At 66.9% G+C, this 53,635-nt stretch carries 59 protein-coding genes (2 of these 59 running past the window's edge); 41 read left to right on the plus strand and 18 right to left on the minus strand.

All coding sequences use genetic code 11. The annotated features are described in order from the left end of the window. From VK98_RS03525 to VK98_RS03570, 11 genes are all read left to right on the plus strand, one after another. Positions 1 to 1,804, plus strand: the 3' portion of a protein-coding gene (locus VK98_RS03525; RefSeq protein ID WP_053077198.1) for a methyl-accepting chemotaxis protein. Its footprint begins 179 nt before the window's first position; only the last 1,804 of its 1,983 coding nucleotides appear in the window; the start codon falls outside the window, past its left edge; its stop codon occupies positions 1,802 to 1,804. A 155-nt stretch (positions 1,805 to 1,959) separates the two neighbouring features. Continuing rightward, complete coding sequence (locus VK98_RS03530) at positions 1,960 to 2,337, plus strand: DoxX family protein (RefSeq protein ID WP_048412713.1); 378 nt, start codon at positions 1,960 to 1,962, stop codon at positions 2,335 to 2,337. Beyond that, a complete protein-coding gene (locus VK98_RS03535; RefSeq protein ID WP_197082949.1) occupies positions 2,334 to 2,963 on the plus strand; it encodes an ester cyclase in 630 nt (209 codons plus the stop codon). The genes VK98_RS03530 and VK98_RS03535 overlap by 4 nt, the downstream gene beginning before the upstream one ends. Positions 2,964 to 3,059: 96 nt before the next feature. Beyond that, positions 3,060 to 3,710, plus strand: coding sequence for an MBL fold metallo-hydrolase (locus tag VK98_RS03540; RefSeq protein WP_048412714.1), 651 nt, complete (start codon positions 3,060 to 3,062; stop codon positions 3,708 to 3,710). 6 nt (positions 3,711 to 3,716) lie between these two features. Continuing rightward, positions 3,717 to 4,049, plus strand: a complete 333-nt coding sequence (locus VK98_RS03545; RefSeq protein ID WP_048412715.1) for an MGMT family protein — start codon at positions 3,717 to 3,719, stop codon at positions 4,047 to 4,049. A gap of 191 nt (positions 4,050 to 4,240) precedes the next feature. Further along, complete coding sequence (locus VK98_RS03550) at positions 4,241 to 4,993, plus strand: outer membrane protein OmpK (RefSeq protein WP_048412716.1); 753 nt, start codon at positions 4,241 to 4,243, stop codon at positions 4,991 to 4,993. 238 nt (positions 4,994 to 5,231) lie between these two features. Continuing rightward, positions 5,232 to 7,253: an NADPH-dependent 2,4-dienoyl-CoA reductase gene (locus VK98_RS03555; protein WP_048412717.1), complete on the plus strand. Its 2,022-nt coding sequence runs from the start codon at positions 5,232 to 5,234 to the stop codon at positions 7,251 to 7,253. A 241-nt stretch (positions 7,254 to 7,494) separates the two neighbouring features. After that, positions 7,495 to 8,220, plus strand: a complete 726-nt coding sequence (locus VK98_RS03560) for a GntR family transcriptional regulator (RefSeq protein WP_048412787.1) — start codon at positions 7,495 to 7,497, stop codon at positions 8,218 to 8,220. Between the two features lie 76 nt (positions 8,221 to 8,296). Next, complete coding sequence (locus VK98_RS03565; RefSeq protein WP_048412718.1) at positions 8,297 to 9,568, plus strand: MFS transporter; 1,272 nt, start codon at positions 8,297 to 8,299, stop codon at positions 9,566 to 9,568. Positions 9,569 to 9,607: 39 nt separating this feature from the next. Then, the gene (locus VK98_RS23130; protein ID WP_082158735.1) at positions 9,608 to 9,871 is read left to right on the plus strand and encodes a hypothetical protein; all 264 of its coding nucleotides are present in this window, start codon (positions 9,608 to 9,610) and stop codon (positions 9,869 to 9,871) included. Positions 9,872 to 9,882: 11 nt separating this feature from the next. After that, entirely contained in the window at positions 9,883 to 10,731 is an 849-nt protein-coding gene (locus VK98_RS03570) for an amidohydrolase (protein ID WP_082158736.1), read from the plus strand. Here the strand turns inward: VK98_RS03570 and VK98_RS03575 are convergent. After that, a complete protein-coding gene (locus VK98_RS03575) occupies positions 10,685 to 11,056 on the minus strand; it encodes a cupin domain-containing protein (protein ID WP_048412719.1) in 372 nt (123 codons plus the stop codon). The two genes, VK98_RS03570 and VK98_RS03575, sit on opposite strands and share 47 nt — an antisense overlap. 393 nt (positions 11,057 to 11,449) lie before the next feature. Between VK98_RS03575 and VK98_RS03580 the strand changes: the two genes are divergently transcribed. Both VK98_RS03580 and VK98_RS03590 read left to right on the plus strand, forming a co-directional pair. Next, positions 11,450 to 12,247, plus strand: a complete 798-nt coding sequence (locus tag VK98_RS03580; protein WP_048412720.1) for a hypothetical protein — start codon at positions 11,450 to 11,452, stop codon at positions 12,245 to 12,247. Positions 12,248 to 12,640: 393 nt separating this feature from the next. After that, positions 12,641 to 12,925 carry a hypothetical protein gene (locus VK98_RS03590; protein WP_156187748.1) on the plus strand — a complete coding sequence of 95 codons (285 nt, stop codon included), beginning with the start codon at positions 12,641 to 12,643 and terminating at the stop codon, positions 12,923 to 12,925. Between the two features lie 52 nt (positions 12,926 to 12,977). Here the strand turns inward: VK98_RS03590 and thiE are convergent, their stop codons facing one another. Further along, the gene (gene thiE / locus VK98_RS03595) at positions 12,978 to 13,604 is read right to left on the minus strand and encodes a thiamine phosphate synthase (RefSeq protein WP_048412723.1); all 627 of its coding nucleotides are present in this window, start codon (positions 13,602 to 13,604) and stop codon (positions 12,978 to 12,980) included. After that, a complete protein-coding gene (locus tag VK98_RS03600; protein WP_048412724.1) occupies positions 13,588 to 14,430 on the minus strand; it encodes a hydroxymethylpyrimidine/phosphomethylpyrimidine kinase in 843 nt (280 codons plus the stop codon). The genes thiE and VK98_RS03600 overlap by 17 nt, the downstream gene beginning before the upstream one ends. A 108-nt stretch (positions 14,431 to 14,538) precedes the next feature. On the opposite strand from VK98_RS03600, the gene VK98_RS03605 reads away from it, so the two are divergent. From VK98_RS03605 to VK98_RS03655, 11 genes are all read left to right on the plus strand, one after another. Further along, positions 14,539 to 14,703: a rubredoxin gene (locus tag VK98_RS03605; protein ID WP_039756174.1), complete on the plus strand. Its 165-nt coding sequence runs from the start codon at positions 14,539 to 14,541 to the stop codon at positions 14,701 to 14,703. Positions 14,704 to 14,791: 88 nt separating this feature from the next. After that, on the plus strand, positions 14,792 to 15,610 hold the full coding sequence (locus tag VK98_RS03610; RefSeq protein ID WP_048412725.1) for a M48 family metallopeptidase: 819 nt from the start codon (positions 14,792 to 14,794) through the stop codon (positions 15,608 to 15,610). A gap of 2 nt (positions 15,611 to 15,612) precedes the next feature. After that, positions 15,613 to 15,969: an MmcQ/YjbR family DNA-binding protein gene (locus tag VK98_RS03615; protein WP_048412726.1), complete on the plus strand. Its 357-nt coding sequence runs from the start codon at positions 15,613 to 15,615 to the stop codon at positions 15,967 to 15,969. After that, positions 15,966 to 16,355, plus strand: a complete 390-nt coding sequence (locus VK98_RS03620; protein ID WP_048412727.1) for a glyoxalase/bleomycin resistance/dioxygenase family protein — start codon at positions 15,966 to 15,968, stop codon at positions 16,353 to 16,355. The genes VK98_RS03615 and VK98_RS03620 overlap by 4 nt, the downstream gene beginning before the upstream one ends. Further along, positions 16,322 to 16,768 (plus strand): CopD family protein, encoded by a 447-nt coding sequence (locus VK98_RS03625; protein WP_048412728.1) that lies wholly within the window; start codon positions 16,322 to 16,324, stop codon positions 16,766 to 16,768. Before VK98_RS03620 ends, VK98_RS03625 begins: the two co-directional genes overlap by 34 nt. Before the next feature lie 12 nt (positions 16,769 to 16,780). Then, positions 16,781 to 17,251: a hypothetical protein gene (locus VK98_RS03630; protein WP_048412729.1), complete on the plus strand. Its 471-nt coding sequence runs from the start codon at positions 16,781 to 16,783 to the stop codon at positions 17,249 to 17,251. Positions 17,252 to 17,263: 12 nt separating this feature from the next. Beyond that, positions 17,264 to 17,725 (plus strand): CYTH domain-containing protein, encoded by a 462-nt coding sequence (locus tag VK98_RS03635; protein ID WP_048412730.1) that lies wholly within the window; start codon positions 17,264 to 17,266, stop codon positions 17,723 to 17,725. Between the two features lie 155 nt (positions 17,726 to 17,880). Next, positions 17,881 to 19,158: a glutamate-1-semialdehyde 2,1-aminomutase gene (gene hemL, locus VK98_RS03640; protein ID WP_048412731.1), complete on the plus strand. Its 1,278-nt coding sequence runs from the start codon at positions 17,881 to 17,883 to the stop codon at positions 19,156 to 19,158. Between the two features lie 40 nt (positions 19,159 to 19,198). Then, the gene (locus VK98_RS24330; protein WP_053077199.1) at positions 19,199 to 21,925 is read left to right on the plus strand and encodes a DEAD/DEAH box helicase; all 2,727 of its coding nucleotides are present in this window, start codon (positions 19,199 to 19,201) and stop codon (positions 21,923 to 21,925) included. Between the two features lie 61 nt (positions 21,926 to 21,986). Further along, positions 21,987 to 22,445, plus strand: a complete 459-nt coding sequence (locus VK98_RS23595; RefSeq protein ID WP_048412732.1) for a hypothetical protein — start codon at positions 21,987 to 21,989, stop codon at positions 22,443 to 22,445. After that, positions 22,432 to 23,244: a DUF2145 domain-containing protein gene (locus tag VK98_RS03655; RefSeq protein WP_231589198.1), complete on the plus strand. Its 813-nt coding sequence runs from the start codon at positions 22,432 to 22,434 to the stop codon at positions 23,242 to 23,244. Before VK98_RS23595 ends, VK98_RS03655 begins: the two co-directional genes overlap by 14 nt. A 7-nt stretch (positions 23,245 to 23,251) precedes the next feature. On the opposite strand, the gene VK98_RS03660 is transcribed toward VK98_RS03655, so the two are convergent. After that, complete coding sequence (locus tag VK98_RS03660) at positions 23,252 to 24,160, minus strand: DMT family transporter (RefSeq protein ID WP_048412733.1); 909 nt, start codon at positions 24,158 to 24,160, stop codon at positions 23,252 to 23,254. A 97-nt stretch (positions 24,161 to 24,257) separates the two neighbouring features. On the opposite strand from VK98_RS03660, the gene VK98_RS03665 reads away from it, so the two are divergent. Then, positions 24,258 to 25,121: a LysR family transcriptional regulator gene (locus VK98_RS03665; protein ID WP_048412734.1), complete on the plus strand. Its 864-nt coding sequence runs from the start codon at positions 24,258 to 24,260 to the stop codon at positions 25,119 to 25,121. A 45-nt stretch (positions 25,122 to 25,166) separates the two neighbouring features. Here VK98_RS03665 and ppc read toward each other — a convergent pair whose 3' ends face one another. Next, complete coding sequence (gene ppc, locus VK98_RS03670; RefSeq protein ID WP_048412735.1) at positions 25,167 to 27,866, minus strand: phosphoenolpyruvate carboxylase; 2,700 nt, start codon at positions 27,864 to 27,866, stop codon at positions 25,167 to 25,169. A 295-nt stretch (positions 27,867 to 28,161) separates the two neighbouring features. Here ppc and hemC point away from each other — a divergent pair, with 295 nt between their 5' ends. The 4 genes from hemC to VK98_RS03690 are packed head-to-tail and all read left to right on the plus strand — an operon-like array spanning position 28,162 to position 32,067. Continuing rightward, a complete protein-coding gene (gene hemC, locus VK98_RS03675) occupies positions 28,162 to 29,091 on the plus strand; it encodes a hydroxymethylbilane synthase (protein ID WP_048412736.1) in 930 nt (309 codons plus the stop codon). Between the two features lie 7 nt (positions 29,092 to 29,098). Then, positions 29,099 to 29,830 (plus strand): uroporphyrinogen-III synthase, encoded by a 732-nt coding sequence (locus tag VK98_RS03680; protein WP_048412737.1) that lies wholly within the window; start codon positions 29,099 to 29,101, stop codon positions 29,828 to 29,830. Further along, positions 29,827 to 30,855: a uroporphyrinogen-III C-methyltransferase gene (locus VK98_RS03685; RefSeq protein WP_048412738.1), complete on the plus strand. Its 1,029-nt coding sequence runs from the start codon at positions 29,827 to 29,829 to the stop codon at positions 30,853 to 30,855. Before VK98_RS03680 ends, VK98_RS03685 begins: the two co-directional genes overlap by 4 nt. 3 nt (positions 30,856 to 30,858) lie before the next feature. Beyond that, on the plus strand, positions 30,859 to 32,067 hold the full coding sequence (locus VK98_RS03690; RefSeq protein ID WP_048412739.1) for a heme biosynthesis protein HemY: 1,209 nt from the start codon (positions 30,859 to 30,861) through the stop codon (positions 32,065 to 32,067). A 72-nt stretch (positions 32,068 to 32,139) separates the two neighbouring features. Here the strand turns inward: VK98_RS03690 and VK98_RS03695 are convergent, their stop codons facing one another. Together VK98_RS03695 and cyaY are read right to left on the minus strand one after the other, a co-directional pair. Then, positions 32,140 to 32,556, minus strand: a complete 417-nt coding sequence (locus VK98_RS03695; RefSeq protein WP_048412740.1) for a YqaA family protein — start codon at positions 32,554 to 32,556, stop codon at positions 32,140 to 32,142. Next, on the minus strand, positions 32,553 to 32,870 hold the full coding sequence (gene cyaY, locus VK98_RS03700) for an iron donor protein CyaY (RefSeq protein ID WP_048412741.1): 318 nt from the start codon (positions 32,868 to 32,870) through the stop codon (positions 32,553 to 32,555). Before cyaY ends, VK98_RS03695 begins: the two co-directional genes overlap by 4 nt. Positions 32,871 to 32,990: 120 nt before the next feature. Here cyaY and VK98_RS03705 point away from each other — a divergent pair, with 120 nt between their 5' ends. Then, positions 32,991 to 33,194 carry a lipoprotein gene (locus tag VK98_RS03705; protein WP_205466691.1) on the plus strand — a complete coding sequence of 68 codons (204 nt, stop codon included), beginning with the start codon at positions 32,991 to 32,993 and terminating at the stop codon, positions 33,192 to 33,194. A 138-nt stretch (positions 33,195 to 33,332) separates the two neighbouring features. Then, complete coding sequence (locus tag VK98_RS03710) at positions 33,333 to 34,427, plus strand: histidinol-phosphate transaminase (protein WP_048412743.1); 1,095 nt, start codon at positions 33,333 to 33,335, stop codon at positions 34,425 to 34,427. Positions 34,428 to 34,718: 291 nt separating this feature from the next. Here the strand turns inward: VK98_RS03710 and VK98_RS03715 are convergent, their stop codons facing one another. Beyond that, positions 34,719 to 35,444, minus strand: a complete 726-nt coding sequence (locus VK98_RS03715) for an MgtC/SapB family protein (RefSeq protein ID WP_019103569.1) — start codon at positions 35,442 to 35,444, stop codon at positions 34,719 to 34,721. A gap of 257 nt (positions 35,445 to 35,701) precedes the next feature. Between VK98_RS03715 and VK98_RS23600 the strand changes: the two genes are divergently transcribed. Genes VK98_RS23600 through VK98_RS03735 form a run of 4 tightly spaced genes read left to right on the plus strand, consistent with a single transcriptional unit; the run spans position 35,702 to position 37,580 of the window. Continuing rightward, a complete protein-coding gene (locus VK98_RS23600; protein WP_156187749.1) occupies positions 35,702 to 36,022 on the plus strand; it encodes a hypothetical protein in 321 nt (106 codons plus the stop codon). Positions 36,023 to 36,048: 26 nt separating this feature from the next. Further along, positions 36,049 to 36,417 (plus strand): VOC family protein, encoded by a 369-nt coding sequence (locus VK98_RS03725; protein WP_048412745.1) that lies wholly within the window; start codon positions 36,049 to 36,051, stop codon positions 36,415 to 36,417. Then, complete coding sequence (locus tag VK98_RS03730; protein WP_048412746.1) at positions 36,414 to 36,866, plus strand: EVE domain-containing protein; 453 nt, start codon at positions 36,414 to 36,416, stop codon at positions 36,864 to 36,866. Before VK98_RS03725 ends, VK98_RS03730 begins: the two co-directional genes overlap by 4 nt. Then, entirely contained in the window at positions 36,867 to 37,580 is a 714-nt protein-coding gene (locus VK98_RS03735; protein ID WP_048412747.1) for a YafY family protein, read from the plus strand. Between the two features lie 266 nt (positions 37,581 to 37,846). On the opposite strand, the gene VK98_RS03740 is transcribed toward VK98_RS03735, so the two are convergent. Further along, positions 37,847 to 38,821, minus strand: coding sequence for a quinone oxidoreductase (locus VK98_RS03740; RefSeq protein WP_048412748.1), 975 nt, complete (start codon positions 38,819 to 38,821; stop codon positions 37,847 to 37,849). A gap of 86 nt (positions 38,822 to 38,907) precedes the next feature. Continuing rightward, positions 38,908 to 39,480 carry a YqiA/YcfP family alpha/beta fold hydrolase gene (locus VK98_RS03745; protein ID WP_048412749.1) on the minus strand — a complete coding sequence of 191 codons (573 nt, stop codon included), beginning with the start codon at positions 39,478 to 39,480 and terminating at the stop codon, positions 38,908 to 38,910. Positions 39,481 to 39,683: 203 nt separating this feature from the next. On the opposite strand from VK98_RS03745, the gene VK98_RS03750 reads away from it, so the two are divergent. After that, positions 39,684 to 40,103 carry a hypothetical protein gene (locus VK98_RS03750; protein WP_043589344.1) on the plus strand — a complete coding sequence of 140 codons (420 nt, stop codon included), beginning with the start codon at positions 39,684 to 39,686 and terminating at the stop codon, positions 40,101 to 40,103. Between the two features lie 15 nt (positions 40,104 to 40,118). On the opposite strand, the gene VK98_RS03755 is transcribed toward VK98_RS03750, so the two are convergent. Together VK98_RS03755 and VK98_RS03760 are read right to left on the minus strand one after the other, a co-directional pair. Then, positions 40,119 to 40,748, minus strand: coding sequence for a tetratricopeptide repeat protein (locus tag VK98_RS03755; RefSeq protein ID WP_048412750.1), 630 nt, complete (start codon positions 40,746 to 40,748; stop codon positions 40,119 to 40,121). 98 nt (positions 40,749 to 40,846) lie between these two features. Then, positions 40,847 to 41,089, minus strand: coding sequence for a hypothetical protein (locus tag VK98_RS03760; protein WP_048412751.1), 243 nt, complete (start codon positions 41,087 to 41,089; stop codon positions 40,847 to 40,849). A gap of 19 nt (positions 41,090 to 41,108) precedes the next feature. Between VK98_RS03760 and VK98_RS03765 the strand changes: the two genes are divergently transcribed. After that, positions 41,109 to 41,888 carry an EAL domain-containing protein gene (locus VK98_RS03765; RefSeq protein WP_048412752.1) on the plus strand — a complete coding sequence of 260 codons (780 nt, stop codon included), beginning with the start codon at positions 41,109 to 41,111 and terminating at the stop codon, positions 41,886 to 41,888. Here the strand turns inward: VK98_RS03765 and VK98_RS03770 are convergent. Continuing rightward, on the minus strand, positions 41,843 to 43,042 hold the full coding sequence (locus VK98_RS03770) for an MFS transporter (RefSeq protein ID WP_231589199.1): 1,200 nt from the start codon (positions 43,040 to 43,042) through the stop codon (positions 41,843 to 41,845). The genes VK98_RS03765 and VK98_RS03770 overlap by 46 nt on opposite strands. A 117-nt stretch (positions 43,043 to 43,159) precedes the next feature. Here VK98_RS03770 and VK98_RS03775 point away from each other — a divergent pair, with 117 nt between their 5' ends. Further along, on the plus strand, positions 43,160 to 44,041 hold the full coding sequence (locus VK98_RS03775) for a LysR family transcriptional regulator (protein ID WP_048412753.1): 882 nt from the start codon (positions 43,160 to 43,162) through the stop codon (positions 44,039 to 44,041). Positions 44,042 to 44,180: 139 nt separating this feature from the next. On the opposite strand, the gene VK98_RS03780 is transcribed toward VK98_RS03775, so the two are convergent. Then, complete coding sequence (locus VK98_RS03780) at positions 44,181 to 45,185, minus strand: PHB depolymerase family esterase (RefSeq protein WP_048412754.1); 1,005 nt, start codon at positions 45,183 to 45,185, stop codon at positions 44,181 to 44,183. Positions 45,186 to 45,385: 200 nt separating this feature from the next. On the opposite strand from VK98_RS03780, the gene VK98_RS03785 reads away from it, so the two are divergent. Together VK98_RS03785 and fepB are read left to right on the plus strand one after the other, a co-directional pair. Next, a complete protein-coding gene (locus VK98_RS03785; protein WP_156187750.1) occupies positions 45,386 to 46,207 on the plus strand; it encodes a M949_RS01915 family surface polysaccharide biosynthesis protein in 822 nt (273 codons plus the stop codon). Positions 46,208 to 46,321: 114 nt separating this feature from the next. Continuing rightward, the gene (fepB, locus tag VK98_RS03790) at positions 46,322 to 47,329 is read left to right on the plus strand and encodes a Fe2+-enterobactin ABC transporter substrate-binding protein (RefSeq protein WP_082158738.1); all 1,008 of its coding nucleotides are present in this window, start codon (positions 46,322 to 46,324) and stop codon (positions 47,327 to 47,329) included. A 482-nt stretch (positions 47,330 to 47,811) separates the two neighbouring features. Here fepB and VK98_RS03795 read toward each other — a convergent pair whose 3' ends face one another. After that, the gene (locus tag VK98_RS03795; protein WP_048412794.1) at positions 47,812 to 48,519 is read right to left on the minus strand and encodes a pseudouridine synthase; all 708 of its coding nucleotides are present in this window, start codon (positions 48,517 to 48,519) and stop codon (positions 47,812 to 47,814) included. A gap of 328 nt (positions 48,520 to 48,847) precedes the next feature. Continuing rightward, a complete protein-coding gene (locus tag VK98_RS03800; protein ID WP_053077201.1) occupies positions 48,848 to 50,764 on the minus strand; it encodes a diguanylate cyclase in 1,917 nt (638 codons plus the stop codon). Between the two features lie 331 nt (positions 50,765 to 51,095). Here VK98_RS03800 and VK98_RS03805 point away from each other — a divergent pair, with 331 nt between their 5' ends. After that, positions 51,096 to 51,683 (plus strand): TetR/AcrR family transcriptional regulator, encoded by a 588-nt coding sequence (locus tag VK98_RS03805; RefSeq protein WP_053077204.1) that lies wholly within the window; start codon positions 51,096 to 51,098, stop codon positions 51,681 to 51,683. Between the two features lie 189 nt (positions 51,684 to 51,872). Here VK98_RS03805 and VK98_RS03810 read toward each other — a convergent pair whose 3' ends face one another. Together VK98_RS03810 and VK98_RS03815 are read right to left on the minus strand one after the other, a co-directional pair. Next, complete coding sequence (locus VK98_RS03810) at positions 51,873 to 53,009, minus strand: PilT/PilU family type 4a pilus ATPase (protein ID WP_048412756.1); 1,137 nt, start codon at positions 53,007 to 53,009, stop codon at positions 51,873 to 51,875. A 46-nt stretch (positions 53,010 to 53,055) separates the two neighbouring features. Further along, a protein-coding gene (locus VK98_RS03815) for a type IV pilus twitching motility protein PilT (protein ID WP_043589321.1) crosses the window boundary here: on the minus strand, positions 53,056 to 53,635 show its 3' portion. The gene runs 458 nt beyond the window's last position; only the last 580 of its 1,038 coding nucleotides appear in the window; its start codon lies off the right edge, out of view; its stop codon occupies positions 53,056 to 53,058.

Raw genomic sequence — 53,635 nt, forward strand, 5'->3', positions numbered from 1 at the left:
CAAGACTTACGATTCGGCCCAGGTGGTGGCCGAATCCTCGGTGGCGGTGAAGCACAATCTGCCGCCCAACGCGCGCCAGTTGCTGTCGGACATCGTCAAGGGGCCCTTGTCCGGCAATCCGGACGCGGTCGGTTACTGGGCGATCTGGGAACCCAACGCGCTGGACGGCCGCGACGCGGAGCTGGCCGGCAAGGAGCATAACGACAAGACTGGCCGCAGCGGCGTCTACTGGTACCGCAAAAGCGGCAAGATCGACGTGGTCTGGGGCGGCGAGGGGGTGGACGACAGCGCCTACTACACCGAGCCGCGCAAGACCGGCAAGCCTATGCTGACCGAGCCTTACGTCGACCCCGACATCAAGATTCTGATGGGCACCATTTCCTTTCCGCTGTTGAGCAACGGCAAGGTGCTGGGCGTGGCCGGCTGCGACATCGCGCTCGGCCATTTGCAGGAGCTGGCCGCCAAGGTCAAGCCTTACCAGAACGGCTTCATGAGCTTGTATTCCAACAGCGGCGTCCAGCTGGCCGGCCGCGATCCGGCGCTGAACGGCAAGGCCGACGCCAAGCTGCCAGCGGCGACCAAGGCGGCGATCAAGGACGGCCAGCCGGCGGAATACGACAGCGACGACGGCTTCCGCCACTTCATCATGCCCATCACCGTCGGCGAGGCCGGCATGCCGTGGGCGGTGCGCATTTCCATTCCGCTGAGCGAGGCGTTTGCGCCGGTGCGCGCCGCCAGCTGGCAGTCGGCCTTGATCAGCCTGGGCATTCTGGCGCTGATCCTGGTGCTGCTGGGCGCCACCCTGAGCCAGCTGCTGCGCCCGCTGGGTCGGCTGCAGTCGGCGATGAGCGAACTGGCCTCCGGCAGCGGCGATCTGACCCGGGCGCTGCCCATCGCCAGCCGCGACGAGATCGGCCTGGCCGCCGGCGCCTTCAATACCTTTACCGGCTCGCTGCGCACGATGATGCTGGACGTGCGCCGCCACGCCGGCGACGTGCTGGGCTCGGTGCGCCAGCTGTCCGGCGACGTGGACCAGATCCGCGGCAGTTCGGCGCGCCAGTCCGAGGCCGCCAACGCCACCGCCGCCAGCGTGGAGCAGTTGTCGGTCAGCGTCAGCCACATCGCGGAATCGGCGCGGGTGGCGGAACAGCGCGCGCGCGAGGCGGACACGCTGTCCAACGAGGCTTCGGCCAATGTCGACGCCACCGTGCGCGAGATCGGCCGCATTTCGCAAACGGTGCGCGAGCTGGCCGAGGTGCTGGGCGGCATGCAGCAGCGCTCGGACCAGATCAGCGGCATCGTGTCGGTGATCCGCGACATCGCCGACCAGACCAATCTGCTGGCGCTGAACGCGGCGATCGAGGCGGCGCGCGCCGGCGAGATGGGCCGCGGCTTCGCGGTGGTGGCGGACGAGGTGCGCAAGCTGGCCGAACGCACCTCCCAGGCCACGCTGGAAATCTCCGGCGTGATCCAGACCATGCAGCAGGACACTAGCAAAGCCTCAGACAGCATGGACGGCGCGCTGCGCCAGGTGGACCAGGGGGTGAGGCTGGCCGAAGAGTCGGCGCAGTCTATCCAGCAGATCAGCGGCCACGCCCAACAGGTGATGGAGTCGGTGGGCGATATCGCCGCCTCCACCTCCGAACAGTCCAGCGCCAGCCAGGAAATCGCCCGTCACATCGAAAACATTCACGGCATGTTGCTGCAAACCGACGAATCCATCAGCCAGGCGCAGCAGGCCACCACCTTGCTCGCGCGCCTGGGCGAGGAGCTGGATTCGCTGATCGGAAAATTCAAACTGTAGCCGCGGCTTGCTCGAATTTTTTGAGCGACTCTTGCGGTTTTTTGCGCTTTTTTCGCGCCCTGCCTATCCGTATAGTCCGTTCATGGCCGGCCGCCCTCCGCGGCCGGCGTCATCAATCGAAAATCAAGGCCGGCGCGCCGGCAGGAGAACGCAAGATGGACAAATGGATCGCATTGCTTGCCCGCGTGCTGCTGGCGCAGGTTTTCTTCTTCGCCGGCATCGGCAAGCTCGGCGCCGGCTACGCCGCCACCCAAGGCTATATGGCCGCGATGGGCGTGCCCGGCTTCTTGCTGCCGCTGGTGATCGCCTTGGAGATCGGCGGCGGCCTGGCTTTGGCGCTGGGCGTGCGAGCGCGCTGGGTGGCCTTGCTGCTGGCCGGCTTCTCCATCGCCTCGGCGCTGCTGTTCCATCTGGAGCCGGGCAATAGCCAGCAAATGATCCAGCTGACCAAGAACCTGGCCATGGCCGGCGGCTTGCTGATGGTGTTTGCCCACGGCGCGGGCAAGCTGTCCTGGGATGGACGCAAGGGTTGACCACCCTGCCTTGCCTGACGGCAGGGTCGCCGGCCATCATGGCGACGCGACATAGCCCTCTGCGTCGCCGTATTCCAAACCGTCCGGACGGCCATTTCATGCAATCCACGCCGATGTCCGCCTTCGCCAAAAGGAAATCCATCTCGATGAAACCGCATTGGATGATAAGCGGCCTGGCCGCGCTGGGCTTCAGTCTGAGCGCCGCGCCGAGTTATGCCGTGACGCCCGTCTCCCCCGCCGTAGCGATGCAGCGGGCAAGCAGCAACAAGCAACTGGTGATCGATTTCTACAACCAGTTTTTCAACCAGCACGACTTGAGCGCGGCGGATCGCTATATCGGCGACCGCTACATTCAGCACAACCCCAGCGTCAAGGACGGGAAGCAGGCCTTTGTCGAGGCTTTCACCGAGCGCTTCAAACAAGCCCCCGAGCGCCGCAACACCATTAACCGCGCCGTTGCCGAAGGCGACCTGGTGGTCTTGCATGTGCATAGCACCAGCGACGCCAAAGACCGTGGCCGAGCGCTGGTAGACATCTTCCGGGTGGAGAATGGCAAGATTGTCGAGCACTGGGACGTGATCCAGCCGGTGCCGGACACAAGCGCCAACGGCAACAGCGTGTTCTGAAACCAGCCCGGCGGCCCGCGCCGTCATGGCCGGGCCTCTCCTCATCCGCGCCGACTCATGCCACAATCCCGGCATCCCCATTGAATCGAGCGCGCCATGTCCCTGCATTTCCATGTGATTCCGGTCACGCCGTTTGCCCAGAACTGTTCCATCCTGTGGTGCGACGCCAGCGGCCGCGCCGCGGTGGTGGACGCCGGCGGCGACATCGAACGCATCGCCGATTGGACCGCCCGCCAGAACCTGACGGTGGAAAAGCTGCTGCTGACCCACGGCCACATCGACCACGCCGGCGGCGCCGCGCGGCTGGCGGAACAGCTGGGCGTCAAGATCGAAGGCCCGCAGCGCGCGGAAAGCTTCTGGCTGGACCAGCTGCCGCAGCAGGGCCATATGTTCGGCTTTCCGCGCAGCGAGGCGCTGACGCCTGACCGCTGGCTGGAGGAAGGCGACACCGTCAGCGTGGGCGAGGAAACGCTGAACGTGATCCACTGCCCCGGCCACACGCCGGGCCACGTGGTGTTCCACAGCCCGGCCGCGCGGCTGCTGATCGCCGGCGACGTGTTGTTCCAGGGCTCGATCGGCCGCACCGACTTTCCTATGGGCAATCACCAGCAATTGATCGACGCCATCCAGCAAAAGCTGTTCCTGCTGCCGGACGACACCACCGTGGTGCCGGGCCACGGCCCCCTGACCACCCTGGGCGAGGAAAAGCGCAGCAACCCCTACGTCGCCAATCCGCGCTACCGCTGAGCCGCGATGCCGCCCGAGTTTGAACGCAAGGTGATCGCGCTGCTGCTGGCGCTGCCGCCGGGCCGGGTCACCACCTACGGCGCCTTGGCGGAACAGGCCGGCTATCCGCGCCATTCGCGCCACGTCGGCCGTCTGCTCAGCCATTTGCCGGAAGGCGTCAGCGTGCCCTGGTTCCGGGTGCTGGGCGCCGGCGGACGCATCTCGCGGCCGGGCAGCGAACAGGCCGACTGGCAGCGCTTGCTGCTGGAGGAGGACGGGGTGGAGTTGAGCGCGGCCGGCAAGGTGGACCTGCGGCGTTACGGTTGGCCGGACGCGCATTTTTGTAGCAAAAAGTTGTAGTTCCGCAACATTTAATGTTTCAAGCATAATATCTACAGCTCAAAATACATTGCATTTACATAAAATGACAAAAATGCGACAAGCACATTGTAAATACTTTGCAAACGAATATTTCTGAGCTAGTCTGCGCCCGCGCCGACAGGTCTGTCCGCGCGCACTACACGCTACACGCACAATATTCTGGTGAAATAATGAAAACTCGCAATCTGCTGCTGGCCCTGGCTCTGGTGGGCGGCTGTACCCTGGCGCAAGCCGGTGATTACTCCTTCGGCAATGTCAGCGCCAACTGGCTGGACTGGTCTAACCGCACCACCGAACAATCGGGCAAGCGCGACTTCGGCTACCTCGAAGCCGAAGGCGGCATGGGTGGCAACTGGGGCGAACTGTACGGTTTCTTCGATCTGGAAAACCCGGGCAAAGGCAATAACGGCACCGGCACCAAAGACCGTCGCTACACCACCAAAGTGGTTGCCCGCTACAACATGACCCAGATCGGCAACGTTCCGGTTCAACTGTACGGCCACGTTTACGACACCCGCGGCAACGAGTTCTTCACCCAGAACCGCGTACTGGGCCTGGGCACCAGCCTGAGCTTCGGCAACCTGACCATCAAACCGTTCATCGGCGTGCACAACGAACTGGACTCCTTCGGCATCGGTTCCGGCTACAACGGCTACATGGCCGGCTACGTCATGATGTATCCGTTCCAAGCCTTCGGCCAGGATCTGATGATTACTCAGTGGCATGAGACCGAGCTGAACCGTCAGGACAAGTTCACCAATCCGTACGTCCGCAAAACCGGTCAGAACGGCGCGCTGGCCTTGTGGTGGACCCCGATCAAAGCGATCACCACCGGCATTCAATACCGTTACGCCGACCAGAAACTGGGCTCCAAGGCGTACCAGAACGCTGTGATCTACTCGATCAAATACAACTTCAAGTAAGCCTTCCCGCTGCTTGCAAGCTGCGCCGCCCGGTTCGTCCCGGCGGCGTTTTTATTTGACGCCTCCCATGCATGACCCTCCCTGGCCGTCGCGTCGATTGACACCTTACTTACTAGTAAGTATCTTCAACGCCAACACCGGCAAGCCCAAGCAATCAAACACTTGCCCGCCGCGCTGGCGCCGGACGGCGGCCGCGGCCACAATGATCTGCGCGAGAAACCTACACGAGGACGAAAACATGACGGCATACCCGCACCTGCTGGCCCCGCTGGACCTGGGCTTCACCACGCTGAAAAACCGCGTGCTGATGGGCTCGATGCACACCGGCCTGGAAGAGGCCCCGCAAGGCTTTGAGAAAATGGCGGCCTTTTACGCGGAGCGCGCCCGCGGCGGCGTGGGTCTGATCGTCACCGGCGGCGTCGGCCCCAATCCGGAAGGCTGTGTCGCCGAAGGCGCCTCGATGCTGGCCGACGAGGCCGAGGTACCGCACCACAAGCTGGTCACCGACGCGGTGCACTCCGCCGGCGGCAAGATCGCGCTGCAGATCCTGCACTCCGGCCGCTACAGCTTTCAGGAAAAATGCGTGTCCGCCTCGCCGCTGATCGCGCCGATCAACTTCTACAAGCCGCGCGAGTTGTCCGACGCCGACGTCTGGCAAACCATCGCCGATTTCGCCCGCTGCGCGCGGCTGGCGCAGCAGGCCGGCTACGACGGCGTGGAAGTGATGGGCTCGGAAGGCTATCTGATCAACCAGTTCATCGCCCGCGCCACCAATAAGCGCGACGACGACTGGGGCGGCAGCTTCGAAAACCGCATCCGCTTCGCCATCGAAACCGTCAAAGCGGTGCGCGCCGCGGTGGGCAGCGATTTCATCATCATCTACCGGCTGTCCATGTTGGACCTGGTGCAGGACGGCAGCTCCTGGGACGAGGTGGCGCAACTGGCCGGCGAGATCGAAAAGGCCGGCGCCACGCTGATCAACACCGGCATCGGCTGGCACGAGGCGCGGGTGCCCACCATCGCCACCATGGTGCCGCGCGGCGGCTTCGCCTGGGTCACCAAGAAGCTGATGGGCAAGGTGAAGATTCCGCTGATCACCACCAACCGCATCAACACCCCGGAAGTGGCCGAGGAGATCCTGGCCGACGGCTGCGCCGACATGGTGTCGATGGCGCGCCCCTTCCTGGCGGACCCGGACTTCGTCAACAAGGCGGCCGCCGGCCGCGGCGACGAAATCAACACCTGTATCGGCTGCAACCAGGCCTGTCTGGACCACATCTTCCAGGGCAAGCTGACCAGTTGCCTGGTCAATCCGCGCGCCTGCCGCGAAACCGAGCTGAACTACGAAAAAACCGCCCAGGCCAAGAAACTGGCGGTGGTCGGCGCCGGCCCGGCCGGCCTGGCCTTCGCCACGGTGGCGGCGGAACGCGGCCACCAGGTAACGCTGTTCGACGCCGCGGCGGAGATCGGCGGCCAGTTCAACGTGGCCAAGCGCATCCCCGGCAAGGAAGAGTTCTACGAAACCCTGCGTTACTTCAAGCGCAAGCTGGAGCGGACCGGGGTGGAACAGCGCTTGAACACCCGCGTGGCGGCGGCGGATCTCGCCGGCTTCGACGAGGTGGTGCTGGCCACCGGCATCGCGCCGCGCACGCCGGAGATTCCCGGCGTCGACCATCCCAAGGTGCTCAACTACCTGGACGTGCTCAAGCACGGCAAGCCGGTGGGCAAGCGCGTCGCCATCATCGGCGCCGGCGGCATCGGCTTCGACACCGCGGAATTCCTGACCCACGAGGGCAAGTCCAGCTCGCTGGACACCGCCGCCTTCATGCGCGAATGGGGCGTGGACATGGCGGTGGAGCATCCGGGCGGCCTCAGCCCGCAAGGCCCGCAGCCGCACCCCAGCCCGCGCGAGGTCTATCTATTGCAGCGCAAGACCAGCAAGGTGGGCGAAGGTTTGGGCAAGACCACCGGCTGGATCCATCGCGCCAGCCTGCAGATGAAGCGGGTGCGCATGCTGTCCGGCGTCAGCTACGACAAGATAGACGACGCCGGCCTGCACATCACGGTCAAAGGCGAAACCCAGCTGCTGCCGGTGGACAATGTGATCATCTGCGCCGGCCAGGACCCGCTGCGCGAGCTGCAGGCGCCGTTGCAGGCCGCCGGCAAGCCAGTGCACCTGATAGGCGGCGCCGATGTGGCGGCCGAACTGGACGCCAAACGGGCGATCGATCAAGGCTCGCGCCTCGCCGCCCGCATCTGATCCTCACTCTCCCGCGCCCGGCCCAGCCATGCGATTAAGGCATGGTCGCCGGCGCGCGTTCTTTTCCTCAGGCCCGGCATCGCCGGGCCTGTTCCTAGCCCCCTCCGCTGCTCTCCGCGCAAAACACCGTCCTTTAGTACAGATTTGCCCAGGTAAAACGTTTTAGCTCTTGTTTGGCGTTCGCTAATTTGTCATCGTTGCGGCCATCGAATTAATTCATATATATGACCATATGACCGACATGCGTCAGGCAGACCTTCGCCTGCCCCTGTACCAGCAAGTGCGCGACGCTTTGGCGCGCGACATCGCCAACCGGGTATGGAAGCCCGGCGAAGCCATCCCCACCGAGGCGGAGCTGGTGGGACGCTTCCACACCTCGATCGGCACCATCCGCAAGGCGGTGGATCAACTGGTGGCCGACGAAATGGTGGAACGCCGCCAGGGCAAGGGCACCTTCATCAAGCCAGCCAACTTCCAGTCCTCGCTGCTGCGCTTTTTCCGCTTTCACGACGCGGCGGGCAACTACCGCATCCCCGAGGCGAAAATCCTGCACCGCGAGCAGCTGACGCCGCCGCCGGCCATCGCGGACCACCTGCAACTGCAATCCGGCGGACAAGCCATCCACCTGACCCGCTTGCGCTATCTGGACCGCGAGCCGCTGCTGGCCGAATCGATCTGGCTGCCGGCGACGCGTTTCCAGGCCCTGCTGGCCATTCCGCTGCCCAGCTTCGGCGATCTGCTGTACCCGCTGTACGAGGACTGCTGTCACCAGGTGGTGGCCTCCGCGCGCGAAACCCTGACCGCGGAAGCCATCGCCTCGCCGCACGCCGAGCTGCTGCAGCTCGCGCCGGGCACCCCGGCCATCGTGCTGGAACGCCTGGCCAAGGCCTACGACGGCAGCCCGCTGGAATGGCGCAGCGTGCGCGGCCGCGCCGACAAGTTCCGCTACCAGGCGGACATCCGCTGATTCCGCGCCGCCCGCGCCATGGCAGCGGCGCGGGGCGGCGCCTCGACAACAAGCAAAAACCATAAAGGGCAGCATCATGTTGCATTGGTATAAGCAGGTCTCGCCGGGCGAACGCAAAACCTTCTGGGGCTGTTTCGGCGGCTGGGCGCTGGACGCGCTGGACGTGCAGATGTTCAGCCTGGCCATCCCGGCGCTGATCGCCGCCTTCAGCCTGAGCAAGGCGGAGGCCGGGATGATAGGCAGCGTCACCCTGGTGGCCTCGGCGCTGGGCGGCTGGATCATGGGCGCGGTGTCGGACCGCGTCGGCAGGGTGTTGGCGCTGCAAATCACCATCGTCTGGTTCTCGCTGTTCACCCTGCTGTCCGGCTTTGCTCAGAGCTATGAGCAATTGCTGGTGTTCAAGGCGCTGCAGGGCTTCGGCTTCGGCGGCGAATGGGCCGCCGGCGCGGTGCTGATGGCCGAGATCATCCGGCCGGAGCACCGCGGCAAGGCGATGGCCTCGGTGCAAAGCGCCTGGGCGGTGGGCTGGGGCGCGTCAGTGCTGCTGTACTCGGCGATCTTCCTGCTGTTTCCGGCGGAAATCGCCTGGCGGGTGATGTTCGGCATCGGCATCCTGCCAGCCTTCTTCATCATCTATATCCGTCGCCACATTCCGGAACCGCCGCGCCGCGAACGCCAGGCGGCCGCCCCCGCGGTGCCGCTGCTGGACATCTTCAAACCCGACGTGCTGCGCATGACCCTGATCGGCTCCTTGATCGGCGTCGGCGCGCACGGCGGCTACGCCGCGCTGATGACTTGGCTGCCGATGTTCCTCAAGACCGAGCGCCATTTGTCCATTCTCGGCACCAGCGGCTATCTGGCGGTGATCATCGTCGCCTTCTGGTGCGGCTGCATGGCCAGCGCCTATCTGCTGGACCGCATCGGCCGCCGCCTCAACCTGCTGCTGTTCTCGGTCTGTTGCGTGGCCACGGTGCTGATCTACGTGTTCGCGCCGCTGAGCAATCCGCTGATGCTGTTCCTGGGCTTCCCGCTGGGTTTCTTCGCTGCCGGCATCCCCTCCAGCCTGGGCGCTCTGTTCAACGAACTCTACCCCACCGGCATCCGCGGCGCCGGCGTGGGCTTCTGCTACAACTTCGGCCGCATCCTGTCCGCCGGCTTTCCCCTGCTGGTCGGCTATCTGAGCGACGGCTGGACCTTGGGCGCCTCCATCGGCGTCAGCGCCGCGATGGCCTATTCCATCGTCGCGCTGGCCGTGTTCTGCCTGCCGGAAACCAAGGGCAAGCCGCTGAACGACAAGCTGCCGGACCCGAGCGGGCCGGAACCCCGCGACGCCCGCGCTTCGGCCTGAACGACGGGCGCGCCACTTCATCGAAATTGTGAGGTCACCATGGCATTAGACGAAATCGCCAACCAGATCACCGATGACGAGTTCGCCCTGGACACCATCCAGGGCGAGCGGGTCATCATCACCTCGCCCATCATTCTGGGCAGCGCCGGCAGCGAATGGGAGGGCTCGCCGATTTTCCGGCGCGACTACCTGCTCGCCCTGTTGTCCCACAGCATCCGGCACAAAGTGCTGGACGCCGCCGACATCGACGCGGCGCTGGACCAGAGCGAGGCGCGCGACGGCGCCTGTCAGGCCTGCGGCTGACCCCGGCGCCGATGATAGACGGGCACGCCCATATTTTCCTGCGCCAGCTGATAGGCACCGCTCCGCTGCGCTACAAGCCGTACCGGGACGCCCCCTTGCAGGCCTATCTGGCTCAGCTGGACCAGTTCGGCATCGCCGGCGGCGTGCTGGTGCAACCCAGCTTTCTGGGCAACGACAACCGCTATCTGCTGCAAGGCCTGCGCGAAAGCGAGGGCCGGCTGCGCGGCATCGCGGTGATCGCGCCGGACTGCCCGCTGCCGGTCATGCGCGCGATGGACCAGGCCGGCGTCGTCGGCCTGCGGCTGAACCTGATAGGCCGGCCGCTGCCGGACCTGGAGTCGCCGGCGTGGCGCCGCTGCCTGGCAAATGCCGCCAGCCTGGACTGGCAAGTGGAAGTGCATCGCGCGGCGCAGGACTGGCCGGTCTTGCTGCCGCCGCTGCTGGCCGCCGGGGTCAAGGTGGTCATCGATCACTTCGGCCGGCCGCATCCGGCGCTGGGCGTGGACGACCCCGGCTTCCGCCGCATGCTGGACGCCGGCGCCGCCAGCGGCCGCGTCTGGGTCAAAATCTCCGCGGCCTACCGCAACGGCCTGGCCGGCCGCGGCGAGGACATCGCCCGCGCCGCGCTGCCGCTGCTGGACAGCGCGCTGGGGCCGGAGCGGCTGCTGTGGGGCAGCGATTGGCCGCACACCCAGTTCGGCTCCATCCGCTACGCCCGCACGCTGGAGCTGTTGAAGCAATGGCTGCCGGACGCGGAACGCCGCCGGCGCATCACCCACGACACCCCCGCCGAGCTGTTCCGCTTCGACGCGGCTAGAGGAAGTGGCGGTCGTCCGCCAGATGACTGGCCGGACAGCTGAACATCAACACCAGCGGCGCGGCGCCGGTGTTGCTGAGTTGATGCTGGGTATTGGCCGGCACCACGAAGGAGCTTTGCTCCGTCACCGCGTGGCTGCGCGCCGCGCCGGTGGCCACATCCACCAGCCGCATCTCGCCGCGGCCGCTGACGATATGATAATGCTCATCGCCGTGGCGGTGATAATGACCGTTGATCGCCACCCCGGGGGCGATCTCGGTTAAATACGTGCTGAAACCGGCATCGCCGGCCAATTTCAAAATCTTGATGCCCACGCTCTTGTCGTAAACGCCGTTTTCAAGCTCCAGCTTCCAATCAATCACTTTCATGATATTCCTAACAAACCGCAATACCGGGACAAACCCATCATTAAAAACGCGTCATTATTTCAAAACTGCGCGCGTTTCGCGCCATCTCCGTGCGCTTTAATCCTTTAGTACAGTTAATCAAGGCCAGACGGCCATTCGGATTGACACTATCGAAACAAAAAACCTATAAGTGCCCAGCTTGGAGCCCGTTCAAAGCTTCGCGAACCAGAGCGAGACAAACCGTTGCGGCGGAAGAAGCCATGCGCGCCTACGGCGCATGTGTCTTTCGAAACCGATTCCAGCGCTTTTTCCACCCATCCCGCCGACGCGCAGCAAACCTTGAACGGCTCGACGCGACAGCGAGGCTCACGCAGCGCTCTCCGACATTACAAACCTCCGCACCAGGCGCACACTATGGACTATCAGCTCGTCTCCCCTGAACGCTTCTCCGAAGAGCAAAGCGAATTCGTGGCTCAGTTCCGCCAATCCGTCTCCCAGATCTCCAGCCAGACCGACATGATCGTCGGCGCCAAAGACGCCAACTCCCGTCATCTGGCGTCCAGCGACGCCTACGCCAGGATCGTGGCGCTCAAACGCGGAGACGACGTGGTGGACCGTCTGGACAAGGAAATGCCCTGCGAAGGCACCGCCCAGTTCGCCGATTGCTATGTGCAGGAAGACCTGGCGCTGATGCAGACCTGCGACCCGGCACGCAAGGTCTCCATCCTCAACGTGCACGAATACGGGGATGGCCTCAAGGCGCGGGTGTTCTCCAAGCACCTGCTCAAGCACGACGCGTCGCGCTCCATCCTGGGCACCATCTATTACGCTCATGAAATAGAAATCGCCAACTTCATCAACCTGATGCCCAATTACATTTTGGAATTCGGCGCCGGCTGCAGCATTGAACAGGTGCAGGGCGAATTGAAACTGCTTGACGTGGAATTGACGGAATACGAACAGGAAGTCTGCTTCCTGCTGCTGCTGAACTGGGACTTCAAGCAAATCGCCGATTTCATGAACAAATATCGGCCCAAGCCCAAAACCCGGGTGGCGGATTCGATTATCAAGAGCAAGAACTATATTTGCGAAAAACTGGGCCTGCCCTCGCAGCGGCGCGCCGAATTGTGCGACGCGCTGATTGCCGCCGGCATGCACCGCAAAATGCCGACCTCGCTTTTCAGCCGGCTGATCGGATCCAAACAGCTGTGATATCCAACGGGGTATTCTCCATTTTTCTGGAGTTACCCCATAAGCATAAAAACGCTATGCTCTGAGCCTGGAGCGGTAAACCGCGCGGCCGGACTGCCATCCCATGCCGATATCGCCGGCCCATCACGCGGCGAAGCCGAACGGCCGGCGCATCTCGCCGGCTCGCGCCTCCAGCGCGACGCCGCGGCGCCACACCGGGATGCCGGCCGCTCGACAATAAAAAACTTGAAACGCCGTCAGGCCAAGCCCCCTGCGCAACGCCAACTCCGTCTTCCGCCACGCGCGCCGCCCAAGGCGGCCGGCGCCGGCAAGGCGACGCCAGGGAAACGGCGCGGCGGCCATTTCAAGATCAACGCGGGCCAAAGAGAAACCATGATGCGACAGGAGTCAGCAATGAGCATACGCGCCTTGAATTATGGCAAGCATTCTGCAAGATCGTTATCGGGAATCGCCAGAAACGTGGAGGCCTTCGCGCTGGACACGATAGAAGGCGAACGCGTGATCATCACCCTGCCCGCCATCCAGGGCGAGCAAGGCAGCGAATGGGAAGGATCCTTGATTTTCCGCCACGACTACCTGCTTGAGCTGCTGGCGTACAGCGTGGAGCACGGCATCATCAAGCCCGGCGAGGTCAGCAAGGCCTTGATCGACGGCAGTTCGCGGCCCAGCCCAATCTAAGCCCGAGTCAGAGCATCGCCCACCCGCCGCGCCATGCGCGGCGGTTTTGCGTTCAGCGCCCGTTCCGGCGGCAGATTTCCGCCAGCTCCCGGGCCGCGGCGGCCGGATCCGCCGCGCCGAACACGCCGCCTATCACCGCGATCGCGTCCGCGCCGGCCGCCAGCGCCCGTTCGGCGTTGCCGGCGTCAATGCCGCCTATCGCCACCAGAGGCGCGTCCAAAGTCCGCGCGGCGGCGAACAGGCCCAACTCCGCGCGCGCCGCGTCCGGCTTGGTGCCGGAAGGAAACACCGCGCCGAAGGCGACATAGCTGGCGCCGGCCTCCACCGCCCGCCGCGCCCGCTCCAGGCTGTCGTAGCAAGACGCGCCTATCAGCGCGCCGGCGCCCAGCCGCCGCCGCGCCGCGCTCAACGCGCCGTCGTCTCGCCCCAAATGCACGCCGTCGGCCCCAACCCTCGCCGCCAGCTCCACGTCGTCGTTGACGATGAAAACCACGCCGCTGCGCCGGCACAGCTCCGCCAGCGTCCGCGCCTGCTCCAGACGCAAAGCCGCGTCCGGGCTCTTGTTGCGGTATTGCAGGATGTCGATGTGCGGCGCCGCCGCCTGCGTCAGGCTCAACAGTCTCGCGCTGTCCTCGGTGTCCGGCGTGATCGCGTACAGCCCCTTAAGCCTGGCCGGCATCGTCGTCCTCGTCGTCGCCGCGCGCCCAGAACATGCGGTCCGGCAGGAACTGGCCCATGCCGGGCCGGAAACCGTTCAGCAAGGATTGATAGGTGTACTCCTGCGCTTCGCGCACCGCTTCCGGCAGCAACAAACCGGTGGCCAGCATGCCGGCGATGGCCGAGGCCAGCGTGCAGCCGGAACCGTGGTAGCTGCCCGGCAGGCGCTCCCAGTTGTCGGAGCGCACCAGGCCGCCGGGGCCGTACAGCTGGTTGACCACTTCCTTGGTGTTTTCGTGGGTGCCGGTGATCAGCAGATGCGGGCAGCCCAGCGCCAGGATGCGCTGCGCGCACTGCTCCAGCGTCAAATCCTCGTCCTCGTCGGCGTCGTTGCTGGCGATGCGGCGCGCCTCTATGCTGTTGGGCGTCAGGATGGACACCTGCGGGATCAACATGTCGCGCATCGCGGCGATCAAGTCCTCGTCGGCCAGTTCGTGGCCGCCGCCGCTGGCCAGCACCGGATCCAGCACCACCGGGATGTCCGGGTAGTCGGCGATCAGCTGCGCCACCACCGCCACGTTCTCCACGCTGCCCAACATGCCTATCTTGAAAGCGGTGACCGGGATGTCTTCCATCAGAAAGCGCGCCTGGTCATTGACCCAGTCCGCGTCCAGCACCATAAAGTCATTGATGCCGACGGTATCCTGCACCGTAATCGCGGTGATCACCGACAAAGGATGGCATCCCAGGCTGGCCAGCGTCAGAATGTCGGCCTGGATGCCTGCGCCGCCGGAAGGGTCCGAGCCCGCCAGGGTGAGGACCACGGGAGGAGTGGGCTGAGTGGTCAAGACTGAAACCTCTTCGTTCTGTATAGGGTCGGAGCGGCCGGCGGGCGCATTGTCAGTGTCGCGGACCACTCTTAGAATAACTGTTTTACTCGATCACAAGGTGATGCGATGCGTACTTGGATGTGTCTGATCTGCGGCTTTATCTACGACGAGGAAGCCGGCCGTCCGGAGGATGGTATCCCGCCGGGCACCAAGTGGGAAGACATTCCGCCCAACTGGACCTGCCCGGACTGCGACGCGCGCAAGGACGATTTCGAAATGGTGGAAATCTGAGCCGGCGCCGCCCGCGTCCGCCGCGATCTTCCGCCGCGCCGCCGCTCGCCGCCCAGGCGACGCCCGGCGCTCAAGAGGCCATACCGCAATGAAAAGTTTCTGGAGCAAAACCCTGGCCGGCCTGCTGGTCGCCGCCGCCCTCGCCGGCTGTGCCCAGGTCAACACCACCCAGGGCGGCGCCGTCGGCGTCAGCCGCGGCCAGACCATGCTGCTGTCCAGCCAGGAAGTGGAGCAGATGTCGGCCAAGTCCTACGCCCAGCAGCTGGGCAAGTCGCGCGCCGCCGGACAGCTCAACGCCGACGCGGCGATGACGGCGCGGGTGCGCAAGATCTCCCAGCGCCTGATCGCCCAGGCGCCGGTGTTCCGCCCCGACGCCGCCAAATGGCGCTGGGAAGTCAATGTGATGCGCAACGACGAGCCCAACGCCTACGCGATGGCCGGCGGCAAGATCATGGTCTACTCCGGCCTGATCACCAAACTCAAGCTGAGCGACGCCGAACTGGCCGCCGTCATCGGCCACGAAATCTCGCACGCGCTGCGCGAGCACTCGCGCGAAAGCATGAGCCAGGCCTACGCTCAGCAAGTGGGCTTGTCCCTGGTGGGCGCGGTGGCCGGCCTCAGGCAGAGCCAGATGGACATGGCGGCGATGGCCGCCGACGTGGCGCTGTCCAAGCCCAATAGCCGCACCATGGAATCCGAAGCCGACATCATGGGCCTGGAACTGATGGCGCGCGCCGGCTACGACCCCAACGCCGCGGTCAATGTCTGGAACAAGATGCAGGCCGCCGGCAACGGCGGCGGCGTGGAATTCCTGTCCACCCACCCGTCCGGTCCCACCCGCATCCGCGACCTGCAGCAGCGCATCCCGCAAGTGATGCCGCTGTACCAGGCGGCGAAGAAGGCGTGAACATGGCCCTGCGCAAAGAGGATGTGGACGCGCTGCTGGCCCGGGCCCGCGCCCTGCCGGGCGCCGAGTTCGACGTCAAATGGGAAACCCGGCGCGTGCTCAGTCTGGAGCGCAAGATGTTCGCCCTGTTCCACGACGACTCGGTGATGTACAAGGTGGCCGACGACGACTTTCTGGTCCTCAGCGGCCTGCCCGGCGTGCGGCCGGCGCCGTATCTGGCGCGGGCGCGCTGGATAGAGGTATCGTCGCTGGAGGCGCTGAGCCTGGAGCAGCTGCACGACGGCCTCGCCGACGCGCGCCGGCTGGTGCTGGCCAAACTGCCCAAGGCGGTCAGACAACGCTACGAGGCCAGCGCGTGAGCGCAGCCGGGCCCATCGCCGCGGTGCTGATTCACGTCGCCGATTGGCGCGCCGGACTCGCCTGGTATCAGCGGGCTTTTCCATCGGCGCAAGCCGTAGACCTGCCTGAGTTCGACTTCGCCTGCCTGGAATGGCAGGGCGTCCGGCTGGAAATCGTGCGGGCCGACGCCAAGGTGGGCTCAGGCGCGGCCGGCAGCGTCGTCTATTGGCGCAGCGGCGACCTGGACGCCGACATCCATCGGCTGACCGGGCTGGGCGCCGCCTTGTATCGCGGCCCGCAGGCGATAGAAGATCAACTGGGCATCTGCCAATTGCGGGACCCATGGGGCAATTGCATCGGTTTGCGCGGCCCATGGACGCCCTCTTCAAGCACAAGGACATCGTGAGCTACCTTTACCTGAAAGCCTTTCACATCTTCTTCGTGGTGTCCTGGTTCGCCGGGCTGTTCTACCTGCCGCGCCTCTACGTCAATCTGGCGCTGGCGGAGCAGGACGCCGAATACCAGCGCCTGCTGCTGATGGCGCGCAAACTGTACCGTTTCATGACTCCGCTGGGCGCGCTGGCGCTGGCCACCGGTCTTGGACTGTGGTTGGGCTTCGGCATCGGCGGCGGCTGGCTGCACGCCAAGCTGACCCTGGTCCTGCTGCTGGTCGGCTACCACGGCTGGTGCGGCAAGCTCTACCGCGACTTCGCCGCCAAAACCAACCGCCGCGACCACCGCTGGTTCCGCGTGTTCAACGAGCTGCCGGTGCTGGTGCTGCTGGCGGTGGTGATCCTGGTGGTGGTCAAACCATTCTAAGGAGATCGACGCATGCGCAAATGGATTGCATTGTGGCTGGGCTGCCTGCCCGCCTGGGCCGCCACCCCGCTGCCGCCCAAACCGGCGCTGCCGCCGGAAGTGGTCGCCACGCTGCGCCGCGACGGCGCCGAGTTGCTGCGGCTGCCGATGTGCGTGGACGCCAAGGGCGCCTTCTCCGGCCAGCGCGAAGTGGGCGACGCCCTGCTCAGCGTCGGCGGCACCATCGCCGCGGCGCGCGCCCAGCACAAGCCGCTGCTGAGCGCCAGCGCCAGCTGGAGCGACCAGGACGGCAAACGCGTGGTCAGCGCCCAGACCCTGATCGGCGCTCAGCCGGAACTGGTGGGCAGCTGGCCGCAACGCGCCACGCCTTACGGCCAGAGCAGCGGCGTGGTGCCCCAGCAAAGCAGCCTGTCGCTGTATCTGCAGATCTCGCCGCGGGCGGAGGCCTGCGGTAAACCCAAGGGCGAACAGATCGCCCGCTAGGAGTACGTATACATGGCTGTGGAAATCGAACGCCGCTTCGTCGTCGTCGGCGACGCCTGGCGCGGCCTGGCCCCCGGCGTGCAATATCGCCAGGGCTATCTGTCGGTGGAAAAGGAGCGCACCGTGCGCGTGCGCGTGGTCGGAGATCAGGCCTGGCTGACGCTGAAAAGCAATATCAGCAACGTCAGCCGCCACGAATTCGAATACCCGGTGCCGCTGGCCGACGCGCAAACCATCATGGCGGCGATGTGTCCGATGGTGGTGGACAAGCTGCGCCACCGCATCGAACACGGCGGCTTCATCTGGGAAGTGGACGAATTTTTCGGCGACAACGCCGGCCTGGTGCTGGCGGAAATCGAACTGCCGGATGAAAGCACCCCTTTCGATCAGCCGGCCTGGATAGGCGAGGAAGTCACCGAGGACGGCCACTACACCAACGCCTATCTGTCCAAGAACCCCTATAGCCGCTGGTAGTCTCTCCCCGCTTATCCACAGCGCCTCGCCCAAGCTTTGACTTATCCACACCCCCCGGCCGCCGGCCTCGGTTAAAATGGCGGCCGACGGCGGGCTTCGCGCCCGCCCCAATCCGAATACATCCGCGGCCGCGGCCGCCCGACAAGGAAACGCACATGTCCCGCAATCTGGAACTGTTTGAACGTGGCAAGAAATCCATCCCCGGCGGCGTCAACTCGCCGGTGCGCGCCTTCGGCCAGGTAGGCGGCACGCCGCGCTTCGTCAAGCGCGCCGAAGGCGCCTATTTCTGGGACGCCGACGACAAACAGTATCTGGACTACGTCGGCTCCTGGGGTCCGGCCATCGTCGGTCACGCCCACCCGGAGGTGGTGAGCGCGGTGCAGCAAGCGGCCGTCGGCGGCCTGTCCTTCGGCGCGCCCACCGAGGGCGAAGTGCTGATCGCCGAGGAAATCCGCAAGCTGCTGCCCTCGATCGAGCAAGTGCGGCTGGTCTCCTCCGGCACCGAAGCCACCATGTCGGCGATCCGCCTGGCGCGCGGCTTCACCGGCCGCGATCTGATCGTCAAGTTCGAAGGCTGCTACCACGGCCACTCCGACAGCCTGCTGGTCAAGGCCGGCTCCGGCCTGCTCACCTTCGGCAACCCGTCCTCCGGCGGCGTGCCGGCCGACTGCACCAAACACACCCTGGTGCTGCAGTACAACGACGTCGAACAACTGGACAAGACTTTCCGCGAAATCGGCGGCCAGATCGCCTGCGTGATCCTGGAGCCCATCGCCGGCAATATGAATTTGATCCAGCCCTCGGCCGAGTTCGTCCAGGCGCTGCGCAGCCTGACCGAACAGCACGGCGCGGTGCTGATCTACGACGAGGTGATGACCGGCTTCCGCGTGGCGCTGAACTGCGCCCAGGGCCTGCACGGCGTCAAGCCGGACCTGACCACGCTGGGCAAGGTGGTGGGCGGCGGCATGCCGCTGGCGGCCTTTGGCGGCCGCGCCGACATCATGGCCTGCATCGCGCCGCTGGGCAACGTCTACCAGGCCGGCACCCTGTCCGGCAATCCGCTGTCGGTGGCCGCCGGCCTGGCCACCCTCAAGCTGATCCAGCAGCCGGGCTTCCATGAAACGCTGGGCCGCCGCACTGCGCGCCTGGCCCAGGGCCTGGCCGACGCCGCGCGCGCGGCCGGCGTGACCCTGAGCAGCGACAGCGTGGGCGGCATGTTCGGCTTCTACTTCAGCGAACACGCGCCCAAGTCCTACGCCGAAGCCACCCGCTGCGACATCGAACGCTTCAAGCGCTTCTTCCACGCGATGCTGGACGAAGGCGTCTACCTGGCTCCGTCCGCCTACGAAGCCGGCTTCGTCTCCAGCGCCCACAGCGACGAGATCATTGAGCAGACCATCGCCGCCGCCGGCCGCGCGCTGAGCCGCGTCTAAGCCTGAACGCCGCCGCCTCCGCGCGGCGGCGCCTTCCCGCATGCACACTCCTCCCTCCCGCCTGGCCTGGCGGCTGCGCGTCGAAGCCTCCGGCGTCGAACTGCAGCCCTGCGAGCAAACGCCGGGCCCCGACGGCTACGGCCGCGGCCGGCGCTTGCCGCTGGCCAGGCTGCTGGCCGAACAGGACGGCCTGGACTGGCTCAGCGGCCAGGACCGGCTGATCCTGCGCGCGCTGGCCGCCTTGCAGGCCGACATCGCCGCCGACAACCACGCGGCGCTGGACGCGCTCGCCGCGCTGCCGCTGCTGGTCGGCCACCCGGCGCTGTACTGGGCCGACGCGCCGGAACAGCCGCTGCGGGTAGAAGCCGGCCAGGTGGCGCTGGAACTGGAGCGCCAGGGCGAGCAGATCGCGCTGCGGCTGAGCCCGCCCGGCATCGCCGCCTGCGCCGGCGTGTTGTGGCGCAAGCTGGCGCCGGACCGGCTCGCGGTTTACCGGCTGGACGAGGAAGTGCGCCAGATCGCCGCCCTGCTCGGCCATAGCCTGAGCCTGCCCTGGCATGCCCGCAAGAAAGTGCTGGACGCCATCCGCGACATCGCGCCGGAGTTGCCCCTGCACGATGTCAGCGCCAGCTTCGACGACAGCCTGCCCAGCCAGCCGGCCGACGCCGTTCTGCGCGCGTTGCTGCGGCTGGACGACTCTGGCCTGCGGCTGCAGCTGAAAGTGCGCCCGCATCCGGCCAGCGCGCTGTACGCGCCCGGCCGCGGCGCGCCCGGCCTGGTGGTGAGCGTGGACGGCGCCGCCCTGCAACTCAAACGCGACCTTCCCGCCGAACGCGCCCGCCTGCGCCGGGTCCACGCCGCCTGCCCGACGCTCGCCGCCGCGCGCCGCGACGGCGACGAATGGGTGGTGGACGGCCAACAGGCGGCCTTAGACCTGCTGGCCGCGCTGCAAGCGCTGGACGCGGACACCCTGCAGTGCGAATGGCCGGCCGGCCAGCGGCAGCGCATCCGCGCCGGCGTCGGCCTGCCGCAGCTGAAACTGAGCGCCAAACGCAAGGGCGGCTGGCTGGAAGTGGACGGCGAACTGGGGCTGGACGACGGCAATATCCTGGCGCTGCGCCACCTGCTGGAAGCGCTGGCCGGCCAGCCCGGCCGTTACCTGCGCCTGTCCGACGGCGACTGGCTGGCGCTGTCCGACTCGCTGGCCGCGCGCCTGCGCCAGCTGACGCTGCTGGCCGACCACGCCGCGCCCGGCGGCCTGCGGCTGAGCCCGCTGGCCGCGCCGCGGCTGGGCGAACTGGCGGCCGAGGCCGGCGCCTTCGACGGCGACGCGGGCTGGCAGGAGCAATGGCGACGGCTGCAGTCGCTGCAAGACTTCGAGCCCGAAGTGCCGGCCGCCTTGCGCGCCACGCTGCGGCCTTACCAACAACAAGGCTACAACTGGCTGGCGCGGCTGGCCCACTGGGGCGCCGGCGCCTGCCTGGCCGATGACATGGGCCTGGGCAAGACGGTGCAGACGCTGGCTCTCTTGCTCAGCCGCGCCGCGCTCGGCCCGCAGTTGGTGGTGGCGCCCACCTCGGTGGCGCTGAACTGGCTGGCCGAAGCCGCCCGCTTCGCGCCCGGCCTGCGGCTGCTTCCCTACCAACAGCACCGGCGGCTGGACACCGCCGGCCCCGGCGATCTAGTGGTGGCCAGCTACGGCCTGCTGCAACGCGACGCCGACGCCTTCGCCGACGTGCGCTGGGCCAGCGTGGTGCTGGACGAGGCGCAGGCGATCAAAAACGCCGCCAGCCAGCGCGCCCAGGCCGCCCACGCGCTCTACGCCGATTTCCGCCTGGCCGCCAGCGGCACCCCGGTGGAAAACCACCTGGGCGAGTTGTGGAGCCTGTTCCGCTTCGTCGCGCCCGGCCTGCTGGGCAACGAAGACAAATTCCAGCAGCGCTTCGCCCAGCCCATCGCCGACGGCGACGAGGACGCCCGCGAAGCGCTGAAAGCGCTGATCCGCCCCTATTTGCTGCGCCGCACCAAGCAACAGGTGCTGACCGAACTGCCGCCGCGCACCGACATCACCCGCGCCATTCCGCTGAGCGAGGCGGAGATGGAGGTCTACGAGGCGATGCGCCAGCAGGCGCTGGACAAGTTGGCCCAGCCGGGCGAGGCCGAGGGCGGCGCGATGCAGGTGCTGGCCGAACTGACCCGGCTGCGCCGCTTCTGCTGCCACCCGACGCTGACCCAACCGGACAGCGCGCTGCCCGCCGCCAAGCAGACGCTGTTCCGCGAACTGATGCTGGAGCTGCTGGACAACGGCCACAAAGCGCTGGTGTTCAGCCAGTTCGTCGATCACCTCGCCATCGTTCGCCGCTGGCTGGACCAGCAAGGCATCCGCTACCAATACCTGGACGGCGCGGTGCCCGGCGCGCAGCGCAAGGCGCGCATGGACGCCTTCCAGGCCGGCGACGGCGAGGTGTTCCTGATCAGCCTGAAAGCCGGCGGCACCGGCCTCAACCTGACCGCCGCCGACTACGTGATCCACCTCGACCCGTGGTGGAACCCGGCGGTGGAGGACCAGGCCAGCGACCGCGCCTACCGCATGGGCCAGCAGCGGCCGGTGACGGTGTACCGGCTGGTGGCCCAGCACACCATAGAAGAAAAGATCGTGGCGCTGCACGCCAGCAAGCGCGAGCTGGCTGACAGCCTGCTGGACGGCGGCGACCTCAGCGCGCGGCTGGACGGCGCGGCGCTGTTGGCACTATTGCGCCAAGACTGATCATTGCCCTTTTGTCATAAAAAGGGCAAGCTGGCGTCATTTCACTGATTCAGGATTATCCATGCGCAAAGCCATCCTGCTGTCCAGCCTGCTGCTGTCCGCGCTGCCCGCCTGGGCCGGCCTGTCCCAGACCGACACTGCCTCCGAGAAAATCTCCGTCGGCACCCTGTCCATCGTCGCCGCGCCGGCGATCAGCGTGGCCGGCAGCGCCCAGGGCAAGGGCGAGTCGCTGATGGCCCCGGTGCTGGCGGTGACCGGCAGCGCCTATGTGATCACCGGCCTGGCCCAGGGCGCCGGCGACACCGTCAAGATGTCGCTGGACGCGGTGCAGGGCGGCGCCAAGCTGGTGGTGGAGTTGTCCGGCAAGGCGCTGAAAGCCACCGGCGCGGCGGTCGGCGCCTCGGTGCAAGTGAGCGCGGTGGCCAGCGGCACCATGCTGGTGACCTCCGGCAAAGTGCTGGCCTTCATCCCCAACAAACTGGGCGAAGCCCTGCTGGAGCACAATCGTGTCCCGTCCTGACGCTCTGCCCGTCCGCCTCGCCGGCCTGGGCCTGGCGCTCTGCCTGCTGCTGCCTCAAGCCGCCCAGGCCGGCCGCAGTTGCGAGCAGCAGACCATCACCCCGGCCACCTTCGGCAAGGCGATGGCCGCCGCCGAACAGCTGCGACAGAAACTGGACGCCAGCGGCGGCGGCGTCGCGGTGATCGGCCGCATCGGCCAGGATTTGTCGCGCTTCAAGCTGCGCTACACCCATGTCGGCATCGCCTACCGGCAGCCGGAAGGCCGCTGGCGCGTCGCCCATCTGCTCAACGACTGCGGCAGCGCCAGTTCCGACCTGTGGTACGAGGGCCTGGGCAATTTCTTCCTCGACGATATGCACTCCTTCGAATCGGTGGCGCTGCTGCCGCCGCCGGCGCTGGCCGCGCGGCTGCGCGAACGGCTGCAAGCGCCGCCGCGGCTGCGCGAGCTGCACACCCCGCAATACAGCCTGCTGGCCTACCCCTTCGCCACCCGCTACGAAAACTCCAACACCTGGGTGCTGGAGACGCTGGCGGCCTCGGCCAGCCGGGAGGCCCGCATCGCCAACCGCGAACAGGCGCAGATGTGGCTCAAGCTCAACGGCTACGCGCCCACCGAGCTCAAGCTGGGGCCGTTGACGCGGCTGGGCGGCCGCATGTTCAAGGCCAATGTCGCCTTCGACGACCACCCCAGCGAGATGCGCTACGCCGACCGCATCCAGACCGTGACCGTGGATTCGGTGATGAACTTCCTGCAGGCCCGCAAGGAGGGCTGGCAAGTGCTGGAAATCCCCGCGCCCTGACTTGATCTCAGCGGGCGCCGCACGCCGCCGGCACAGCCGGTGCAAGCGCTGCCGGCTCCCGCGCCGCCAACCAGGCGCCCAGGCTGACGCAGACCAGGCCGGCGGCCAGGTAACCGGTCAGCGGCTCGTCCAGCAAGGGCACCGCCAGCAAGCCGGCCAGGACCGGAATCAGCGCGAACAACATCCCCACCCGCACCGCGCCCAGCGCCGCGATGGCGCGCAGATACAGCAACATCGCCACGATGGCCGCCGCGCCGCCCTGATACGCCGCCTGGAACAACAGCGCCGGCCAGGGCGCCGCCGCCAGATGCTTGGGCAGCCACAGCAGATAGATCGGCAGATAGAGCATCGCCGCCATGATGGTGATCGCCCGCGTCAGCGGCCAGGCCGGGTAGGCCCAGCGCCGCGCCAGCACGCCGAAAGCCGCCCAGCTCAAAGAGGCCAGCAACAACAGCAGATCGCCGATCCAGGCGTTGCCGCCGGCGCCGGCGAACAGCGGCACCGCGCTCAGGGCCAGGCCGGCGCCGATCAGCGCGTAGCCGGGCAGCTTGTGACGCCGCAGGCGCTCCCCGGTCAGCCACCAGGCGAACAAGGCCACCAGAAAGGGCTGCATGCCCGGCAGCAGCAGGCCGCCGTGCGCCGCCGGCGCGTATTTGAAGCCGCTGTAGGCGAACAGGCTGACGCCCAGGCCGCCCAACAGGGTCAGCAGCCATAGCCGCGCGTCGCGCAAGGCGCCGCTCGGCAAGCCGCCGCACAGCAGCAGGATCAGCGTGGCGACGCCGACGCGCAGCGCCAGCATGTCGGTGCCGGTCAGCGCGCTCTTGCCGGCGATGCGCGACACGATGTTGAAGCCGGTCCAGATGGCGACGGCGCCGAAAGCGGCCAGATAGCCTTGGCGCGAGGAAACGGTGGACATATGCACTCTCCGGGAATGGGAATGCTTGCATGCTAGCTCGCGCGCGTCATTCTAAAAAATGAATTATTATGATTCAGATAATCTCGTGGAGAGAACGATGGAACTGGACGAACTGCGCATCTTCCAGGCCGTGCTGCAGGAAGACGGCGTGACCCGCGCCGCCGCCCGGCTGAACCGGGTGCAATCCAATGTCACCACCCGGCTGCGCCAGCTGGAAGACAAGCTGGGCGTGCAACTCTTCCTGCGTGAAGGCAAGAAGCTGATCCCCACCGAGGCCGGACGCCGGCTGGGCGACTACGCCGAGCGGCTGCTGGCGCTGGCCGAGGAAGCGCGCCAGGCGGTGACCAGCGCGGAACCGGCCGGCCACTTGCGGCTGGGCGCGATGGAAAGCACCGCCGCCTCGCGGCTGGCCCCGGTGCTGGCCGACTACCACCGCCGTTATCCGGCGGTGCAGCTGGAGTTGCAGGCCGGCGTGTCCAACGATTTGCGGCGCGCGGTGCTGGAAGGCCGGCTGGACGCGGCGCTGGTCAGCGGCCCGGCCGGCGACGAGCGCTTGGACCAGGCCGTGGTGTTCGAGGAGAGCATCGTGCTGGTGGCCGCCGCCGGGCAGCGCGAGCTGTCGCTGCGCACGCTGAGCGAAGCCACGCTGCTGACGTTTGGCCACGGCTGCGCCTACCGCCAGCGGCTGGAAGCGTGGATGCAGCGCCAGGGCGTACAGCCGCGCCGACTGGTGGAGCTGGGCTCCTACCACGCGATGCTCAGCTGCGTCGCCAGCGGCATGGGGCTGGCCTTGCTGCCGCAAAGCCTGCTGGACAGCATGCCGCTAATGGCGGCCCAGGTGTCCACCCATCCGCTACCGGCAGACCTGGGCCAGGCCCAGACTACGCTGATCCGCCGCCGCGGGCTGCGTCAGCCGGCATTGGACGCCTTGCAGCGGCTGCTGTTAGGCGCAGAAAACTAGAGCGGCGCGCTGCGCGGCGGCGAGCTTATGCCGCCGCGCCTGGCCTCAACCGCTGTTGCGCAGGCCGGCCGAAGTGCCGTTGATGGTCAGGTGGATCGCGTACAAGGCCTCGGCGTCGTCCGGCTGGCGACGCAGCCGGCTCAGCAGCTCGGCCTGCAACAGGCCCAGCGCGTCCAGGTACGGCAAGCGCGTTTCCAGGCTGCGGTGCAGCGTCGGGTTCTTCTCCAACAAGACGCTCTGGCCGGTGATGGCGTAGAAGGCGTCCAGCGTCGCCTGCCACTCGGCCTGGATGCGGCCGAACAGCGCCTCGGCCAGCGCGCGGTCTTCCACCAGACCGGCGAAGCGGCGGGCGATGCCCAGATCCGCCTTGGCCAGCACCTGCTCCATATTGGACAACACCACCTGGAAGAACGGCGAGCTGCGGTACAGGCTTTGCAGCCGCGCGCGGCCGGCTTCGCCGTGCTGCTCGATGAAGGCGCGCACCGCCGAGCCGACGCCGAACCAGCCGGGCAGCATCACCCGCGATTGCGACCAGGAGAACACCCAGGGAATGGCGCGCAGGTCCTTGATCGAGGCCAAGCTCTTGCGCGAGGCCGGCCGGCTGCCGATGTTCAGCTTGGCGATGGCGTTGATCGGCGTCGCCTCCAGGAAGTACTGCATGAAGCCCGGCGCTTCTACCAATTCACGGTAGGCGCGGTAGGCGGCGTCAGACAGCTCGTCGAACACCGTCTCGTCGGTCTCGCAGCTGGCGCAGCCGCTGAGGCTGGCTTCCAGCGTCGCCGCCACCAGGGCCTCCAGGTTGCGGCCGCCGATGGCCGGGTCCGAATACTTGGACGCGATCACCTCGCCCTGCTCGGTGATGCGGATGCGGCCGGCCACGCTGCCGGCCGGCTGCGCCATGATGGCTTCGAACGAGGGGCCGCCGCCGCGGCCCACCGAGCCGCCGCGGCCGTGGAACAGCCGTAGCTTGACCCGGCCGTCGGCGAAACAGCGCACCAGCCGCTTCTCCGCCTGGTAGAGCTGCCATTGGCTGGTCAGATAGCCGCCGTCCTTATTGCTGTCGGAATAGCCCAGCATCACCTCCTGCATGCGGCCGCGGCTGTCCAGCAGCTGCTGATACCACGGCAGCGCGAACAGCGCCGTCATCACCTGGGCGCTGCGGTCCAGGTCGGCGATGGTTTCGAACAACGGCACCAGGTTGACGCTGGCGCGCGGCTGCCCGTCCACCAGCCGGATCATGCCGGCTTCCTTCAGCAACAGCGCCAGCGCCAGGATGTCGCTGACCTGGGCGCAGTTGGAGATGATGCTCTGGCCGATGGCGTCGGCGCCGAACTGGCGCTGGATCAGCGCCGCCTCGCGGAAGATGGCCAGCTCTTTCTCCGCCTCGGCGCTGTAGTCCAGATAGGGCGAATACAACAGCCGCGGCGTGGCCAGCTCGCGCAACAGCACCCGGCTCCGCGCCGCCTCGTCCAGCGCCGCGAACTCCTCCAGCCCGGCGCGGGCGAACAGCTCGCCCACCACCGCCTCGTGGCTGCCGGCGAACTGGCGCAGGTCCAGCGGCATCAGAAAGAAGCCGAACACGTCCACCGCGCGGATCAGCTCCGCCAGCCGGCCGTCGGCCAGCGTTGCGCTGCCGTGCTCGCGCAGCGAGGCGTCCAGCACGGCGAGATCGGCCTGGAATTCGGCCTGGTCGGCATAAGGCCGGCCCGCCGGCCAGCGGCCGCTCAGACGCACGCCCAGTTGCAGGCCGGTGGCCAGCACCCGCGCCTCCATCGCCGCCAGCGCGCGCCGGTACGGCTCCTCGCGGCGGCTCTCCTCCTGGTCCGGCGTCAACGCCGCCAAGCCGACCAAGGCCGGGCTGACGCCCACCAGGCGCTGCGACAGCGACAGCTCGCGGTACAGCGCCGCCAGCTCGTACAGATAATGCTCGAACGCCACCTGCGCCTGACGCGTCACCGCGTGGCGCAGCACTGCGGCGTCGACATTGGGATTGCCGTCGCGGTCGCCGCCTATCCAGCTGCCGACGCGGACGAAAGACGGCAGCGGCGTCCGCTGCCCCCAGGTGGCCTCGATCTGCCGGTCCAGGCGCTGGTACAACGCCGGCAAGGCCTGGAAGAAGGTCAGCGGGTGGTAGGCGACGCCGTTTTCGATCTCGTCCTTGACCGCCAGCTTGAAGTGGCGGATTTCCGAGGTCTGCCACAGCGCCACGATCACGCGCTTGAGCTTGGCCTCCAACTCCAGTTCCTCTTCCGGCGTCAGATCCGCCGCCGCCAGCTTGCCCAGGAAGCGGCGCACCGCGCGGTGGCCGTCCAGCACGCTCTGGCGCTGCACCTCGGTGGGATGGGCGGTGAGGATGGCGCCGACATAGGCGTCGCGCAGGGTGTCGGCTAGCATGGCGATGCTGACGCCGTCCGCCTTCAGCTTGCCCAGCGCGCGCGACAGGCTGCCCTGCTGCGGCGCGGAACCGGCCTGGCGGTGGGCGCGGCGGCGGCGCACGTGGTGCAGGTCCTCGGCGATGTTGAACAGCTGGGCGTACAGGCCGCAAGCGCGCACCAGCGCCATCGCCGCCGCCGGGCTCAGCTCCGCCGCCAGCGGCTGGCTGCGCTCCTCGGCGCTGCGGCCGGCGATGGCGCGCACCTCGGCGTAGACCTCGGGGCCGGCCTGCTCGCTCAATACATCGGCCAGCGCGCGGTCCAGGCGGGCCAGATCGGCGCGCAGCGGCAGGTCCTTGTCTAAATCGCTCATTCGGTATTCCTTGATGGTGACGGGCGGTCGTAACCACTCCCAGTTTTTGAATCGGCTCAAGTCAGCGCGGCCGCTGACTTCAGACGATTCGTTTCGCATGCAAAACATCATAGGCAGGCTTGCCGCTGTAGTGGCAACACTACTGTCATTTAAGCGCTTAGATATTGACCTGAGTGCGCATTGCGCAACATCAAGCTTTGCGCCGCCGTCCAAGCGAAGCCGCGGCGCTGCGCGCCGGGCGGGCATGCTAGAATGCCCGCCATCCAAGCACATAGCCCGATCGGGAACCGGTTTCATGGACAAAATCGTCATCGCCAGCCGCGAGAGCCGGCTGGCCATGTGGCAGGCCGAGCACATCCAGGCCCGGCTGCAAGCGCTCTACCCCCACCTCAGCGTGGACATCCTGGGCATGACCACCCAGGGCGACCAGATTCTGGACAAGACCCTGTCCAAGATCGGCGGCAAAGGCCTGTTCGTCAAAGAATTGGAAGTGGCGCTGGCGGAAGGCCGCGCCGACCTGGCGGTGCATTCGATCAAGGATGTGCCCATGGTGCTGCCGGAAGGCTTCGCGCTGGCGGCGATCTGCGAACGGGAAGACCCGCGCGACGCGCTGGTGTCCGCCCGCTACGCCGACCTGTCGGAACTGCCGGACGGCGCGGTGGTGGGCACCTCCAGCCTGCGCCGCGAATCGCAGATCCGCGCCCGCTATCCGCGGCTGGTGGTCAAACCGCTGCGCGGCAATGTGCAGACCCGGCTGCGCAAGCTGGACGACGGCGAGTTCGACGCCATCATCCTGGCCGCCGCCGGCCTCAAGCGCCTGGGCCTGTCCGAGCGCATCCGCAAGGAGCTGCCGCCGTCGGAAAGCCTGCCGGCCGCCGGCCAGGGCGCGCTGGGCATCGAGATCCGCGCCGACCGCGCCGACCTGATGCAATTGCTCGCGCCGCTGAACCACGCCGCCACCCACGCCTGTGTCAGCGCCGAGCGCGCGCTGGCGCGCGAGCTGGGCGGCAGCTGCCAGGTGCCACTGGGCGCCTTCGCCACCCTCAGCGAGGGCACGCTGGCGCTGGGCGGCTTCGTCGCCAGCCCGGACGGCTCGGTGATGCTGACCGCCAGCGCCAGCGCCCCGGCCGAATACGCCGACGCGCTGGGCCGCGTCGTGGCCAAGAAGCTGCTGGACGACGGCGCCGGTCCGCTGATCGAGGCGGTGCTGGCCGACCCGCGCTGAGACGGCGATGCCGCGCGTCCTGGTCGCCCGTCCGCTGGCGCAAAGCGCCGAGTTGCTGCGTCTGCTCGCCGCCGCCGGCTTCGACGCCGGCCATCTGCCGCTGATGGAAATCGCGCCGCAGCCGGACGCGCTGGCGGCGCTGCCGCAACAAGCGGCGGCGGCGGACTGTCTGGTTTTCGTCAGCCCCAGCGCCATAGACCAGGCCTGGCCGGCGCTGCAAGCGCTGGACCTCGCCGCCAAGCGGCTGCTCTGCGTCGGCCGCGCCAGCGCCGCCAAACTGGCCGCGCTCAGCAGCCGTCCGGTGCTGCACCCGGCCGAGGGCAGCGACAGCGAGGCGCTGCTGGCCCTGCCGGAGCTGGCCGATATGCGCGGACAACGCGTGTTGATCGTGCGCGGCGTCGGCGGCCGGCCGCTGCTGGCGCAAAGCCTGGCCGCCCGCGGCGCGGCGGTGGAGTTCGCCGAAATCTACCGCCGGCTGGACGGCGCGCCGGACTGGGCGGCCTTCGACCGCGCGCCGCCGGACGCCGTGATCGTCACTTCCGGCGAAATCGTAGAGCAATTGTTCCGTCTCGCTGGCCCCAGTCGAATCAGGACGTTACAATGCCTGCTATATTGCGTGCCGCATCCGCGCGTTGCCGACCGGCTCGCCGCGCAAGGCGCGACGCGCATCATGACAACCCGGGCCGAAGACAGCGCGCTGGTCGCCGGCCTTAAAAAATGGTTCTGTCGTCACCCATGAGCGAATCCCAGATCACCGAAACCGCCAAACCCGAGTCCAAGAAATCGCTGAGTCCGGCCTTGCTGATCGCCATCGCCGCGCTGGGCGTGTCCGGCTGGCAGTACTTCAGCACCCAGCAGGAATTGACCGCCGCCCGCCAGGAACTGGCGCGCCGGCTGGCCGAAGGCAGCGGATCCGCCAAGGAACTGCGCGCGATGACCGAGCAGGCGATCAGCGCCAACCGCGCCACCGAAGGCCGGCTGGCGCTGATGGAAGCCCGCGTCAACGAATCCGCCGGCCAGTACGCGACGCTGAACGGCATGTACCAGGAACTGACCAAGAACCGCACCGACTGGCTGCTGTCCGAAGTCGAGCACACCCTGGCCATCGCCAGTCAGCAGCTGCAGCTGGCCGGCAACGTGCCGGCCGCCGTGTCGGCGCTGGAAATGGTGGACGCGCGCCTTGCCAAATTCGACCGCCCGCAGTTGATCGGCGTGAAGAAGGCGGTGGCCACCGACCTGGAAAAACTCAAGGCCCTGCCCTATCTGGACAGCGTCGGCCTCACCGTCAAACTGGACCGGCTGATGCTGTCCGCCGACAGCCTGCCGCTGGCGGTGGACGCCCACCGCCTGGCCAGCCAGAAGCCGCAGGCCAAGGCCGCGGCGCCGGCCAGCGCGCCGCTGTGGGAACGGCTGGTGGCCGACGTCAGCAAGAGCCTGGGCGAGCTGATCCACATCCGCCGCATGGACAAGCCGGAAGCGCTGCTGCTGTCGCCGGAGCAGGCCTTCTTCCTGCGCGAGAACCTGAAAATGCGCCTGCTGGACGCCCGCCTGGCGCTGATCCAGCGCGACGGCAAGACCTTCGCCGCCGACATCGTCGCCGCGCGCAGCTATGTGCAGCGCTACTTCGACCGCGACGCGCCGGCCGTCACCCAATGGCTGGGCACGCTGGGCGAACTGGAAGGCGCGCCGCTGGACGTGGCGCTGCCGGACATGAACGCCAGCCTCAAATCGGTGCGCGACGCCCAAGGCGCGGCAGGAGAATAAACCGTGAAATTCGCCTTGTGGATTACCGGGCTGTTTGCCCTGGCGGTGCTGGTCGGCCTGGCCGCCACCCTGAACACCGGCTACGCGATCCTGTTCCTGCCGCCGTACCGGATGGAAGTGTCGTTCAATCTGCTGATCGTGTCGGTGGTGGCGCTGATCTTCGTGGTGCACCTGGTGCTGCGCATGGTGGCGGTGGCCGCCAATCTGCCGGCGGAAGTGCGCCGCTTCCAGCGCCAGAAAAAGCTGAAAGCCTCCCGCCACGCGCTGCGCGAAGCCGGCATCTCCTACTTCGAAGGCCGCTTCCAGAAAGCCGAACGCGAGGCCAGCAAGTCGCTGGACGATGAGTACTCGCCGGAAAACAAGGCGCTGGCGCTGCTGATCGCCGCCCGTTCCGCCGGCGCCGCCGGCGACCTGGACAAGCGCGACGGCTACCTGGCGCAGCTGGACGCGATGCCGCCGCGGCTGCAACTGGCGCGTCACATGCTGGACGCCGAACTGAAGCTGGAAGCCAAGGACCCGCTGGGCGCCTTGGCCGCCATCGAACGCGCGCGCGCGCTGTCGCCCAATCTGACCAACGCCTTGCGGCTGGAACTGAAAGTGCGTCTGTTGCAGAAGCAGCCGGAAGCGGTGCTGGCGCTGACCGAGAAACTGCTCAAGGCCGACGCGCTGGAGCCGGAACAGGCGCGCCGCTACCGCTTGGCCGCCTATCAGCAGCAACTGGTGACCCTGCTGGGCGGCCAGGAAATCCGCGACTGGCTGCGCCGCATCCCGGAAGCCGAGCGCAGCAATCCTCAGCTGATGGACCAGGTGGTGGCGCGGCTGATCGTGCTGCAGGACTACGATTACGCCGCCACCCTGCTGGCCGGCGCGCTGGCCAACGACGATCACGACACCCCGGAGCTGTCGCGCGAGCTGGGCAAGCTGGCCGAGCACCTGAGCGAGGACAAGCGGCTGGAGCTGCTGAAAACCGCGGAAAACTGGCTGAAGAAACGGCCGCGCGACCACTGGCTGCTGATGGCCTTGGGCCGTCTGGCCCTGTGCCAGCAGCTGTGGGGCAAGGCGCAGAGCTATCTGGAAGCCAGCGCCTCGATCTCGCCGACGCTGTGCGCCCACGCCGAACTGGCGCGGCTGTTCGAAGCCACCGGCAAGGAAGAGTTGGCGGCTCAGCATTACAACAAGAGCCTGGAGCTGGCGCTGAAGCAAGGCTGCTGATTCCGCGCGCTCGGTACGAAAAAGGACATGCTCGCGCATGTCCTTTTTTTTATCGCCGTGTTGCTTGCCGCCTCAACTCGACAGCAGCAACACGCCCCAGGCCAGCGCCAGATAACGCGCCGCCTTGCCCAGAGTCAGCCACAGAATGCTGGACCACCAAGGCAGGCGCAGCCAGCCGGCGGCCAGCGGGATGGCGTCGCCGACTACCGGCAGCCAGGACAAGGCCAGCACCGCCGGGCCGAAGCGCTGGAACCAGCCGGCCAGCCGCGGCGACAACTCCTTGCGCGGCGCCAGCCGGCCCAGCCACAGGCTGGTGACGCTGCCGGCGGTATTGGCCACCGTGGCCACCAGCAAGGCCGGCCACAGCCAGTCCGGCCATTTGTACAGAAAGGCGGACAGCGCCAGTTCGGAATTGCCGGGCAGGATGGTGGACGAGGTGAAGGCCGACACCGCCAGCCCGCCCAGCCCCAGCCACACCAGATGGCTCATTCATCAAACCCTATGGTTTCGCCGCAGGCGGCGGCGATGGCGGCGCTGAGGGTGGAGAAGAATTCCGAGCCGTCGCGCGCGGCGATCCAGCTGCCGTCGCGGAAGGCGAAGTGGTAGCCGCCGCTCTTGGCCGCTATCCACAGCTCCTGATTGGCGGTGTGGCGGTTGACGATGATCTTGGCGCCGTCGCTGAACTCGATGTCCAGCACATTGCCGGACACCAGATAGTCGGCGTCCAGGTCGTTGTCGTCGATGGCGGCTTCGATGCGCGCGAAGATGGCGTCGGTGTGCCGCAGAAATTCGGTTTCGTTCATTGCGCTTTCCCGTTGGGTGACGGCCTGAACGCCGTCTTGGCGCGGCTCAGGCCTTGATCGCCGGGCGCATCGGAATCACACGGCGCGCCGCAGCTTTGCTAGTATCGGGATTTTGCCACATTGGAACTCATTCGTATGCGCACCTTGCTGGCTTGTGCAAGCCTGACCCTGTTCCTGACCGCCTGCGGCTTCAAAGGCCCGCTGTATCTGCCCGCCCCCGCGGCCAAGCCGGCCGCCGCCGCGCCGGCAGCCAAACCCGCAGTCAAGGCCGACGCCTCCGCCCCGCGCGCCGCGGTCGAATCCGCCTCTCCCGCCGCCCGCTGACGGCTTCCGCCGCGCTCCCAGACCGGCGCGGCGGCGGCGATAAATGCCGAAGACATATTGATATTCCCACGCGGTTTCCTGCGCTTAAGTCATATCCTTTACACTCAAAGACTGTAACTGCAGATAAAGGAGCCGCCGATGTCCCACTTCGCCCGTCATCTGGAACATCACACCATCGTCAATCCCTTTCCCGGCATCGCCAAGCTGGAAGCGGCCTTGGGCCACCGCATCGGCGCGCGCATAGGCTCCAATGAAAGCATGGCCAAGCCGGCCTCGCCGCTGACGGCGGAATTCGGCGAGATGATGACGGAGCTGGCCCGGCTCTACCCGGATCCGTACGCCCACGGCCTGCGCCAGCGCGCCGCGGCCCACAACCGCGTGGACGCGAGCCAGGTGCTGTTCGACACCGGCGCCGACAGCCTGATCCTGCTGGCTCTGCGTCTGGCCTGTAATGTCGGCGACGCGGTGGTGTGCACCGCCGGCACCTATCCCACCTTCCGTTATTTCGCCGAAGGCGTGGGCGCGCGCATCCTGGAAGTGCCTTACCAGCAACAAGGCGACCGGCTGCAGGCCGATCTGCCGCGACTGGCGGAGGTGGCCCGCGCCGAGCGCGCCGCCGTGCTCTATCTCGCCAATCCGGACAACCCCAGCGGCCATTACTGGGGCGCGGACGACATCCTGGCGCTGCGCGAAATGCTGCCCTCGTCCACGCTGTTGATTCTGGACGAGGCCTACGTCGATTTCTGCGTGGACGCGCAGGACGCGCCGCCGCAGGGCGCGCTGCCCAACACCCTGCGGCTGCGCACGCTGTCCAAGGCCTACGCGCTGGCCGGGCTGCGGGTGGGCTACGCCATCGGCCCGCAGCACATCGTCGCCAAGGCGGACCAGATCCGGCCGCAATTCGCGCTGTCCAGCTTCGCCCAGCTGGCGGCGCAGATCGTGCTGGACGATCCGGACTACTCGCGCCAGTTGATCGCCGCCACCATCCATCTGCGCGACAAGCTGTCCGACGCGCTGCGCGCGCGCGATCTGGTGGTGATGCCCTCGCACACCAACTTCGTCTGCATCGCCTATCGCGACGCCGCCAGCAGCGAGGCCATCCACCGCCAGTTGCTGTCCGACGGCATCGCCGTGCATCGGCCGCCGCACCCGGCGGTGCGCCACCTGCTGCGCGTCACCGCGCAGCCGCAGGCGCTGTCGGCCAAGGTGATGGCGGCGCTGGCGGAAGGTTAAGCATCGGCTCAAAGTCTGCTGCGCGTCGGCGGGATGGATAGATGACTCGTAGATTCCGCTTTCTCAGAACGTGTTTACGATCTTGCGAGCAAGAGCGAGACAAGGCGAAAACGAGCGAAAAAGCGGAATGTACGAGCGGTACATGAGCATTTTGAGCTGGTTTTTAACGCCGTATCGCCGACGCGCAGCAGATCGTAAACAGGTTCTCAGCGGTGTTCGCCTCTTGCCCGCGTCAATAAAAAACGCCCTGGGCCGACAAGCGGCTCAGGGCGTGGTCCTTTCCAAGCCTCCTCACTCCGAGGTGCTGGGATTCCAGTACGCCTGGCTGATGAAAGGCTGAGCCACCAGCTTGGCGGCGATCTCCTCCAGCTCCTCCCACTCCACCGAGGTGGACAGCAAGGTGGCGGTCATCTCCACCTCGTCGTCGCCAAACGGCTCCACGTCCAGATCCCCCACCGGATACTTGGATTCCTCCAACAGGTCGCTGAGCAAGGCCATCGCGTGCTTCTGGCCGGAGCGGCTGGAAATCACGCACAGCTGGTAAGTGACTTCGCTGGTCTCGTCGTCGATGGGCTTGCGGTTGATCGAGTTCACCACCGGACGCAGCAAGGTGTTGCTGGCCAGCACGAACAGCGTGATCAGGAAGGCCTGCGGAATCTGGCCGGCGCCGGCGCTGGCGCCGACCGCGGCCGAACCCCACAAGGTGGCGGCGGTGTTCAGGCCGCGCACGTTCAAGCCCTCTTTCATGATGGTGCCGGCGCCGAGAAAGCCGACGCCGGACACCACGTAGGACGCCACCCGCGCCGCGCCGCCGGTGCCGTCCAGCTGCAGCGCCATGTCGACGAAGGCCGCCGCGCCCACCGCCACCAGGGTGTTGGTGCGCAAGCCGGCGGTGCGTTGACGGAACTGGCGCTCATAGCCTATGGCCGAGCCCAGAATGAAAGCCGTCAACAGGCTGAGCAAGGTTTGCAGCAGACCAGACCCGTTGAAGCCCAGAAACTGCAGTAAGGTTTCCACTTGTTATTCCTCCTGCGGTCGATTGAAAAAACAGCTGTCCCGGCGCGCCGGGAAACAGTCAGGCAGTTTGCCACATCCGCGTGACCGGGTCGTGCCCGACCGGGCGGTTTTTGCGCGGAGCAAAGCGCATGAGCCCGGCCCGATCAACAAAATTGGCGACAGCGGATTCCTGCTGACAGCACGCTGTCAGCAGGGGGGCCGCACACTAACGTCACGGCCCTGAGCCGACCCGCGTATCCACCACGGAGAGCCTCAACATGCGCCCCCCTCTATTTCAGCTTCCCGCCGGACACGGCTTGGAAATCGCCAGCTTCGAACTAAAAGAAGGCGTATCCGAAGCCGAACTGCAACACGCCGCCCAGCAAATCGACGCCGACTGGCTCCGCCATGAAACCGGCTACCAAGGCTACGCGCTGCTGCGCGGAGAGGAACGGCGCTTCATCCACCTTACCTTGGCCGACAGCCCGGAACGCGCGCGGCAATTGTGCGCGCAATGGCCGGCAGAGCCCGCCTGCCGCGATTTTCTCGCCGCCATTGCCGCCGATACCGGCCGCATAGACTTTTATCACTGCCTATAAGCCGTATCCCCTACAAGGAGTTGACCATGTCCCCCTTCCTACACTGGTTTGAAATTCCCGTGCTCCAGTTCGAGCGCGCCGTCGCCTTTTATCAACAGGCGCTGCAACTGGAGCTGCGCGAGGAAAGCTTCGACAATAACCGCATGGCGCTGTTTCCCCACACCGAGGACAGTTGCGGCGGCGCGCTGCTGAGCTGCCCGCAAGCCCGCCCCCATGTCGACGGCGTGCGCGTCTATCTGGATGGCGGCGCCGATCTCGACGCCACGCTGGAGCGGATCAAGAGCGCCGGCGGCATCGTGGTGCAGCCCAAGACCGCGCTGCCGGAAAGCTGGGGGCACATCGCGCTGTTTTCCGATCTGGAAGGCAATCTGATCGGCCTGCACAGCGCAGCATGAGCCGACGCTACTGGATAGGCGTGGCCAGCCGCGACCATGTGCGGCGCGGTCTGGCCGGCGGCTTCGCCCAGCTGTGCCACGGCAAGGCCGCGCCGCTGAAGCGGATGGCGGCCGGCGACGGCCTGATCTATTACTCGCCGGTGTTGAGCCTGGAAGGGCGGGAACCCTGCCAGCGCTTCACCGCCGTCGGCCTGGCGGCGGACGACCGGGTCTACCCGTTCCGGGTCAGCGCCGATTTCGAACCCTATCGGCGCGACATCGCGTTTTGGCCGGCCGAAGACGCCGACATCCGGCCGCTGCTCGGCCAGCTGGCCTTCATCGCCGACCCGGCGCGCTGGGGCTACGCCTTCCGCTTCGGCCACCTGGAAATCGGCCGCGCCGATTTCCTGTTGATCGCGCGCGCGATGCAAGCGACACTGCCGCCATCCATGCTTCGGGAACCCGACTGAATGCGCCGAGCCGACCGACTGGTCCAAATCCTCTTGCTGCTGCGCGGCCGCCGCCGCACCACCGCCCGACAATTGGCCGAATGGCTGGAAGTGGCGCCGCGCACCGTCTACCGCGACATGGCGGACCTGATGGCCAGCGGCGCGCCGGTCAACGGCGAAGCCGGCGAGGGCTATTGGCTGGAAGCCGGCTTCACCCCGCCGGCGGTGGCGTTTTCCGCGCGCGAACTGGCGGCGTTGGAAGTGGGCGCGCGCATGCTGGCCGCCTGGGCGGACCGCGACACCGCGGCGGCGGCGCAATCGGCGCTGGGCCGCATCCACGCGGTGCTGGGCTCGTCCGGCCTGCCGCCGGAGCCGCTGTACGCGCCGACGGCGGGCAATTACCCGCGCGAGCGGCTGGCGCCGCTGCGCGACGCCATCGTCTCCCGCCAGCCGCTGTGGGTGGACTACCGCGACGAAAGCGGCCGCGACAGCCAGCGCGCGCTGCTGCCGCTGGCCTTGTTCTTCTGGGGCGACCGCTGGCTGCTGGCCGCCTGGTGCGGGCTGCGCCGGGACTACCGCAGCTTCCGCGTGGACCGGCTGCAAAGCTGGCGCGCTACAGACTTGAGTTGCCCGCCCGAGGTCAGCCTGGCCGGCTATCTCGGCCACGTCGACGGCGACGGCCAGGCGCTGGCCTGGCTGGAGCGCCATCAGCGCCAGCCCTGGCATCAAGAATAAGAACCTGTTCCAAGCCTGCTGCGCTTCGTGAAGCCTTGCACGGTGAGTACCCGCTCAAATGCTCATCTAGCACTCGTACACGCGGCTTTTTCGCTCGTTTTCGCCTTGTCTCGCCCTTGCCCGCGAGACCTTGAACAGGCTCTAGGAGCCACTAACTGACCCCTGGTGCCGCGTTGCGCCTTCTTGTCCGTCGGCGGTACTTTCCGCGTCGGCGCGACCTGGCTTAACGCGGTTTTATTCGCGCCGCCAAGCGCCGCGCCGCCGGCTCAAGGCAGCAGGATGATGGAACCGCTGGTCTTGCGCGCCTCCAAGTCGCGGTGCGCCTGCGCCGCCTCGGCCAAGGGATAGCGATGCGACGGCGCCACCTTGACCCGGCCGTCCGCCACGCGTTCGAACAAGGCCTGGGCCGAGGCCTCCAGCTCCGCGCGGCTGGCGATGTAATCGGCCAGCTTGGGCCGGGTGAAGAACAGCGAGCCGCGGCTGGTCAGTTCCAGTGGCGCGAACGGCGGCACCGCGCCGGAAGCGTTGCCGAAGCTGACCAGCATGCCGCGCGGGCTCAGGCAGGCCAGCGAGATCTGGAACGTGTCCTTGCCCACCGAATCGTAAACCACCGGCACGCCCTGGCCGCCGGTGATCTCGCTCACCCGCGCCACCACGTCTTCGCGACTGTAATTGATCACATGCTGGCAGCCCAGGCCGCGCACGATGTCGGCCTTGGCGTCGGAACCGACGGTGCCTATCACCGTCGCGCCCAGCGCCGTCAGCCATTGCACCGCGATCTGGCCTACGCCGCCGGCGGCGGCGTGCCACAGCACGGTCTGGCCCGGCCGCACCGGATAAGTGCGCTGCACCAGGTACTCCACGGTCATGCCTTGCAGCATCATGCAGGCGGCGGATTCGTCGCCGATGCCGTCGGGCAGCTTCACCAGCACCGCCGCCGGCAGCAGCCGCTCGCTGCTGTAGGCGCCCAACGGACCGCCGGCGTAGGCGACGCGATCACCCACCGCCAGGCCGGACACCTCCGGCCCCAGCGCCTCCACCACCCCGGCAGCTTCCTGTCCCAGGCCGGACGGCAACGGCAACGGATACAGGCCGCTGCGCTGATAGGTGTCGATGAAGTTGACGCCGATGGCGGTGTGGCGAACCCGCACCTGGCCCGGCCCCGGCGCGGCCAACTCCTGGCCTTGCAGGCCGAGCACTTCCGGCCCGCCGGTGTGGGAGAAAACGATGGCTTGAGTCATGCGGCCTCCTCGGCTCAAAAAATCCAGTGTGCGGCAGCGCCGCCGCCCCGGGCAAGCCGCTGTCGCAGAACAGACTGTTTCTGCTCTCAGGCCAATTGCCCGCGCCCCCAGGCCAGCACGTCCGGCAGGATGCGCGGCCAGGCTTCGAGTCTGTGGTCGTCGCCGTTGAACACCGTCTGACGGCAGTCCAGGTACAGCGCCGCCGCTTCGCGCCAGTCCAACACCTCGTCGCAGCTGCCCAGCAGCAGCCAGTAGCGACGCGCGGACGGCTGCGCCACGCGCTGCGCCAGCAAGGCCGTCATGTCGGCGTCGCTCAGGGTGTAGACCACGCCGGTGTAGGGATTGGTCTGTTCGCCGATGAAGCGCGCCAGGTCGTCGTAAGGACGCACCGCTGGATTGATCAGCGCCGCCGGGCGCTGGTGGCGCTCGGCCAGAAAGGTGGCGTAATAGCCGCCGAGCGAGCTGCCGATCAGCATGGTGTCGGCCGGCAAGGACGCCACCAGGGCGGACGCCTGCTCGATCGCCTCGGCCGGATGCGGCGACAACTGCGGACAATGCAGCGTCGCGTCGACAGCGTTCTGTTGCAGATAAGCGGCGGTTTCGTTCGCCTTCAGCGATTGCGGGCCGGAGTTGAAGCCGTGCAGATAAACAATGTGCATGCGGATGGGAACAAACGGTAAATAAAGAGTTCATTCTAAATGGCCATCGGCCCAAGAAAAACCCTGGCAGCCGCGGCTGGCAACCGTCCTTTCGACGGACTTGCCAATACATTCGCATGAATGATACAAAAGCGCGGAAAAAATAATAAAACCGACGATTTATGCCACGCAAAGCGGTTTACAAAGATAACAGGAGAACATTAATGCTTGCCACCTTGCCGGACAACGCCCTCGTAGCCGACGCCACCACCACCAAGCCTTACTCCGTCGCCAGCCTGATCATGGCTTGCGGCTTTCTGCACCACAGCGCGCAGGCTTTTCTCGACGATGTGCGCGCCGATCAGGCGCTGATCCGTTCCGGCTTCTGTCCGCGCCACCATGTGCACGTGGACCGCGACGGCCAGGCCACGGTGGACGGCTTCGTCCACGAACAGGTGGGCTTGTTGCTGCAGCACAACGCCTCCCTGCATTTCGCCTTGCATGAAATGCTGATGCAGTTCGGCCCGGACGCCTGCAACGACACCCTGGCCGGCATCATCGTGCGCGGCCTGCGCGGAGTGCAGGACTGGCAGGCGGCCTGCCAGTGCCTGGCGGCGATGCGCCGCGGGCCGGCCCGCGCCTGAGACCATGGGCAGCCGTCATTCCCGCGGCTTGGCCCGCTTGGCCAGATCCAAGGCCTTGAGCCCGGCGCTGACGTCGCCCTGAGCCGCCGCCTTGGCGTACCAGCGTATCGCCGCCGGCAGGTCCCGCTCCACCCCGTCGCCGTGCTCGTACATGCTGGCGATCAGGTATTGCGCGCCCACGTCGCCCTGGCGGGCGGCCTTCTCGTACCAGTACGCGGCCAGCCGGTAGTCCTTGGCCGCGCCGCGGCCCAGGAAGTATTGGGTGCCCAGATCCAGCTGCGCCGGCAGATAATCCTGCCGCGCCGCCAGCCGGAACCAGCGCGTCGCCTCGGTCTGCGACTTGGCCACCTGCTGGCCGCTTTCGTACAAAGCGCCCAGCGCGTGCTGCGCCTGCGGCAGGCCCGCGTCGGCGGCGCGACGCAGCCAGCGCTCGCCCCGCGCGCGGTCCGGCGCGCCGCCCTCGCCGCGCCAATGCATCATCGCCAGGTCGAAAGCCGCCACCCGGTCGCCGGCCTCAGCCGCCTGCTCGAACTGCCGGCGCGCGGCGACGTAGTCGCCGCGCTGGTAGCTGGCCCAACCCGCCACGTCCGCGGCCAGGGACGCCAGCGTCCACGCCGCCAATAGCCCGCCTGCCCACGCTTTCATCGCCGTTCTCCGCCTCTGCCCGCCGTAAGTGCCTGTTCAACGCGCTTTCTCAGCCGTTTTCGCCTTGGCTAGCGAGACTTTGAACAGGTTCTAAGAGATTAGTCGGCGACCGCCGGAAAATCTGTCGGCGACCGCTCCCACGGCGGCGGCTCGCCGCCCAGCCGTCTATCGATGAACTCCAGGAAGGCCCGCACCTTGGCCGGCACGTACTCGCGCTCGGGAAACACCGCGTGCAGCGGCAAGGGATAACGCTCCCGCAAGGGCAGCGGCCGGCCGCCAACGAACGCGGCTGAACCGGCGCCGAGAATCGCCGCGCAATGCTTGCTATGCTGAAAGTCCATCCCGCGCGACTAAACCACCATGGCTCCACCCTTAGGCCCTCATCCCGAGCGACAACTGTACCGCGACGCGGACGGCCGCTATTGCGCGCGGCTGGGCGGCTGTCAGTTCAGCAGCGTGTTCCAGCCGCTGTTCTACCGCAGCGGCGGCGTGTTCGGCTATGAAGCGCTGTTGCGCGTGCGGACGCAGGACGGCCAGACGCCGCCCCCCGACGCCTTCCTGTCCGGGCTGCCGCAGGAACTGGCGCTGGAAGCCGACCAGCTGGCGCGGCTGATCCACATCCGCAACTTCGCGCAAAGCGGCCAGTCCGGCTGCCTGAGCCTGAACCTGCTGGCCCAAACCGCGGTGGTGGACCATCACGGCCGCAACCACCTTCCGCTGCTGCAAGGCCTGCTGGACTCGCTGGAGCTGGACAGCGGCGGCGTGATTTTCGAGCTGCCGGAATACGAGGTGGAACACCACGGCCAGCCGCTGATCAACAGTCTGCGCCTGACCGCCGAGGCCGGCTTCGGCCTGTCGGTGGACGACTTCGGCGCGGTGGCCGCGCGTCACGGCAAGGTCAAGTCGCTGTGCCCGGACCTGATCAAGATAGACCGCAGCCTGCTGCTGGACTATATGTCCGGCGAACGCCACCGGCTGCCGGTGCTGCTGGAGCTGGGCTGGCAGATAGGCTGCCGCATGGCGGTGGAGGGCATCGAAAACCAAGAGCAGCATCTGGCGATGCAGGAACTGGGCGTGGAGCTCTACCAGGGCTTCTACCTGGGCAAGCCGGCCGAGCTGCCGGTGACCTGCCAGCTGTGACCGGTGCGATCCAGCCCCAGGCTGAGCAGCGCCAGCGCGGCCAGCGCCGCTCCCAGCCATACCGGCGCGCGCAAGCTCCAGCCCGCGTCCAACAAGGCGCCGCCGCCCCAGGAACCCAGCATCAGGCCCAGATTGACCACCGACACATGCAGACTGTTCACCATGGGCCCGCTGCCGCCGGCGCGCACCACTCGCGCCACCATCGCCGGGTTCATCGGCAGGCCGGCCAGACCCAATAGCAGCACGCACGCCGCCGTCGCCACCTGCCATTGCGCCAGCAAGGCCAACGCCACTAGGGCAGCCAGCAAGACCAGCAGGCCGCCGCGCAGCACGGCGCGGGTATGACTGTCCGCCAGCCGGCCGCTGCACAGATTGCCGAGCACCGTCGCCAGCCCGTAGCCGGCGAACAGCCACGGCAGCGCGGCGGCGGCGAAGCCGCTGATCCGGGTGAACAAGGGCGCCAGATAGGTGAAGGCGGCGAACACCGCGCCTATGATCAGGCCGCTGCTCAGATAAGCCGCCCATAGGCTGGGACGCGCCAGTCGCCGGCCCTCCTCGCCCAGGCTCAAGGCGTGCGGCCGCGCGCCGGAGGGCGTCAGCGCGGCGATGCCCGCCGCGGCCAGCGCCACCATGCCCGCCACCAGCCAAAAGCTCAAACGCCAGCCCCAGTGCTGATCCACCCAGGCCGCCAGCGGCAGGCCGGCCACCGAAGCCAGCATCAGGCCGTTGAGCACCAGCGCGGCGGCGCGCGCCACCCGGAGTTCGCCCACCTGTTCCGCCGCCAAGGCCATGGCCACGCCGATAAAAGCCGATTGCGCGACGCCGCAGATCAGCCGCGACCACAGCATCTGCTGGTAATCGCCGGCCAGCGCGCCCAAAACCTGCCCGGCCAGGAACAGCAGCAACAGGCCGATCAGGCTGTGCTTGCGCCGCGCCGAGCGCAGCAGCCAGGTCAGCGCCGGCCCGCCCAGCACCACGCTGGCGGCGTAGGCCGACACCAGATTGCCCACCGCCGGCAGGCTGACGCCCAGCACCGCCGCCAGCGACGGCATCATCCCCGCCACCATGAATTCCGACGTCGCCATCGCAAAAATGCATAAGCCCAACAGATACACCGTCGCCGGCATCGCCGCCTCTCCGTTCTTGTCCGCCATTCCGCCTCTCCCCTATCGCTATTGAATGAGCGTTCATGCTAGATTTCTTGGCGATACGGAAAAACAGTCTGCAATTCCGTATATAACGGAATCAGATTCCGCAATAGCGAGACCAGCATGGAGAAAATGAGCGGCATCGAGCTGTTCGCCCACATCGCCCAACAAGGCAGCCTGGTGGCCGCCGGACGACAACTGGGCATTTCCGCCTCCGCCGCCGGCAAGGGCCTGGCGCGGCTGGAAGCGCGGCTGGGCGCGCGACTGGTGCAACGCAGCACGCGGCGGCTGACCCTGACCGCGGCCGGGGAGCAATATTTGCAGCGCTGCCTGCGCATCCTGGAGGAAGTGGAAACGGCCGAACGCGAGCTGCAACGGGGGCAGGCCGCGCCGCGCGGCCGCTTGAAAGTGGGCCTGCCGCATGAATGCGGGGTGCTGGCTCCCCACCTGGCGGCCTTCATGCAAAGCTATCCGGAGATCGAACTGGACCTGGACTACAGCGACCGCCTGGTGGACGTGATAGGCGAGGGCTTCGACGTGGTGCTTCGCGGCGGCGAACCCGGCGATTCGCGCTTGAGCGCGCGGCGGCTGGGCGGCTACCGCGTGCGGTTGGTGGCCGCGCCGGCCTACTTCTCCCGCCACGGCGAGCCGGCGTCGCCGGAGGATCTGACGCGTCACCGCTGCCTGCACTACCGCTATCCGCGCAGCGGCAAGCTGGCGCCGTGGCCGCTGAGCGGCGCGGACGCGACCGCGCTGCCGGTCAACGCCTGCGCCAACACCGGCGACGCGCTGATCCAGTTGGCGGAGCAAGGCGCCGGCATCGCCTGCCTGCCGGACTTCACCGTGCGCCGCCAACTGGCGGACGGACGACTGCGGGCGTTGCCGGAAGCCTGGGCGGAACGCAGCGGCGCCCTTTACCTGCTGTGGCCCAGCGCCCCCTATCTGCCGCCGCGGCTGCGCGCCTTCATCGACTTCTTCGCCGAACGCGGCTTCCCTGGCGGCTAAGGCTCCCGGGGCCCGCGAGCAAGAGCGAGCCAGGGCGAAAACGACGGAGCAAACGGAACGCGCAGCTGGCGCACGAGCATTCCGAAGCCGTACTCACCGCGCCGCGTCTCACGCAGCGCGGCGGACTGGGAACCGCCTATCAGGGCGCCGACACCAGCCGGTCCGCCATCGCCTTGATCGCCCGCATCTGCACCCCGTTCTTCCAGGCGAAATTCACGCCGGTGTAGCCGAACCAGTCCCAGCAGCCGTTCGGGTTGACAGGCGGCAGCGCCGTGGTCTGCGGATACAGCACGATGATGCGGTTGCCGTCCGCCCACTCGTTGTAGCCGGCGTGCCCGTAAAAGGCGTCGCCGACCGCGCCCGCGTACTGGCGGCAGCCGTGCAGCGCCACGTGCACCTTGCAGGCCTCTCCCTCGGCGCAGGCGCGCGGCACATAAACATAGCCCTCGTCGGCCAGGCTGCTGCCCGGCGGCGCGTACGGCTTCTGGTCGAAAGCCACCACCTGGCTGCTCAGCATGGCGGCGCGCGGCTGCAACGGGCCGTAGATCTGCTTCAGGATCGCGCCGGCCTGATCGTAGCCTTCGCCCTTCCAGTCGCAGTGGTTGACGTAGGGCGACTTGGTTTCGCCGCAGTCATTGCCGTAAGTCGGCGTGATCTGGGCGTGGCCGGCCGGCAGGCCGCGCAGATACTCGATGCGCGCCGCCGGCACTCCCAGTTTGCGGAAATAGCTCTCGGCGCTGTCCACCACCGCCGTCTTCACGGTATTGTCCTGGCTGCCGCTGAACAGATAGACGCGGCGCTTGGCCAGATTGGACAGCGGGTCGATCTGCCCGCTCAAGGCGAACTGCTGCGTCGCCAGCACCAGGCCGCCCACCGCCGGCGGCGGTCCGCTCATGCAGGCCGGCGCGCCCGCCAGCGTGCCCTTGGAGCAATAGTAGGGCCCGCCCGCCACCACGCCGACGCCGCGCACCGAAGCGGAAAACGCCACCTGATACTGCACCGCCATGAAGGCGCCGGACGACAGGCCGGACACCGACGATTGCCGCGTGTCGCCGCGATGCGCCGGCAACGGCTCCGCCGCCGCAACCATCTGCGCCAGCGTCAACGCCAGCGCCCCTCCCCACCACCAGCCTGGTTTCAACATAAGCCCCCCTTTCGCGCGAAACCCGCGCTCCCGCCTGATTATGACGCTCCCGGCCGGCAAAAATCACCCCGACGTCATGCTTCGTCGGCAAATCGGCCAGTTCCCCGCCCCGCGCTCTCCGCCTCGCGCAGCCGTCGGCGCTGTCCCGCGCCTTCGGTATTCCGTACTATTCCAGTTTCATCAATGACAAGAAGAACGGCATGCCCCCGCTCCCCGCGCCCCATACCGCCGGCCTGCGCGCCTTGCTGACAGGCCTGACGCTGGCTCTCGCCGGCTGCACACCAGAGCCCCCGCCGCCGCCCGCCGCGCGGGCCGACGCCGCCAGCGCGCCGGCCGCCGCCGGCCAGGTGCGTCGCTTGAACGCCGTGCCGGCCGGCGTCGAACTGCGCGGCAAGCTGACCGCCGCCTACGGCTGGACGGACAGCGCCGGCGAACAAGTGCTGGTGCTGGCGGAACAGAGGGAAGCGCGCGGCGCCGACGGCACCCAGAACGCGGCCCTCTACGCCGCGCAATACACATTGGGGCAGGACAGGCCGCGCCGGCTGTGGATGCTCAGCGACGGCGTGACGCGCTGCGAGTTCGACGCCAGCGCGGCCTTCGATCTGGAAGCCGTCGGCTTCCCTGACCTCAACCGAGACGGCGCGCTGGAAACCGTGGTCGGCTATCGCAGCGCCTGCGCCAGCGACGTCAGCCCCAACGACTACAAGCTGATCCTGCACGCCGGCAAAGCCAAGTACGGGCTGCGCGGCCTGGATCGCCAGGGCGTGCGCTGGCTGGATCCGGACAGCGGCCATCTGACCGGCCTGCCGCTGCCCGACGACTGCAGCCCGCAGGGTCAGCGGGCGCTGCAGGCCAAGGGCTGGGAGAGAGACTTCGAACCGCCCTATCTGCCCGGCTGCTACGTCGATGAAAACGACTTCGCCGCGGCGCCGCCGGCCTTTGTCCGCTTCATGCGCCAGCACTGGTTCGCGCGGATGCGCCAGCAGGAAGAAAGCTGGCTCAAACAACAGCAACAGGAATGAGCGCGGCAGGCGCCGGCGTTCGCTGGCGTTCCGCTCGTCCTTCGATATGCATGATAATAATTCTTGTTTGCAATAAAATCGAAGCCACCACCCGCGCCTTTCCAAAGGACTTTCATGGCTTTCGATTTTTTCCGCCCGCGGCGCGCCGCGCTGCGCTTAGGGCTGGCCGCCGGCCTTGCCCTGGCCTTGAGCGGCTGCGGCGCCCCTGAATCCAGCGCCGACGCCTCCGCCGCGGCGCCCGGCCAGTGGCCGCGCACCTTGCATACGCCAAAGGGATCGTTGACGCTGGAACGGCCGCCGCAACGCATCGCCTCCACCAGCGTAACGCTGACCGGCACTCTGCTCGCCATCAACGCTCCGGTGGTGGCCAGCGGCGGCAGCGCCGCCAACTCCAAGGTCACCGACGGCCAGGGCTTCTTCACCCAGTGGGGGGCGGTGGCCAAACAGCGGGACGTGCAGCCCTTGTACCAGGGCGAACCCAATGCCGAGGCCATCATCGCCGCCCAGCCCGACTTGATCGTGATGGCCGGCACCGGCGGCGACTCCGCGCTGAAGCTGTACGAGCAGCTAAGTCTGATGGCGCCCACCCTGGTGGTCAATTACGACGATAAAAGCTGGCAGGAACTGGCGACGCTGCTGGGACGCGCCAGCGGCCGCGAGGCCGACGCCCAGGCGGTGATCGCCCGTTTCGACGCCGAGGTGGCGCAGTTGAAAAGCAAGCTGAAGCTGCCGCCGCAACCCACCGCCGCCATGGTGTACAGCGAGGACGGTTCCGGCGCCAATCTGTGGACGCCGGAATCGGCGCAGGGCAAGCTGCTGCAAGCGCTGGGCTTCACCCTCGCCACCGCGCCGGACAGCGTCAAGGGCAACACCAGCCAGGGCGTGCGTCGCGACATCGTGCAGTTGTCGGGCGAAAAATTCGCGGAGGGGCTGCGCGGCAACAGCATCATGCTGTTCAACGCCGACGCGCCCACCGTGTCCAAGGTGCTGGCCAACCCCTTCCTGGCGGGCAACGCCGCCGTGCGCGGCAAACAGGTCTACGCCGCCGGCTTCGACACCTTCCGCCTGGACTACTACAGCTCGCGCAATATGCTGGCCCGCCTGGCGCAGCAACTCCAATAGCCGAGCAGCGGTCGGCATCCTTCCTGACAGGCTCGCGCCCACCACGGCGCGGGCCTGTTTTCACATTGATCACCCCGCAGCCGTTTTCGCCTTGTCTCGCCCTTGCTCGCGAGACTTTGAACAGGCTCTTACGTCCACCTCTTCGTCGTGAAGAGCAGTATAATTTTTTTAAGTAAATAAATAATGTTATTCATCAAATTAATTACATTTCCGGCAATCAATAAGAGATTTACGATAGCAATGCCCATTTACCACCCCATCTGAAATCGCAGCCAAATCGTCCGCTCTCCTCTCCAGACGCCGTGTGCCGGATGCAAAAAAGCCCCGGGCGTTCGCACGCCTCGGGGCTCTTCAATACACTGACGCAAGCGACTTGATCCCGCTCGCCATGCCGCGCAAGGGACCTAGCGCCGCGACAAAAAAAGCCGCCTATCTGGCGGCCTTCATGACGGGGCGGCGGTCTCGCCGCCGGCTTGGATGATTCACGACCAGCCCAGGCTGCTCAGCTCCTCTGCGCTCAGGTGCCGCCACTCTCCCTGCGGCAGTTCGCCCAAAGTCACTGCGCCCAGGCTGATGCGGTGCAGCTGCTCCACCCGGTTGCTGGCCGCCGCCACCATGCGCTTGACCTGATGGTATTTGCCCTGGGTGATGGTCAGCAGGATCACATGGCTGTCCAACTGCTCGATGCTGTCCGCGGCGAACTCCGCGCCTTCGTCGTTCAGATAGACCCCGCTTTGCAGCTTGGCGATGAATTCCTCGCTGGCCGCGTGCTTCAGCGTCACCTGGTAGCACTTGGGCACCAGCTTTTTCGGCGAACTGAGCGCGTGCACGAACTGACCGTCGTTGGTCAGCAGGATCAAGCCGGTGGTGTCCACGTCCAGCCGCCCGACGGCGGTGATGCCCAGGTTGCCGAACTGGTACGGCAGCAGACGATAGATGCCGGGATTGTGCTGCGGCTTGTGCGAGGTTTCGTAATTGGGGGGCTTGTGAAACAGCAGATAGAGCGGGCCGGTCACCACCTCCCAGGGCTTGTCGTCCACCACCAGTTGCCGGATCTCGGCCAATTCCACCGGCTGGCGGTAATTGTCGACGATCTCGCCGTTGAGTTCGACCAGGCCGTACTCGATCAGCTGTCGGCATTCCTTGCGGCCGCCAAAGCCTTGTTGTTGCAGTAGTCGGTAAAGTTCCATGACCGGATGGTAGCACACCGCCCCCGGCCCGCTCTGCGCGTCGGAGCCGGTTCAAAGTCCCGCGAGCCGCGGCGAGACAAGGCGAAAACCGCGGGGAACGCGGAATGGCCGGATGGAGCGGGGACTTTCGAAACGGAGCTCGCCGCGCCGTCTCTCACGCGGCGCGGCAGACTTTGAACGGCCTCTCAGAGCCTGTTCAAAGTCTCGCGAGCAAGGGCGAGACAAGGCGAGAACGAGCGAAAAAGCGGAATGTACGAGGGGTACATGAGCATTTTGAGCTTGTTTTTAACGCCGTATCGCTGAAGCGCAGCAGACTTTAAACAGGTTCTCAGGACACCAGCGGCTGCGCCGGATCCGCCACGCACACCCGGTCGCGCCCCTCTTTCTTGGCGCGGTACAAGGCGGCGTCGGCGGCGGCCACCACGCTGCCGGCGTCGGTGCCGTGCAAAGGGCACAGGGCCAGTCCCACCGACAAGGTGACGCGGATGTTGTGGCCGCCGGCCACGATGGGCTGCGCGCGCACATCGCCGCACAACTGCCGCGCCTTGGCGTAGGCGTCGTTCAGCGACGCGCCGGGCAGCAGGATGAAAAACTCTTCGCCGCCGTAGCGGCAGACGATGTCGCCGCTGCGGAAGGCGTCGCTCAGATGCGCCGCCAGCGCCGTCAGCACCGCGTCGCCGCACAGGTGGCCGTATTGGTCGTTGATGTGCTTGAAGTGATCCGCGTCCACCATCAACACCGCGACGTCCCTATGCACCGCCAGCATATGGCTGAGGATGCGCGGCAGAATGTCGTCCAGGTGGCGGCGATTGAACAGGCCGGTCAGCGGATCGCGCAGCGTCTGTTCGCGCAGGCCTTGCTGCAGCAATTCGATTTCGCTCAGGTTCTGGCGCAGCGCCTGATTGGCCTGCAGCAAATCCTGCTCCAGCTGCTTGCGCTGGCTGATGTCGTTGATGCCGTTGATCACGAACCAGCCGTCGTCGGCGCGCACCACGGAACAGGAAATCAGCGCCCAGAACTCCCTACCGTCGGCGGCGCGCAGCCGCACTTCGCGATCGCGCACGCAGCCGCCTACGCGCAGCAGCGAGGACACGCGCTCGCGCTCGGCCGGATCCACATAGAAGTCCTGCACCCGCAGCGGCCGTCCGGGCGCCAGTTGTTCGCGGAACAGCTCCTCGGCGCGGGCATTGGCGTAGATCAGCTCGCCGCCCTGCAAGCGGTTCATCGCCAAGGGGAACGGCGCGGCGTCCGCCATCAGCCGCAACCGCGCCTCGCTGTCCGCCAAGGCGCGGGTCCGGGCGCGAACCTTGCCCTCTAGCTGGCGGTTGACTCCGCGCAGCCTGGCCTCGGTGCGGCGCAGGTCCACCGCCAGGGCCCCGAACACCAGCAAGGTGGTGGTCTGGATCAGCATCAGCATGCTGAGCGTCAGCAACGCCTGCTCGCCGTGCCCGAAAGCGCCGTGGCCGGACACGCCCCCCGCCAGGGCCAGCAACAGAATGCCCAGCGACAAGCCGTGCGCCAGCCGCAGTCGCTGGCGGAAGGCGAACCACAGCAAGGGCAGGCTGAAACAATACGGCAGGGCGGCGTAGCGTCCGGTGCTGTCGTCTATGCCCAGCATGGCCAGTCCGGCGACCAGCAAGGTCAGCCAGGCGGTCAGCCCGTCCAGCGAGCCCAGGCCGCCCTGGCCGTCTCCGGGGCCGGAGCGCCTCAGCAGCAGCAGGCAAGGCGACAGACTGAAAATGCCGGCCAGGTCCGCCAGCCACCAGGCGATGAAGTGACGGCCCAGCGACAACAGGGGCAGCGGCTGGCCGTGCAGCAAGGCCGCCGTGCCGCCCATGGCGGAGATGGCGGCGGCCAGCGCCGCGCCGGCGACGAAGGCCAGCACATAGGATAGGCTGTGCAAGGGCAAGCGCCGGCCGCAGCGGTAGCGCACCAGCAAGGCGCCCAGCAAGCTGCCCACCGTGTTGGCGCCGGCGATCAACAAGGCGTCCGCCAGCGGCAGCTGGCGCGACGACAGGCAGAACAGCAGGGACCCCGCCACCAGCCCCAAGCCGTAGCGCTGGCCGCCGCGCAGGGCAACCGCCATGGCCAGACCCGCGGGAAACCAGGCCGGCGTCAGCCAGGTTTCCGCGTTCATGAAGCCGGCCATCAATAGCCGCGCCAAGCCCCAATAGGCCGCGGCCACGCCCAAATGACGCCACGCGGCCGCCCAGAAACCCGCGGCGGAATCCCTCCATCGCTGCATGCCTGTCTCCACCTTCCCTCAGCGCGCAGCCGCGGCTGCCGGCGAGCGCCGACGGCCATCCGTCGCCCGCACGCCGGATTGAGCGCGGCCGGTGTTCCGGGCCGTCCCCGGAACGGGGCTCAAGGCGGGAAACGCCGCTTTTTAGTCAATATAGATATTCAGATGAAATTCCGCCGTCATTTATTGGTCTGCGCATTCCGCGCGCGCGGCAGCCGGATCGCTATCTTGCTGATTCACATCGCGATTGAAGAAATGATAGCTATCATCTAAAACGGAATCACCGCTTCGTCATTGCGTTGCGCCACCCCGTAGTCGAACAGGAAGGTCAATGATGCGCTACAGCTCAACCCACAAGACCGAAACCCGTCAACGGATCCTGACCATGGCCTCGCTGCGCTTTCGCGCCGAAGGCGTGGCCAATGTCGGCATCGCCAATCTGATGGCCGACCTGGGACTGACCCACGGCGGTTTTTACGCCCACTTCCACAGCAAGGACGATCTGGTGGCGCAATCCTGTCGCCAGGCGCTGTTGGACATGAACGAGATTTGGCAGGCCCAGCTGGAGCAGGCGCCCAGCGGCGCCGGGCTGAAACGGCTGGCCAAGGACTATCTGAGTCCGGCGCACCGGGATTTCCCGGACTCCGGCTGCGCCGCCGCCGCGCTGGCCGGGGAGTTGGCCAGGCACGACAAGGCCACCCGCCAGGCGTTTTCAGAAGGCTTGCAGGCGCTGCTGCACACGCTGCGCCAGGCGCAGCAATGCGACGCGGCGGCCGGAGCGCGCCCGGCGCTGGCGCCCGAAGCCTGCCTGGCCCTGATGGTGGGCGCCTTGCTGCTGTCTCGCGCCATCTCGGACGAAGCGCTGTCCGACCGGCTGCTGAAAAGCGCGGCGGCGGCGCTGACTTTGCAAGCGCGGGCTTAACAAGGCAAGTCGGTGCAACGCGGCATCGGGGCTTGCTTAGCCGCTCTTAGAGCGTGTTTACGATCTCGCGAGCAAGGACGAGACAGGGCGAAAACGAGCGAAAAGCGGAGTTTACGAGTGCTGCATGAGCATTTTGCTTGTACTCACCGTGCAACGCTTCACGAAGCGCAGCAGACTTGGAACAGGCGCTTAGACGATGTCGAGATGATCTATGCCTTCCAGCGGGTCCCTGGACTTGGAGCCTTCGCTGTATAGCTTGATCTTCAGCCGCAGATCGTTGATGGAGTCCGCGTTGCGCAAGGCGTCCTCGTAACTGATCAGGTCCGCCTCGTACAGCTCGAACAAGGACTGGTCGAAGGTCTGCATGCCGGTTTCGCGCGAGCGGCCCATCACTTCCTTCAGGCCGGCGATTTCGCCCTTGAAGATCATGTCGGACACCAGCGGGCTGTTGAGCAGGATTTCCACCGCCGCCACCCGGCCGCGGCCGCTTTTGATCGGCACCAGCCGCTGGGAAATGATGGAGCGCATATTCAGCGACAGGTCCATCAACACTTGTTGATGGCGCTCCTCGGGGAAGAAGTTGAGAATGCGGTCCAGCGCCTGGTTGGCGTTGTTGGCGTGCAACGTGGCCAGGCACAAATGGCCGGTTTCGGCGAACTGCAGCCCGTAACCCATGGTTTCGCGGTCGCGGATCTCGCCCATCAGGATCACGTCCGGCGCCTGGCGCAGGGTGTTCTTCAAGGCGATGTCCCAATCATCGGTGTCCACGCCCACCTCGCGCTGGGTGATGATGGACTTCTTGTGCTGGTGCACGTATTCGATAGGGTCTTCGATGGTGATGATGTGGTCGTGGTTGTGGCTGTTGCGCCAGTCCACCAGCGCGGCCAGCGAAGTGGATTTGCCCGAACCGGTGCCGCCGACGAAGATCACCAGGCCGCGCTTGATCAGCGCGATGTCGCGCAGCACCAGCGGCAGGTTGAGCTGGTCGAAGGTGGGGATTTCGGTGTTGATCTTGCGCAACACCATGCCGGCATGACCCTGCTGCACATAGGCGCTGACGCGGAAACGCCCCAGACCCGGCGGATTGATCGCGAAGTTCGCTTCCTTCTTGGTCTCGAACTCCTCGGTCTGCCGGTCGTTCATCACCGCGCGCACCAGTTCCTTGGTGTGCTGGGCGGACAGGGGCTGCGGCGCCACCGGGGTGATCTTGCCGTCTATCTTCATCGCCGGCGGAAAATCGGCGGCGATGAAAACGTCGGAGGCGTTCTTGCCGGTGGCGTGCTTCAGCAGATCCAGTATGAACTTGGAAGCCTGGTCTTTTTCCATGATGAGGTCCCGCGGGTCGCCATTTCTAGTGTAGAGCAGCGCCCGCTCAGAATTGATCCTTGTTGGCGGCCTTTTGTCTGGCGTCCGCCGGCGACACCATATTGCGCCGCACCAGCTCCTGCAGACACTGGTCCAGCGTCTGCATGCCGTGCTGCTGACCGGTCTGGATCATGGAGTTGATCTGGGCGATCTTGTTCTCGCGGATCAGGTTGCGGATCGCCGGGGTGCCCAACATGATTTCATGCGCCGCCACCCGCCCGCTGCCGTCCTTGGTTTTCAGCAGGGTCTGGGCGATCACCGCGCGCACCGATTCCGACAGCATCGAACGCACCATTTCCTTTTCCCCGGCCGGGAACACGTCGACGATGCGGTCTATGGTCTTGGCGGCGGAACTGGTGTGCAGGGTGCCGAACACCAGGTGGCCGGTTTCCGCCGCGGTCAGCGCCAGCCGTATGGTTTCCAGGTCGCGCAATTCGCCCACCAGGATCACGTCCGGGTCCTCGCGCAGCGCCGACTTCAGCGCGTTGGCGAAGCTGTGGGTCTGCAAGCCCAGTTCGCGCTGGTTGATCAGGCATTTCTTGCTGTCGTGGACGAACTCGATCGGATCTTCCACGGTCAGGATGTGG

Origin of the sequence: Chromobacterium sp. LK11 (assembly GCF_001043705.1) — a bacterium.
Classification (GTDB): Bacteria; Pseudomonadota; Gammaproteobacteria; order Burkholderiales; family Chromobacteriaceae; genus Chromobacterium; species Chromobacterium alkanivorans.

Excerpts from the sequence above, each read along its gene's own strand:
- VK98_RS03530 (WP_048412713.1), top strand. The coding sequence starts at position 1,960 with ATGGACAAATGGATCGCATTGCTTGCCCGCGTGCTGCTGGCGCAGGTT.
- VK98_RS03540 (WP_048412714.1), top strand. The coding sequence starts at position 3,060 with ATGTCCCTGCATTTCCATGTGATTCCGGTCACGCCGTTTGCCCAGAAC.
- VK98_RS03545 (WP_048412715.1), top strand. The coding sequence starts at position 3,717 with ATGCCGCCCGAGTTTGAACGCAAGGTGATCGCGCTGCTGCTGGCGCTG.
- VK98_RS03550 (WP_048412716.1), top strand. The coding sequence starts at position 4,241 with ATGAAAACTCGCAATCTGCTGCTGGCCCTGGCTCTGGTGGGCGGCTGT.
- VK98_RS03555 (WP_048412717.1), top strand. The coding sequence starts at position 5,232 with ATGACGGCATACCCGCACCTGCTGGCCCCGCTGGACCTGGGCTTCACC.
- VK98_RS03560 (WP_048412787.1), top strand. The coding sequence starts at position 7,495 with ATGCGTCAGGCAGACCTTCGCCTGCCCCTGTACCAGCAAGTGCGCGAC.
- VK98_RS03565 (WP_048412718.1), top strand. The coding sequence starts at position 8,297 with ATGTTGCATTGGTATAAGCAGGTCTCGCCGGGCGAACGCAAAACCTTC.
- VK98_RS23130 (WP_082158735.1), top strand. The coding sequence starts at position 9,608 with ATGGCATTAGACGAAATCGCCAACCAGATCACCGATGACGAGTTCGCC.
- VK98_RS03570 (WP_082158736.1), top strand. The coding sequence starts at position 9,883 with ATGATAGACGGGCACGCCCATATTTTCCTGCGCCAGCTGATAGGCACC.
- VK98_RS03575 (WP_048412719.1), bottom strand. The coding sequence starts at position 11,056 with ATGAAAGTGATTGATTGGAAGCTGGAGCTTGAAAACGGCGTTTACGAC.
- VK98_RS03580 (WP_048412720.1), top strand. The coding sequence starts at position 11,450 with ATGGACTATCAGCTCGTCTCCCCTGAACGCTTCTCCGAAGAGCAAAGC.
- VK98_RS03590 (WP_156187748.1), top strand. The coding sequence starts at position 12,641 with ATGAGCATACGCGCCTTGAATTATGGCAAGCATTCTGCAAGATCGTTA.
- thiE (WP_048412723.1), bottom strand. The coding sequence starts at position 13,604 with ATGCCGGCCAGGCTTAAGGGGCTGTACGCGATCACGCCGGACACCGAG.
- VK98_RS03605 (WP_039756174.1), top strand. The coding sequence starts at position 14,539 with ATGCGTACTTGGATGTGTCTGATCTGCGGCTTTATCTACGACGAGGAA.
- VK98_RS03610 (WP_048412725.1), top strand. The coding sequence starts at position 14,792 with ATGAAAAGTTTCTGGAGCAAAACCCTGGCCGGCCTGCTGGTCGCCGCC.
- VK98_RS03615 (WP_048412726.1), top strand. The coding sequence starts at position 15,613 with ATGGCCCTGCGCAAAGAGGATGTGGACGCGCTGCTGGCCCGGGCCCGC.
- VK98_RS03625 (WP_048412728.1), top strand. The coding sequence starts at position 16,322 with ATGGACGCCCTCTTCAAGCACAAGGACATCGTGAGCTACCTTTACCTG.
- VK98_RS03630 (WP_048412729.1), top strand. The coding sequence starts at position 16,781 with ATGCGCAAATGGATTGCATTGTGGCTGGGCTGCCTGCCCGCCTGGGCC.
- VK98_RS03635 (WP_048412730.1), top strand. The coding sequence starts at position 17,264 with ATGGCTGTGGAAATCGAACGCCGCTTCGTCGTCGTCGGCGACGCCTGG.
- hemL (WP_048412731.1), top strand. The coding sequence starts at position 17,881 with ATGTCCCGCAATCTGGAACTGTTTGAACGTGGCAAGAAATCCATCCCC.
- VK98_RS24330 (WP_053077199.1), top strand. The coding sequence starts at position 19,199 with ATGCACACTCCTCCCTCCCGCCTGGCCTGGCGGCTGCGCGTCGAAGCC.
- VK98_RS23595 (WP_048412732.1), top strand. The coding sequence starts at position 21,987 with ATGCGCAAAGCCATCCTGCTGTCCAGCCTGCTGCTGTCCGCGCTGCCC.
- VK98_RS03660 (WP_048412733.1), bottom strand. The coding sequence starts at position 24,160 with ATGTCCACCGTTTCCTCGCGCCAAGGCTATCTGGCCGCTTTCGGCGCC.
- VK98_RS03665 (WP_048412734.1), top strand. The coding sequence starts at position 24,258 with ATGGAACTGGACGAACTGCGCATCTTCCAGGCCGTGCTGCAGGAAGAC.
- ppc (WP_048412735.1), bottom strand. The coding sequence starts at position 27,866 with ATGAGCGATTTAGACAAGGACCTGCCGCTGCGCGCCGATCTGGCCCGC.
- hemC (WP_048412736.1), top strand. The coding sequence starts at position 28,162 with ATGGACAAAATCGTCATCGCCAGCCGCGAGAGCCGGCTGGCCATGTGG.
- VK98_RS03680 (WP_048412737.1), top strand. The coding sequence starts at position 29,099 with ATGCCGCGCGTCCTGGTCGCCCGTCCGCTGGCGCAAAGCGCCGAGTTG.
- VK98_RS03685 (WP_048412738.1), top strand. The coding sequence starts at position 29,827 with ATGAGCGAATCCCAGATCACCGAAACCGCCAAACCCGAGTCCAAGAAA.
- VK98_RS03695 (WP_048412740.1), bottom strand. The coding sequence starts at position 32,556 with ATGAGCCATCTGGTGTGGCTGGGGCTGGGCGGGCTGGCGGTGTCGGCC.
- cyaY (WP_048412741.1), bottom strand. The coding sequence starts at position 32,870 with ATGAACGAAACCGAATTTCTGCGGCACACCGACGCCATCTTCGCGCGC.
- VK98_RS03710 (WP_048412743.1), top strand. The coding sequence starts at position 33,333 with ATGTCCCACTTCGCCCGTCATCTGGAACATCACACCATCGTCAATCCC.
- VK98_RS23600 (WP_156187749.1), top strand. The coding sequence starts at position 35,702 with ATGCGCCCCCCTCTATTTCAGCTTCCCGCCGGACACGGCTTGGAAATC.
- VK98_RS03725 (WP_048412745.1), top strand. The coding sequence starts at position 36,049 with ATGTCCCCCTTCCTACACTGGTTTGAAATTCCCGTGCTCCAGTTCGAG.
- VK98_RS03730 (WP_048412746.1), top strand. The coding sequence starts at position 36,414 with ATGAGCCGACGCTACTGGATAGGCGTGGCCAGCCGCGACCATGTGCGG.
- VK98_RS03735 (WP_048412747.1), top strand. The coding sequence starts at position 36,867 with ATGCGCCGAGCCGACCGACTGGTCCAAATCCTCTTGCTGCTGCGCGGC.
- VK98_RS03740 (WP_048412748.1), bottom strand. The coding sequence starts at position 38,821 with ATGACTCAAGCCATCGTTTTCTCCCACACCGGCGGGCCGGAAGTGCTC.
- VK98_RS03745 (WP_048412749.1), bottom strand. The coding sequence starts at position 39,480 with ATGCACATTGTTTATCTGCACGGCTTCAACTCCGGCCCGCAATCGCTG.
- VK98_RS03750 (WP_043589344.1), top strand. The coding sequence starts at position 39,684 with ATGCTTGCCACCTTGCCGGACAACGCCCTCGTAGCCGACGCCACCACC.
- VK98_RS03755 (WP_048412750.1), bottom strand. The coding sequence starts at position 40,748 with ATGAAAGCGTGGGCAGGCGGGCTATTGGCGGCGTGGACGCTGGCGTCC.
- VK98_RS03760 (WP_048412751.1), bottom strand. The coding sequence starts at position 41,089 with ATGGACTTTCAGCATAGCAAGCATTGCGCGGCGATTCTCGGCGCCGGT.
- VK98_RS03765 (WP_048412752.1), top strand. The coding sequence starts at position 41,109 with ATGGCTCCACCCTTAGGCCCTCATCCCGAGCGACAACTGTACCGCGAC.
- VK98_RS03770 (WP_231589199.1), bottom strand. The coding sequence starts at position 43,042 with ATGGCGGACAAGAACGGAGAGGCGGCGATGCCGGCGACGGTGTATCTG.
- VK98_RS03775 (WP_048412753.1), top strand. The coding sequence starts at position 43,160 with ATGGAGAAAATGAGCGGCATCGAGCTGTTCGCCCACATCGCCCAACAA.
- VK98_RS03780 (WP_048412754.1), bottom strand. The coding sequence starts at position 45,185 with ATGTTGAAACCAGGCTGGTGGTGGGGAGGGGCGCTGGCGTTGACGCTG.
- VK98_RS03785 (WP_156187750.1), top strand. The coding sequence starts at position 45,386 with ATGCCCCCGCTCCCCGCGCCCCATACCGCCGGCCTGCGCGCCTTGCTG.
- fepB (WP_082158738.1), top strand. The coding sequence starts at position 46,322 with ATGGCTTTCGATTTTTTCCGCCCGCGGCGCGCCGCGCTGCGCTTAGGG.
- VK98_RS03795 (WP_048412794.1), bottom strand. The coding sequence starts at position 48,519 with ATGGAACTTTACCGACTACTGCAACAACAAGGCTTTGGCGGCCGCAAG.
- VK98_RS03800 (WP_053077201.1), bottom strand. The coding sequence starts at position 50,764 with ATGCAGCGATGGAGGGATTCCGCCGCGGGTTTCTGGGCGGCCGCGTGG.
- VK98_RS03805 (WP_053077204.1), top strand. The coding sequence starts at position 51,096 with ATGCGCTACAGCTCAACCCACAAGACCGAAACCCGTCAACGGATCCTG.
- VK98_RS03810 (WP_048412756.1), bottom strand. The coding sequence starts at position 53,009 with ATGGAAAAAGACCAGGCTTCCAAGTTCATACTGGATCTGCTGAAGCAC.